The following is a 55,683-nucleotide window of genomic DNA, read 5'->3' as shown; positions in this document are numbered from 1 at the left end:
GCTTTCTTCGAGGGGAGTGGCTCAGCGAGCCTGCTTGCGACGGCTGGCTGCACCCAAAGCGGCCAAGCCGAAACCGACCAGCAGCATGGAGGCGGGCTCGGGGACTTGGCCGATCGGGGTGCCACCCACGCCGGCAAAGCCGAAGTAGAACGTGGCCGGCGTGCCCGTTGCACCATTGCCGAAGCTCTGGCCGAGGGAGTAGACCTCGGCCTTCATGGCCGTCAGGTCGGCCAGAGCGCCGATCTCGCTGCCCTGGGCGCCATAGAAGATCTCGAAGACTTTCGACTCACCGGCGGCCAGCGTACCGAAGGTGAACACGAACTGAGCGCCGTGGTCGGCCGGGCCGTTGTCGGCGAAGTTGACGTTGGTGGTTCCGGCGACCAACTCGCTGTCCGGAGCCATCGGGTTGCCGGCCGCGAAGCCGTTGTCGTTCGAGAAGAACAGTGCGGAAGCACCGACACCTTGCAGCGTCACCAACTCAGCGAACTCCGAGGGCGGGATGTCCCAGTCCATCACCCGCGAATAGCGAACGTCGTTCACCGCGCTGTTGCTGGTGTTGGTGATCGTCACTTGCGTGCGGAAGCCGTTGGTGCCGGCAAAAACGCTGTAGGCCTGCGAGATCGTGAGGCCGGGGACGCTTTGCAGGTAGCCGTTCGAAGTGGCCACGCCGCCGGCATAGCTGAAGGACGTGAAACCGATGTTGGCCGAACCCACATTGCCGTTGGTGTAGCCGCCCTGGCCATTGCCGGCCAGGCCCCAACCTTCGCACAGGCAACCGGGGGTGATGCCGTCGCCGACACCGGCTCGCGTAATGCCGACACCCGAGAAGCCGAGGCGACCGTCGTCGGTGACCCCGATGCTGGTGCCGCCATTGACCAGCACCGCGCCGGCCGTTGCAGAACCGGAGAAGACAGCCAGACCCATGGCGAGAGAGACGCCCGCAACCAGCTTGGAAGACCACGAATTCACGTTACAGCTCCATGTGATGAGAAGATTGAGCCGGTTCTAAAGCACGTGTCGTGCCAGATTTGCTTTGACTATTGAGGCTCCTGGAGTTATCGATATGCCCAGCTGCGCCGGTGCAACGGGTGTGTCAATCGTCTCGACGGTCATCTGTAAGCAGTTGCTTCGTTGCGTTAACTGAATCGGTCGACCAAGCGGCGTGACTGATGCGGACCGCCCACCAGGGCAAGGCGGATCGTTTTCGTGGGCGCTTGCGGTGGATCAGAACCCCGGCGCATCGCCCGCGCACAGCCGAGCGCCGCGAACCGCTTGCTGCACCGCAGCGAATAAACTCCGCCGCGTTGGTGCTCGCTCCCGCCCTCAAGCGGCAGCAGTTCAACGGGAATCAGGAAGGGCCGGGCCGCACCGGTACCAAGCCCCAACCTGAGCTGCCCCCGCAACGGTAAGCGGACGAAGGCCTGCAACAGCCTTCCGCTCCTGTCGAAGCCACTGGACCTCGCGGTCTGGGAAGGTCACAGGGGTTGTTCCGTCAGCCCGGATACCGGCCAACGAGGTGGCGCGCCCGCAGGGTGCGCTTGGGTGCGCGGCTGCGGGGAAGCGGCGGCGCACGTTGTCTGTGTGTGCATTCCATGTTCTGTCTCCCTTCGGGCCGTCGCGCCTGCAAAGCCCCTGCGGCTGCCGTGGCGCTGGCCGCCTCCCTGTTCTGCGCCGCCGGCGCGCAGGCCCAGGTCTCTTCCCTTTCTCAATCCCTGTCCTCCACCCAGCTGGACGCCGTGGTGCTGACCGCACAGCGCCTGCCGCAGCGGGTGGACCAGGCGCTGGCGCAGGTGACGGTGATCGACCGCGCCGAGATCGAGGCCCAGGCCGGCCGTACGCTGGTGGAGCTGCTGGCCGCGCAGCCGGGCATCCAGTTCTGGTCCAACGGCGGGGCGGGCAAGCTCGCCACCGTGTCGATGCGCGGGCTCGAGGGCCGCCACACCCTGCTGTTGATCGATGGCGTGCGCTACGGCTCCGCCACGGCCGGCATTCCGATCTGGGACAACCTGCCGCTGGATGCGGTGGAGCGCATCGAGATCGTGCGCGGCCCGCTCTCGGCCCTGTACGGCAGCGACGCCGTGGGTGGCGTGGTGCAGATCTTCACGCGCAAGGGCACGCCGGGCCTGGCCCTGCATGGCCGCCTGGCCGCTGGCTCGCACGGCCAGCGCCAGGCCGCGGCCGGCCTGCGCTGGGCCGCCGGGCCCTGGGAGGCGGCGCTGGGCCTGCAAGCCTCGCGCGACGACGGCTTCTCGGCCACCAATGCGCGCGCGCAGTTCGGCAACCACAACCCCGACCGCGACGGCTTCGACCAGGATGCCGTGAACCTGCGCCTGGGCCTGCAGCTGGCGGGCGACTGGCGCCTCGAGGCCCTGGCCCTGGACAGCCGCGGCGAGACCCAGTTCGACGACGGCCCCGGCCGCGACGCCCGCGCCAAGCTGCGCAGCCAGGTGCTGAGCCTGCAGGCGTCTGGAACGCTGGCCAGCGGCTGGCGCCAGCGCCTGCGCGCCGCACGTGCGCTCGATGAGAACGACACCGTGGTGGGCGCCTTCGGCACCGGCCTGACGGCCAGCACGCAGAAGCAGCTGAGCTGGGAACACAACCTGGCCACGCCGGTGGGCGAGCTGCTGGGCGTGCTGGAGCGCAACGAGCAATCGGTGCAGCGCCCCGGCGCGCCCTATGCGGTGACGCAGCGCACCATCACCGGCCTGGGGCTGGGCCTGAACGGCCGTGCCGAGCGCCACCACTGGCAGCTGGCCGCCCGGCGCGACCGCAACTCGCAGTTCGGCGGCCAAACCACCGGCTCGGCCGCCTATGGGCTGGACCTGAACGAGCAGCTGCGCGCCACCGCCTCCTGGGGCAGCAGCTTCGCGGCACCGAACTTCAACCAGCTCTATTTCCCCAACTTCGGCAACCCCAAGCTGCTGCCCGAAGAGGGCACGCACCGCGAGCTGGGTCTGCGCTGGGTGCAGGGCACGCACCAGGTGCGCGTCACGGCCTTCGAGCACCGCATCCGCGGCTACATCACCTCGGGCCAGAACCCGACCAATGTGCCGCGTGCCGAGATCGAGGGCCTGAGCCTGGGCTGGGAGGCGAGCTGGCAGGGCGGCTGGAGCCTGAACGCCTCGCTCGAAGCCCTGAACCCGCGCAACCTCAGCAACGACAAGCTGCTGGTGCGCCGCGCCAAGGAACATCTGCGCCTGGCGCTGCAGCGCGACCTGGGCGCCTGGACGGCCGGGGCCCAGCTGCGCAGCGTGGGCGACAGCTACGAGAACGCCACCAACACGATGAAACTGGACGGCTACACCGTGCTGGACCTGCACGCCCAGTGGCGCCTGGCGCCCGAGTGGGCGCTGGGTCTGAAGCTCAACAACGCGGCCGACGTGGCGTATGAAACCGCCTACGGTTTCAACCAGCCGCGCCGCGAGTGGCTGCTGACGCTGCGCTACGGTCGCTGAAGCCCAAGACGAAGGGGTTGCCGCATGAAGTTCTGGATCGCTTGCCTGCTCGGGTTCTGGTGCGTGCTGGCCCCCGCCCAGCCCCTGGTGCTGAAGGACGACCGCGGCAACACCCACACCTTGAAGGCGCCGCCGCAGCGCATCGTCTCGCTGCTGCCTTCGCTGACGGAGGCGGTGGCGGCGCTGGGCGGCGCGCCCAAGCTGGTGGGGGTGGACCGCTGGTCCAACTGGCCCGCGCCGGCGCTGGCCGGCCTGCCGCGCCTGGGCGGTCTGGACGATGTGCAGATCGAGACCATCGCCCGGCTCAAGCCCGATGTGGTGCTGGCCTCGGTGGCCTCGCGCTCGCTGGACCGGCTCGAGGCCCTGGGCTTCACGGTGGTGCGGCTGCGCTCGGAATCGCACGCCGACGTGCGGCGCACGCTTGGACTGGTGGCTCAGTTGCTGGGCCAGCCCGCGGCGGGTGAGCGGCTGTGGGCCGAGGTGCAGCAACGCATCCAGGCCGCGCAGGCGCGCGTGCCGGCGGGCTTGCGCGGGCAGAGCGTGTACTTCGAGATCGGCGGTGGGCCCTACGCCGCCGGTCGAACCTCTTTCATCGGCGAGACCCTGGGGCTGCTGGGACTGCAGAACGTGGTGTCTGCGGAGCTCGGGCCCTTTCCAAAGCTGAACCCGGAGTTCGTGGTGCGGGCGCGGCCGGGGGTGGTGATGGGGGTGGCGAAGGAAGCGAGCGGCTATTCGGCGCGACCGGGGTGGTCTTCGGTGCCGGCCTTGCAGCTTCAGCGGGTGTGTGCCTTTCCGAGTGAGGTGTACGAGATGCTGATTCGGCCGGGGCCGAGGTTGGGGGAGGGGGCGGAGGTGGTGGCGGCTTGTTTGGAGCGGCTGCGGTGAGTGCTGAGCTGTGTTCGGTGCAGCCCGCAGGGGGCTTCACCCCCGCGACAGCCCGCTTGCAAGCGGGCTGTCCTTCGGCAGGGGTCGCAAGGCCCGCAGGGGCCTTGCTCGCTCCTGCCTCAGCCCTAGGGGCGAACTGTGATGGCGGTGCTTGGGCTCACACTGACACGAGCCCTCCTCTGACTTCGACGGGCAGGACGACGAAGGCGCCCGGAGTACCGGTCGTCCCGGGCAGCGAGGACCATGGCCTCCGCGCTCCGAAGAACAGAGCCCCAATCAGCGCCCAGCCATGCCAAACCACTCGTTGGGGGTCTGTTCATCGCAGAGAGCCCGTGATGGTTTGCGGTGGTCTAGTCGGCCGGTACTCCGGCCAGCTTAGCGGGCAGGTTTTCGCAGTCCCAGGAGGGGTGTGGGAGCCATGTGAACCGGACGTGCAGTCGCGGCCGACCCTAGGTCGGCTGCGTGCATTCAGCGCCTTTCTTTTCCCCCCTTTGCTTTGGCGCAGCAAAGAAAAGGGGGTCGGGTGCAGGGGTGAAGCCCCTGCGGGCGCCCACAAAAACAAGCCGATGCCATGAACACTCTCTCCATGGCCCTCCCCATCGAAAACCCTGCCCAACAAAGGCGCCAGCGCCTGAGCCTCACCCTGCTCGCGCTGATCGCGCTGGCCCTGCTGGCGGGCCTGATGACCGGCTCCAACGGCTTCGCCCCCCTGCAGTTCTGGCAGGAACTCCAAGGCGAACAGGCCGGCCTGATCCTGGGCGAAATCCGTGCCCCGCGCAGCCTGGGTGCCGCGGCCGTGGGGGCCTTGCTCGGCCTGGGTGGCGCCATCGCGCAGGGCCTCTTTCGCAATCCGCTGGCGGACCCGTATCTGCTCGGCTCGGCCTCGGGCGCCGGCCTCGGGGTCGTGCTGGTGATGGCCGGCGCCACGCTCGGCGGTTGGAGCCTCAGCCTGGCCACGTTGGCCTGGATCGAGCGCGTCGGCCTGGTGGGCGCGGCTTTTGGTGGCGCGCTGGCCGGCGTGGCGCTCACGCTCAGCCTGGCGGCGGGCGCGTTGCACACCCTGCGCCTGCTGCTGGCCGGCGTGGTGGTGGCGGTGCTGCTCGGGGCGGTGTCGGATCTGATCACGCTTGTTTCGCCCGATGCGCTGCGCGGCAAGCAGGCGTTCTTGCTCGGCAGCACCAGCTTCCTGGGCTGGCCTTCGCTGGGCCTGATGGCCCTGGGTTGGGGCGTGGCGCTGCTGCTGGCGCTGCGCCTGGCGCGCGCGCTGGATGCACTCACCCTGGGCGAGGAAAGTGCGGCCAGCCTGGGCCTGAACCTGCCGCGCGTGCGCCTGGGCCTGGTGCTGGCGCTGGCACTGGCCACGGCGCTGGCGGTGTCGCAGACCGGGCTGGTGGGTTTTGTGGGCCTGGTGGCGCCGCATCTGGTGCGCCGCCATGCGCCGGGTCCGCATGCCTGGCTGCTGTGGGCCAGCAGCCTGATGGGGGCCTTGCTCTTGCTCGGGGCCGATGTGCTGGCGCGCGCGGTGATCGCGCCGCAGGAGCTGCCGGTGGGCGTCGTCACCGCCGTGGTGGGCGGCGCCTATTTGTTCGTGCTGATCCGCAAACGGAGCCTGACATGACGCCGCGCCTGCAAGTGCAAGATCTGCAGCTGGCCCTGGGTGGCCGCCCGGTGCTGCGCGGCGTGGACCTGCAGCTGGACAGTGGCTGGACGGCCATCGTCGGCCCCAATGGCGCGGGCAAATCGACCCTGCTGCGCGCCCTGGCCGGCCTGCTGCCGGCGCAGAGCGGCCAGGTGCTGTTGGATGGCCGCCCGCTGGCCCGTTGGACGGCCGGCGAGCGCGCGCGCCGCCTGGCCTGGCTGGCCCAGCTGGGCGATACGACCGGCGAGCTGAGCGTGCGCGAGACCGTGGAGCTCGGGCGCATTGCCCACCTGGGCCTGGGCGGCACGCCGGGCCCGCGTGATGCCCAGGCCGTGGCCCAGGCCATGGCGCTCACCGAATGCCAGGACTGGGCGCTGCGCCGCCTGCAGGAGCTCAGCGGCGGCGAGCGCCAGCGCGTGCTGCTGGCGCGCGCCCTGGCCACCGAGGCGCCGCTGCTGCTGCTGGACGAACCCACCACCCACCTGGACGCGCCGCACCAGGTGGCCTTGGCACGGCTCTTTCGCCAGCTGGCCGCACGGCCCGGCCACGCGGTGGTGACGGTGCTGCACGAACTCTCCATCGCCCTGCAGGCCGACCACCTGGTGGTGATGGCCCAGGGGCAGGTGGTGGCCCAGGGCCCTTGTGCAGATGCGGGCGTGCAGCGCGCGCTGGAAGCCGTGTTCGGCCAGGCCATCCGCATCCGCCCCGGCCCCTGCGGCCGCCCGCAGGTGGCCCTGAACCTGGACGAGCCCAGCCATGCAGATTGAAGCCCCACCCACCCATGCCGGGGCGCCCAAGGCGCAGGGCGAGCGCCGCGGCCTGGTGCTGGTGCACACCGGCCCCGGCAAGGGCAAAAGCACGGCCGCCTTCGGGCTGGCGCTGCGCGCGCATGGCCGCGGCAAGCCGGTGCACATCTACCAGTTCATGAAAGTGCCTAGCGCCCGCTTTGGCGAGCACCGCGCCTTTGCCCAGCTGGGTGTGCCCATCGAGGGTCTGGGCGACGGCTTTTCCTGGAAGAGCCGCGACCTCGAACACTCGGCCGAGCTGGCACGCCAGGGCTGGGCCCGGGCCGAGGCCACGCTCCGCGCCGGCCAGCACTTTCTGGTGGTGCTGGACGAGATCACCTACCCGCTGCGCTACGGCTGGCTGGCGCTGGAGCCGGTGCTGGCCTGCCTGCGCGAGCGCCCGCCGCAGGTGAACGTGCTGCTGACGGGCCGCGGCGCGCCGGCCGAGCTGATCGAGCTGGCGGACACGGTGACCGAGTTCGGCCTGGTCAAGCACCACCACCAGCAAGGGGTGCCGGCACAGCGGGGGATCGAGGATTGAAAGCCGCCATTTCCTGGAGCGGCGGCAAGGATTCGATGCTGGCCTTGCTGCATGCGCGTGAACAGGGCCTGCAGGTGCAGAGCTTTCTGAGCTTTCTGGAGCCCGATGGCCGCAGCAAGAGCCACGACCTGCCCAGCCGCTGGCTGCAGGCGCAGGTCAGCGCCCTGGGCGGCCAGTGGCTGGGCGTGCCGGTGCCGCCCGGCGGCTATGGCGAGTCCTTCAGCACCCAGCTGGCGCTGCTGCGCGCCAGCGGCCACCAGGCCGTGGTGTTTGGCGACATCGACCTGCAGGCCCACCGCGACTGGATCGAGCCGCGCTGTGCCGCTGCCGGCCTGCGTGCCGTCTTTCCGCTCTGGGGCTTGCAGCGCCGCCAGCTGGCGCACGAGGTGCTGGCGCGCGGCATCCGCGCCTGGGTGGTGTGCGTGGACCTGGGCCGCCTGCCCGCCACGTTTTGTGGCCGCGCTTACGACGCCGCCTTCCTGGCCGAACTGCCCGAGGGCGTGTGTCCGGCCGGCGAGGAGGGCGAGTTCCACAGCTTTGTGTGGGATGGCCCCGGCTTCGCCGCCCCGCTGCCGCTGCAGCCCGGCCCGGTGCGCATCCTGCCCAGCCGCCCGCCGCTGCGGCCCACCGAGTTCGCCTTCTGCACCCCGGAGGCGGCATGACGCGCACCCTGATCGTCTGGGGCTGCAGCAGCGGCGCGGGCAAGAGCTTCGTGGCCACGGCCCTGTGCCGCTGGGCGGCGCGGCGCGGCCTGCGCGTGGCGCCCTTCAAGGCGCAGAACATGAGCAACAACGCGCGCGTGGTGCCGCTGGCCGATGGCGGCTGCGGCGAGATCGGTGCGGCGCAGTACTTTCAGGCCCTGGCCGCCGGCGTGGCGCCCACGGTGGACATGAACCCCGTGCTGCTCAAACCCGAGGCCGACACCGCCAGCCAGGTGGTGCTGCAGGGCCGCGTGGCGCGCGAACTCAGCCGCATGCCCTGGCGCGAACGCAGCCCCGCGCTGGCCGCCGCCGCACGTGAAAGCTTCGAGCGCCTGGCCGCGCAGCACGATCTGATCGTGGTGGAAGGTGCGGGCTCGCCGGCGGAGATCAACCTCGCCCCGCAGGATTACGTGAACCTGCACACCGCACGCTGGGCACGCGAGCTCGGCCCCACCCAGGCCCTGCTGGTGGCCGACATCGACCGCGGCGGCGCCTTCGCCCACTTGCACGGCACCTGGGCCCTGCTGCCGGACGACCTGCGCCCGCTGCTGCAGGGCTTCGTGTTCAACAAATTCCGCGGCGACGCCAGCCTGCTCGCCCCCGGCCCCGCGCAGCTGCAGGCGCTTACCGGCGTGCCCCTGCGCGCCGTGTTGCCCATGCAGCGCGACCACGGCCTGCCCGAGGAAGACGGCCTCTATGCCACCGAAGCCCAGGGCAGCGGCCTGCGCATCGCCATCGTGGCCGGGCCGCACATCAGCAACCTCGACGAATTCCACCCCCTGAGCCGCCTGCCCGGCGTGGAGCTGGTGTGGGCGCGCACGGCCGGCGCGCTGCGCGGCGCGGACTGGGTGCTGCTGCCCGGCTCCAAGCAAGTGCGGGGCGACCTGCGCTGGCTGCGCGCGCAAGGCCTGGAGCCCGCGCTGCGCGCCCATGAGCAGGCCGGCCGCCCGCTGCTGGGCATTTGCGGCGGCCTGCAGATGCTGGGCCAAAGCCTGCACGACCCCGAGGGCGTGGACGGCCAGCCCTATGCCGAGGAAGCCGGCCTGGGCCTGCTGCCGCTGCGCACGCATTACCAGGCGCCGAAGCGCCTGCTGGCCGGTGCGGTGCGCTTTGGCGCGCCGCAAGGCCCCTGGGCCGCGCTGGCCGGCGTGCAAGCGAAGGGCTACGAGATCCGCTGCGGCCACACCGAGGCCGAAGCCGCCGCCGTGCTGCACGGCTCCGATGGCCAGGCTATCGGCTGGCAGCAGGGCACGGTGCTGGGCCTCTACGCCCACGGCCTGTTCGAAGACCCGGCGGTGCTGCGCGCGCTGTTCGGCCAGCGCGTGCCCACGCTGGACCAGGCCTTCGAGCAGCTGGCCGACCTGGTCGAGGCACAGGCCGGACTGCGTGAGCTGCTCGACTGACGCTCGCACCATCGCTTTTCGCACTGGCTTGCGTATGGACGACTTCCTAGGATCGCCCGCTTTGCCATGCAGCTCAGCTCCCTCAACCTCGGCCAGCCCCGCGATCTGGGCCCCACCATCGCCATGCCCAGCGGCGCCTGCAAGCTGCCGGTGGCCGAGCCGGTCTGGGTGGACGCCGAGGGGCTGACGGGCGATTTCATCGGCGATCGGCGCCGCCATGGTGGCGCCGATCAGGCGGTCTATCTGTTCAGCCAGACCGACTTGGACTGGTGGGCGCAGGAACTGCAACGGGACGACATCGGCCCTGGTTTCTTTGGCGAGAACCTGACACTGTCCGCCGGCTGGCCCGAGCCCCGGGTGGGTGACCGCCTGGCCATTGGCGCGCTGCGGCTGGAGATCAGCTTTCCGCGCATCCCCTGTGCCACGCTGGCGCTGCGCGTGGGCGACCCGCGCTTCCTGAAGGCCTTCGTGGCCGCGTGCCGGCCGGGTTGGTACGCGCGCGTGCTGGTGCCGGCAGCCGTGCAGGCGGGCATGCCGGTGGTGCTGGAGTCGCGGGGCACGGGCCCGAGCTGCGCGGCCTTGTTTGCCGCCTGGCATGCCTCGCCGCGCCCGGCTGATTTGCTGCGCCTCGCGCTGCAGGCACCGATTGCCGAGCGCGGCCGACGCGCTTTCGAGCATTGGCTGCAGCAGCCGGTTGCCTAGGGTCGCTCGATACTTGCGCTGTGCAAGTGCGACCTTGGCATGTCGATCCGAAGACTCCGCAATGCCCTGCGCTTCGGCGCCTCCCTTTGGCCCAGCCTGCTCCTGCTGTTGGCGGCGCTGGGCTCGCTCGCGCTGGCGGATTGGCAGGCCCTGCAGCGCTTGGAGCGTGTGTCGGAAGTGACCGAACAGCGCGCCCGGGCGCGCAACGGCCGTCTCTTCTTGGCCCAGACGCTGTCGCTTCACAAGGATCTGGAGACTGGCGTCCGCGGTTTCGTCATCACCGGACGCGAGGACTTCCTGCTGCCTTACACGCAGGCGCTGGCTGATCTGCCAGCGCTGCAGCTGCAGCTGCGTGCCAGCCTGAGCCTGCCGTTGCCCCCGGGGATGACCTGGGAGGAGCTGGAGCAGCTCAGCCAGCAGCGCCAGCGCTTGCTCACCGACACCGTGGCTCTGCGCCGCAGCCGTGGTCTTCATGTGCTCGAAGAGCAGCAGCTGTTCGAGCAGGGCAAGCAGGCCATGGACGCGCTACGCGAGCGTTTTGCACGCCTGGACGCGCACCAGCTGGGACGCATCAACTCCCTGCATGCCCAGGTGCAGACTCTGCGCGCCGAAGCCCAGCGCGCCAGCGCCCTCGCTACTGGATTGGGTCTGCTGCTGGCGGCCGCGGCCCTGACCCTGCTGTGGCGTGAGCGCCGCCGCCGCCAGCGCGCCCAGGCCGCGCTGCTGCGCGCCAATACCGAGCTGGATGCGCGCGTGGTGGCCCGCACCGCCGAGCTGGACGCCGCGCGCACCCAGATCACCGCCTTCGCCGCCCAGCAGGACCGCGCCATCGAGGCCGAACGCCGCCGCCTGGCGCGCGAGGTGCACGACCAGATCGGCCAGGTCTTCACCGCCATCAAGCTGATCGTCAGCGGCCTGCCGGCCACGGCCCTGCCGCCGCGCCAGGCGCAGGCGCTGGATCAGGCGCTGCAGCAGGGCGTGACCACCAGCCGGCGCATCACTGCCGAGCTGCGCCCGCCGCTGCTGGATGAGCTGGGCCTGGCCGCGGCGCTGCGCCACCACCTGCAGCAGGTCATCGAACCCGTAGGCCTGGCCACGCAGTTGGCGGTGCAGGACGACGCCCGCCTCACGTCCGAGCAGGCGCTCAGCCTGTTTCGCATCGCCCAGGAAGCGTTGACCAATGTGCTGCGCCACGCCAGCGCGCGCCAGGTGCAGATTGAGGGCGGCCTGAGCGCCGACGGCCGCCACTACCGCTTGCGCGTGCAGGACGACGGCGTGGGCCTGGGCGCCGCCGCCGCCCGCCCCGGGGCACTGGGCCTGACCGGCATGCGCGAACGCGCGGCCTGGCATGGCGGCAGCCTGGAGGTGGGCCAGGCGCCACAGGGCGGTACCCTGATCACCGTGACCCTGCCGCTGCAATCCTCCGATGAAGTTTCTGCTGATTGAAGACCACCCGATCTTCCGCATCGGTGTGCAGGCCCTGCTGCAGCGGCGCTGGCCCGAGGCGCTGTGCGTGGAATGCGGCAGCCTGCAGGACGCCCTGCAGGCGCTGCGCGAGCCGCCCGCCGCCACCCTGGCCCTGCTGGACCTGAACCTGCCCGATGCCGGGGGCGTGGAGGGCGTGGCCCGCCTGCTGCGCGCCGCCCCGGGCCTGCCGGTACTGGTGCTGAGCCTGAACGCCGAGCGCGCCTTTGCCGAGCGCGTGCTGCAGCTCGGCGCGGCTGGTTACCTGCCCAAGGACCAGGCCGCGGCCGACCTGGTGCGCGCCATCGAGCGCATCCTGCAGGGCGGCCGCTACCTGAGTGCGGACCTGGCCGAGCACCTGATGCAGCGCGTCGGCGGCCAGGCCCAGAGCCTGCCGCACCAGGCCCTGAGTGAGCAGGAGTACCGCGTGTTGTTGCTGCTGGCGCGCGGCGAGCGCGTGGCCGACATCGCCAGCACCATGCACCTCTCGCCCAAGACCATCAGCACCTACCGCAGCCGCGTGCTCGAAAAGCTCGGCCTGGGCAGCAATGCCGAGCTGGCGCGCTACTGCCTGGAGCACCAGCTGCTTGTAGGCGAAGGCTGACAGGCCAATCGGCATGCGCTGAGGCGCAAATCCGCCGCGGCTGCTGTCGCCCCCCCGGCGTTCGCGTGATCCTTCAGGGCAGAGGGAGCACGATATGAAACTGGCCTTGGTGGAAGACTCGCTGATGATTCGCGAGCAACTGGAATGGCGTTTCGAGCACGAGCCCGCCATTGACGTGGTGGGCTGGGCGGACACCGAGGACGCGGCCGTGGCCCTGGTGCAGGAGCGGCAGCCCGACGTGGTGCTGCTGGACCTGGGTCTGCGCCAGGGCCAGGGCCTGCGCGTGCTGGAGCGCGTTCGGGCCGCGGGCTGTGGGGCTCGCGTGCTGGTGCTGACGAACCAGCGCGGCGCGCACCTGCGCGAGGCCTGCCTGGGCCTGGGCGCGCTGGGCTTCTACGACAAGACGTTGGAGTTCGAGGACTGCCTGCAGCGCCTGCAATCCTGGCTGCCGCCCACCCCCGAGAACGAGCTGCAGCGCCTGGCCGCGCTGCAGGACACCGGCCTGCTGGACAGCGGGCCCCAGCCCCTGTTCGACCGCCTGACCCGCCTGGCCGCCGCGCTGACCGACACGCCGATGGCGCTCATCACCCTGCTGGACCAACGCCGCCAGTGGTTCCTGTCGCGCCAGGGGGTGGATGCGCCCAGCACCTCGCGCTCGGTGTCTTTCTGCGCCCACGCCATCCTGCAGCACGGCCTGTTCGAGATCAGCGATGCCCGCGACGACCCGCGCTTCCTCGACAACCCCCTGGTGCGCGGCGCCCCGCATGCGCGCTTCTATGCCGGCATGCCGCTGCGCCTGCCTACCGGCGAGGCTCTGGGCACCCTGTGCGTGCTGGACCGCGAGCCGCGCCAGCTCAGCGCCCTGCAGCGCGAGGCGCTGGAGACGCTGACACAGAGCGCCGTCTCCGAAATGGAGCTGCGCCGCCGCCTGCACCATCTGCAGACCGAGGCCCAGCAGCGCGCGCATGCGGAGGCCCATCTGCACCATCTGGCCACGCGCGACCCGCTCACCGGCCTGACCAACCGCACCACGCTGCGCGACCGCCTGGACCAGCAGCTGCGCCTGGCCCAGCGCCACCACCGCGGCCTGGCGCTCATCGTGCTGGGGCTGGACCGCTTCAAGCTCATCAACGACTCGCTCGGCCACGACGTCGGCGATGTGGTGCTCAGCGTCAGCGCCGGCCGCCTGGTGCAGGCCCTGCGCGACAGCGACACCGTGGCGCGCCTGGGCGCCGACGAGTTCGCCGTGCTGGTGCACGACCTGGATCAACCCGAGCAGGCCCTGGCCCTGGCCAGCAAGCTGCTGCACAAGCTGGCCGAGCCCATCGACATCGAAGGCCAGCGCCTGCAGGCTGCGGCCAGTGCCGGCGTGGCCCTGTTTCCGCCGCATGGCGAAAGCCCCGAGCTGCTGCTGCGCCATGCCGACCTGGCCCTGCTGGAAGCCAAGGCGCGCGGCGGCGCCCAGGCCCTGCTGTACGCCCCGCAGTTCGACGACCCGGCGGGCGCCGCGCTGATGCTGGAGCAGGACCTGCACCACGCGATTGACAACGACGAGTTGCGGCTGCACTTCCAGCCCCAGCTCTGGGCCGACGGGCGGCTGCGCGCCGTCGAGGCCCTGGTGCGCTGGCAGCACCCGCGCCTGGGCCTGCTGGGGCCGGACCGCTTCATCCCCTTCGCCGAGGAACGCGGCCTGATCGGCGCCATCGACGACTGGGTGCTGCGCCGCGCGCTGCAGCTCTTGAGCCGCTGGGATGCGCTGGGCCTGCCGGTGCCGCGTGTGGCCGTCAACCGCTCGGGCTGCGGGCTGCGGCGGGACCTGGTGGAGCGTGTGGACGCCGCCTTGGCCGAGCAGGGCCTGGACGGCACGCGGCTGGAGATCGAGATCACCGAAACCGCGCTGAGCGCCGATGGCGCCGAGGCCTTGAGCGTGCTGCACGCACTGCGCGAGCGCCAGATTTCGGTGGCGGTGGACGACTTCGGCGAGGGCTACTCCTCGCTCGGTCAGCTGCACCGCCTGCCCATCGATGTGCTGAAGATCGACCGCAGTTTTGTGCGCGACATCGGCGAGCCGCGCGCCAACGCCATGGTGGCTGCCGTGCTGGGCATGGCGCGTGCGCTCGGCCTGGGTACCCTGGCCGAAGGCGTGGAACAGCCGGCCCAGCAGCAGCTGCTGCTGGAGCTGGGCTGCGAGGCCCTGCAGGGCTTCGGCTGCTGCCGCCCGTTGGCGGACGAGCCCCTGCAGACCTGGCTGCGTGGCCGCGCGGCGGGCTGAGCGGGCCTGAGTGGGCATGAGCTGGCGTCCAGCGCGCTTCGGCGCGCCTTGGGCCGCATGAGCGCGCGCGGCTAGCCGCGCCCGCCGCGCGGGTCAAGCCGTTTTCACCCGAGTGATTCAGCCCCCTAGTCCCGCTTCGGCGGGGCTTGGGAAGACTGCACCTGCCGCTCGCCCCCCACCCCGGCGCGAACCGAGCCCCCCAGCAGGCTGCACCCCGGCCTGCCGCCACCGGCTGCCCCCGCCACCTGCCCCACCGGCGCGGCGGGCCTGCGCCGCCACCGCCTTTTCCCCCTTCCCGTTCCTGGAATCCGGAGTCTGGACATGCACAAGCCTTTGCTGCCGCGCCCCCGTGCGGCTGGATGGAGGGGCAGCTGCCCCGTACTCGGCGCCCTGGCCCTGGCCGCCGGCCTGCTGCTCGGCCCCACGGCCGCCCAGGCGCAGGCCGCGGCCCCGCAGGCCAGCGTTACCTTGGCCCCGAAGCGCGCCGAGCAGGCCGAGGCCCGCGCCGCTGCCGAGCGCGACTTCCAGGCCTTCGCGCGTCGCAGCCTGGAGGCCCATGGCGGCACGCTGCCCGAGGGCTTTCCGCTGCAGGTCAACGACCTGCAGGAGCTGCAGGGCGCCCAGCTGGGCCCGGGCTTCGAGGTCCACACCATCGAGCCGCAGGACCTGCTCGACCCGCGCGCCGAACTCAGCCGCATGGCCAGGCCCACGGGCACCTGGCGCTTCCTCATCCAGCGCGAAGGCCGTGCACTTGGCCTGGCCACCGTGCAGAAGTTCAACGGCCGCTGGGAGACCATCGCCTTCGGTGCCGCCGGGCTGGCCCAGGACGTGGACGCGCTGATGCACGCGCATGGCAATGCCGAGCGCAGCAACCTGCGCTTCATTCGCGTGTTCCAGGCGCAGTCCGACTTCCTGGAGGTGCGCGGCGAACGCGATGGCCGCGCCCGCTTCGCGCCCCTGGTGTCGGCCCGTCAGTCGCTGCTGCTGCAGGCGCGCGCGGCCCGTGCCGGCGCCCCGGCCGAGGGCCTGAGCGAGCCGGCCGAATTCATCGACGCCCTGCGCACCGCGGTGCGCAAGAACCTCGACAGCTTCCGATGAAGGAGCCCCGCGCATGCAAGTCAATCTGAACCGCGCCCTGCTGGCCGCCGCCCTGCTGCTGGCCGCTCCCCTGGCCCAGGCGCAATGGCGCACGCTGAACGTTCCGCTCACCACGCAAGAGCACAGCCAATGGTGCTGGTCAGCCTCCAGCAAGGCCGTCATCAACTACTACCGCACGCCGCCCAGCCAGTGCCAGATCGTCAACTGGGCCTACGGCATCAACTACGCCTGCGGCAACAGCAGCTTCAACTGGAACAGCTACGCCAACCAGCCCAACGCGCTGTACGGCTCGAACGGCAGTGTGCAGAACATCCTGAGCGCCTGGGGGGTCGCCAACTCGGCCTATGGCTACGCCTCGGCCTGGAACACGGTGGTCACGGACATCAACAACAACCGGCCCTTCGTGATGCGCATCGGCTGGCGAAGCGGCGGCGGCCACATCAAGGTAGGCCGCGGCTACGAGACCTACAACGGCACCAACTACGTCTACATCATGGACCCCTGGCCGGGCGAGGGGCAGGTCTACCAGACCTACAGCTACGCGGTGTCGAGCAGTGAGCACAGCTGGACGCATACGTTGAGGGTGACGCGGTAACGCCCCAGGCTCAAAGGCTTGCCCTTTACGAGAGAGCCCGCCGGGTCTCGGCCCGGCAGCCGGCCTACCTTCTTTGCTTCGCCAAAGAAGGTAGGCCAAGAAAGGCGACCCCGATGCCGGCGCCCCCGGCTGCGCCGGGGGTTCCCTGCGGTGCGCGAAGAGCGGGCCCAGGCCCAAAACTCACTTCGCTCACTGCGTTCGCTCCGTTCACACAGTTGGGCCAAGTCAGAGCACGAGGCGCGCTACGCGCGCGGGCCCGCTCTTCTGCACTCCTCGGCTTGGCATAGGGGAGGCTCCAAACAGCCAAACAGCCAAACAGCCGAATACCGAACAGCCCGCACTTCAACCATCGTGCCGTTTCCCGGCTGTTTGGCTGTTGGGGCTGCTGCCCCTATGCGCAGCCGAGCAGCACAGCTTGCCTGGGCCGCGTGCGCCAGCACGCGTTCCCTTCATGCTCGGCCCAACTGTGTGAACGGAGTGAGCGAAGCGAACGCAGTGAGTTTTGGGCCGGCCCAGGCAAGCGAGCAGCGCAGGGAACTCCGGCCATTGGCCGGGGCTGCGCATCGGGGCTTGACCTTTTGGTTCCTTTTGGGTCAAGCCAAAAGGAACTCGGCTGCCGGGACGAAAGCCGAAGGCTTCGGCGAAGCCAAACCCCGGCGGGCTCTCACGAACCGCAACAGGCGCCAAGAGGTGCAACAAGAGGCACTTCATTTCAACCCAACAACCGCCCCATCGCCACACCCCACACCAAACGCCCCGAACGGCAGCGTCGGTAACACCGCCGCGCTGTGCAGCACCAAGGGCTCAGGCGAGATGCGCGGAAACTCCAGCCTCTGTCATGCAACTGCCTTGATGGTCATGAAGCCGAGAATTCGCAAGCCTTTGCATTCGCTCACACCTGACGATTTCGACGCCTTCCCGCGCTGGACCTATGCAGACGATGAGGAAGGGGAGCCCGGGCAGGATGAATGCACCGTGCGTCCACTGGGGCAAACCGAGCACCCCTCACCGCTTCAGCAGGTCCATGTCCAAGCCGTCTTCTTCTTTCCCAATGGCCGGGTGCGCCTGGGAATGCTGACGCTCCATGCGGGTGACGATGTGGCTGGCCATCAGCCGAGTCTTTATGCGGCGGGCGAATGGGTGAACTTCTATTGGGGTGCCCGCGAGCCAGCCGGCCCTGCGCTCAAGGAGTCATCCAAGCGCCTGCGCGCGGTGGCGAAGGACCCATACCCTGTTCGCTATGTTTCGTCGCTCTGTGAGGCAGATGGGCGCCCGCTGGCTTACGGTGAGTTGCACGGGTTCTATTGGCTTGTCGACTGGCGGACGGGTGAGCTGCGAGTTCTGGCCTAGGTCTGTGCGTTGCGCGGCACGTGCCGCCCTAGGAGGCTGACTCGGCCTGGCCCCCACTCTTCAAGCATATGGTTCGCGGGCTCATCGCCTATTGGGCGCTGTGCCCCTGGCTTGTGTGGGCGAGGGCCTCAACCCAACAAGCGCCCCAACGCCACCCCCCACACCAAGGCCCCAAACAGCAGCGTCAGCAACACCGCCGCGCTGCCCAGGTCCTTGGCGCGTCCCAGCAGCGGGTGGTGTTCGATCGAGATCGCATCCGCCAGCGCTTCCAGTGCCGAGTTCAGCAGCTCCACCACCAGCAGCGCCACCAGCACGCCCCAGAGTGCCACCAGCTCCCAGGCGCCGCGTGCCACGAAGGGCGCGGCGATGGCCAGCGGGGTGACGAGCAGCAACTCCTGGCGGAAGGCGGCTTCGTGGCGCACCGCCGCGCGCAGGCCCTGCAGCGAGTAGCCCAGCGCCTTGCTGATGCGCTGCAGGCCGTTCTTGCTTTTCTGGGGGGCGAGGGGGGCGTCGTCAGCCATGTCCGAGATCCAGTTCGACGATGAAGCCCGAGTCCGTCTCGGGCAGTTGCAGGGTGCCGCCATGGGCGCGGGCGATCAGCGCAGCCAGGCGCAGGCCCAGGCCGCGCGCGCCGGTTTCGGCGCTGGCGCTGGCCAGGGTGGCGGCCAGGGCGGCGCGCTCGCTGGCCGGCATGCCGGCGCCGTCGTCGCAGATGCGCAGGTGCTGCGCGCCGGCGGCTTCCAGCCAGACGCTGCGTGCGCCGTGGCGCTGGGCGTTGTCAAACAGATTGAGCAGTGCGGCGGCCAGCAGTTCGGGGTCGGCGTTCAGGGGCAGGGCGGGGCCGGGGCGCAGCTCGACGCCGGGGGCGGGCAGCTGTTCGGCCAGGGCCTGGGCGTCCAGGGCCTGGCGTTGCAGCGGGGCCTCGCTGCGGAACAGGCGTAGCAGGGCCAGCACCAGGTGCTGCAGCCGCGTGGTAGCGGCGCGCAGGCGCTGCAGGCGCGGCAGGGCCTCGGGCGGGGCTTCCTTCAGCGCCACCGCCAGCTGGGCATCCATGCCCGCCAGCGGGGTGCGCAGCAGGTGCGCCGCCTGGGGGGCGAAGGCGGCCTCGAACTCCAGGCGCTCGGCCAGGCGCTCGCCATAGGCCTGCAGCGCGGCGTGGATGGAGGCGAGCTCACGGCGCTCGGGCTCGCCCAGGGCCTGCGAGAGCGCTCGCGGGCTGGCGCTGCGCGCCTGGTCGGCCCAGCCCTGCAGGCGCTCGGACAGGCGCGCCAGCGGCAGCAGCTCCTGGCGCAGGCGCCAGGCCAGCAGCGGCAGGCCCATCAGGCCCACGGCCAGGCTGGCCAGCACCACCATCCACACCACCTCGGTGCGGGCCTCGCGGCGCTCGGCACGTGTCTGCGCCACCACCAGCCAGTGGTGGTCGTCCAGCGCCTGACCGTAGACGCGCCAGCGCGGCAGCTGGCTGAAGCCGGCATGGGGCGCGGCTTCGGCCAAGCTTTTGTCCACCCCGCTGGAGCAGCGCAGCACGCGGCCGTGCTCGTCTTCCAGCAGCCAGGCAAAGCGCTCGCCCCCGCCCGCGGAGGCCGGCAGGGCCGGGCCGGCGTCGGGCAATTCGCGCAGCAGCGGCGCCAGGCCCTCGGCACTGGCACGCAGGGTGTCGTCCATCAGCTCGTCCACCTCTTCGTGCACGGCCAGTGCGGCGGCGGCGGCCATGCCCAGGGCCCAGGCCAGCACACCCAGACCGAGGGTGCGGCGCAGGCGTTGGACGATGCCGGGGAGGCGGGTGATGCTCATGGGCTGGGCTCCTGCAGCGCGATGCGGTAGCCCAGGCCGCGCTGCGTTTCGATGGCGCCGCGGCCGAGCTTGCGGCGCAGATTGGCTACATGCACTTCCAGGGCATTGCTGCTGGCGGGCAGGGTGTCGAAGCCCAGGGCCAGGCGTTCCAGATCGCTCTTGCTGACCCAGCGGCCGCGGCGGCGCAGCAGGGCTTCGAGCAGGCTCCATTCGCGCGCCGTCAGCTCCACGGCGCCGTCGGCGCCGCGCGCTTGGCGCGCGTCCAGATCGATCTGCGCGCCGCCGGCCAGGGTGTTGCCCTGGCTGGGCAGCTGGCGGCGCAGGCAGGCGCGCAGGCGCGCGGCCAGTTCCTCCGGGGCGAAGGGTTTGACGAGGTAGTCGTCGGCGCCGCCGTCCAGGCCTTCGATGCGGTCGGCCAGGGCCTCGCGCGCCGTCAGCATCAGGGCCGGCGTGCGCAGGCCCTGCGCGCGGCGCTCGCGCAACCAGGCCAGGCCGGAGCCATCGGGCAGCTGCCAGTCGAGCAGCCAGGCGTCATAGGGTTCGCCCTGCACGGCCGCGGCGGCCGCGGCCTGTAGCGTGAACCAGTCCACGACATGGCCCTCGGCGCGCAGGAAGTCGCGCAGGCCTTCACCCAGCACCCAGTCGTCTTCAAGGAGCAGCAATCGCATGGGCGGCAGCATAAGCAGCGCGTCGGCCGCCCCGCCGGCTTCAGCTTCGCTTCAGGGCCACCGGCTGCAATGCCGGGCATGAACCTGGCCACCCTTGCCTTTCGCCGTGCCCGCGAGGAGCGTGCGGACTCCGCGCGCCCCGAGCTCACGCCGCAGATCCTGCTGCTGCTGCTGGCCGCCTATTGGTCGCTGTGGGCCAACCGGCCGGTGCTGGGCATGCTGTACCAGCAGTCCGGTGCGCTCACGGTGCTGGGCGGGGCGCTGCTGCTGACGCTGATCCATTACCTGCTCGTCGCCCCTTTCCTGATGGCGGCCTGGACGCGCCTGCTGCTGGCGGTGCTGAGCGGGGTGGCGGTGCTGGGCAGCTACTTCACGCAGAGCCTGGGCACGGTGTTGGACCCGGCGATGCTGCGCAATCTGCTGCACACCCATTGGGGTGAGGCGCGCGAGCTGCTCACGCCCGGCCTGCTCTGGCATGGCTTGATCGGCCTGGTGCCGCCGCTGCTGCTGCTGGCCCTGGTGCGCGTGCGCAGCCGCCCCTGGGGCTGGCGCGCGCTGCTGATGCCGCTGGGTGCCTGGGTGCTGGCCCTGCTGGCGGCGCTGGCCCTGCTGCTGCCGCTGTTTCAGCCGGTGTCTTCGCTGACTCGCAACAACAAGGCGATGCGCTACCAGATCCTGCCGGCGGCGCCGCTGTGGTCCTTGCCGCGCAGCATCTACCAGGACCTGCGCGAAAAGACCCAGGTGCGCGAACCCATCGGCCTGGACGCCAAGCCCGGCCCGAGCTGGGTGGACGCCCCCAAGCCGCGCGTGCTGGTGTGGGTGGTGGGCGAGACCGTGCGCGCCGCCAACTGGGGCCGCCAGACCCTGCCGGACGGCAGCGAGCGCATCAGCACGCCCAAGACCCTGGCGGATGCCGAGCTGCTGCAGTTCCCGGTGATGCAGACCTGTGGCACCGATACCGAAAGCTCGCTGCCCTGCATGTTCGCGCCGGTGGGCCGGCGCGATTACGACGAAGGGCGCATCCGCCGCCAGCAGTCGCTGCTGCATGTGCTGCAGCGCGCCGGCGTGCAGCTGGACTGGCGCGACGCGCAGTCGGGCTGCAAGGGCGTCTGCCAGGACCTGCCCTTCCAGAAGCTGGACTGCGGCGAGCTCTGCGACCAGCAGCTCTTCGCCGGCCTCGAGGCCTATCTGCGGGACATCAAGGGCGGTACGCACCTGCTGGTGCTGCACATGCTCGGCAACCACGGCCCGTCCTACTTCCGCCGCCATGGGCCCGAGCACGCGGTGTTCCAGCCCGGCTGCGAGCGCGACGACTTCGGGCCCTGCACGCGCGAACAGATCCGCAACAGCTACGACAACGCCCTGCACGCCAGCGACGCCCTGCTGGCCCAGGCCCTGCAGACCCTGCGAGCGGAAGCGAACCGCTTGGATGTAGCCTTCCTCTTCACGCCCGACCATGGCGAGAGCCTGGGCGAGAAGGGCCTGTACCTGCATGGCATGCCCTACGCCATTGCCCCGCGCGAACAGACCGAGGTGCCCGCCCTGATGTGGCTGAGCGAAGGCTGGCGCGCCCAGCGCGGCTGGGGCGCCGACTGCCTGCGCCGCCTGCCCCAGCAGGCCCAGCCGCAGCACGACCACCTGTTCCACACCGTGCTGAACCTGCTGGACGTGCGCACCGGGCTGTATGACCCGGCCTGGGACCTGCTCAAGCCCTGTGCGTCATGAGGCTCCTGCTGCTCTTGCTCGGGCCGCTGCTGGGCTGGGAGGTCAGCGGGGGCGACCTGCCGCTGGCGCGCCTGCTGGCCGATGCCGGCGGCTTTCCGGCGCGGCATGCCTGGTGGGCCGAGCGCCTGCTGCACGACGGCCTGCGCGGGCTCATCGGTGCGCTGCTGGCGGCGCAGCTGCTGTTGTGGCTGAGGGCGCCGCGCTGGGCGCCGCCGCGGCGTGAGCTCGGCTACGGCCTGCTGGGTTCGGTGCTGGCCATGGGCCTGGTGAGCTTGCTCAAGTCCTTCAGCCACACCAGCTGCCCCTATGAGCTGTCGGAATTCGGCGGCGCTGCCCGCTATGTGCCGCACTGGCTGCTGGCGGTGTGGGACGACGGGCCGGGCCGCTGCTTCCCTTCCGGCCACGCGGCCGGCGCCTTTGGCCTGCTGGCCGCCGTGGTGCCCTGGTGGGCCCATCGCCCGACCGTCGCGCGCGCGCTGCTGGCGAGCGTGCTGCTGATCGGCGCGGCGGCCTCGGTGGCGCAGATGGCGCGCGGTGCGCACTACCTGAGCCACTGCCTGTGGGCGGCCTGGCTGTGCGCCCTGTGCGCCTGGCTGCTGGCGCGCTGGCTGGAAACGAAAAGGGGCCGCACGGCGGCGGCCCCGACGTTGGCAGCGGCTGAGATCAGCGCTTGACTTCAACCGGTGGCAATTGCGCCACCGGAGTGCTCTGGCCTTCCACCACCACGGGCTGCAGCTGCACCGTCTGCACGGGCGCGGGGGGAACGGCGGGTTCGTAGGTCAGCACCACAAAGACGCTGATGGCGGTGAGGGCCGCCATGGTGCCCAGGGTCAGGGCGTCGGAGATGCGCGGCAGGTTCATAGGGCCTCCTTGCGGTTCGTCACACGAGATGACGCCTGCATAGTGCGCCTGCCGGCGCCGAAAAGCCAGCGTGCTGAAGCGCCTGGTGTGACTTTCCTCAAGCATGTTGTGGCGCGGCCGGCGCGGGCAGGCTGAGTGTGGCGCGCAGGCCGCCGTGGGCGCGGCGCTGCAGGCTCAGGCGGCCGCCGTGGGCCTCGGCAATCTCGCGCGCCAGCGCCAGGCCCAGGCCGGTGCCGCCGCGCTTGGTGGAATAGAAGGGAAGCAGGGCCTGGGCCAGCACGGCGTCGCTGGCGCCGGGGCCGCGGTCGGCCACGCTGAGCTGCCAGGCGTCGCCCAGGCGGCGCACGCCAAAGCTCACGCCGGTGGCCGGGCCGCCGGCCTCGTGGGCGTTCTTCAGCAGGTTCAAGAGGGCTTGCTCCAGCTGGGCGGCATCGGCCCAGCCGGGTTCGGGCGGCAGCTCGCCTTCCAGCTGGAAGGGCTGCACGGCGGCCAGGCTGGCCACCAGGGCCTGCCAGTCCAGCGGGGCGGGCTGGGGGGCGGGCAGCTTGGCAAACTGGGCGTACCCGCTCAGGAAGCTGTGCAGATGGCGGGCGCGCTCGCCGATTCGCTGGAACACGGCCACGAGCTCGGGTTTCTCGGCTCGCTCGCTGAGCGTGGCGCCGCTGTGCGCCAGCGAGGAGATCGGTGCGAGCGAGTTGTTCAGCTCGTGGCTGAGCACCCGCAGCACGCGCTTCCAGCTCTGCACCTCCTGGCGCGCCAGCTCCTGGTGCAGCGGGCGCAGCAGCAGCAGGCGGTGCGGCTGGCCGCGCAGGTCCAGCGCGCGCAGTGAGACCAGCCACTGTGTCTCGTCGGCCCCCTGTACCAGGCCCTCCCGGCCGCCGCGCAGCAGCTCGGCCAGCGCTGGCGGCGCCTGGGCCAGCAACGCCTCCCAGGCCAGCCCCTGCACCCGCCGGCCCTGTGCCAGCAGGGCGCGGGCGGCCAGGTTGTCCAGCGCCACGCGGCCCTGCGGGTCGATCAGCAGCAGCGCCAGCGGGGTGTGCTGCACCAGGGTGTCGAGAAGCAGCTCGCGCTGCGCCAGCTGCTGGCGTTGCCCCTGGATGGCGGCGGCCAGCAGCTGGTGCGAACGCGCCAGCTGGCGCAGCTCGGCCGGGTAGGCGGGTTCGGCCACGCGGGCATTGAAGTCGCCCTCGCGCCAGCTCAGCACCAGGCTGTCCAGTGCCGCCAGCAGCTGGCGCAGGGGTTCGAGCAAATGGCTCAGCGCCCAGGCCATCGGCAAGGCCAGCAGGGCCGCTGCCGCCAGGCCGGCGGCCAGCGGCGGCCACCAGTTCAGCAGCAGCTGCTGCAGGCCCAGCAGGGCCAGGGTGGCGGCCAGGGCCAGCAGGCCGAACAGGGTGCCCAGCTTCATAGCCCGTGGTGCTGCATGCGGCGGTAGACAGCCTGGCGCGACAAACCAAATTGGGCGGCCACGCGGCTGACGTTGCCGCCCGCCGCCTGCAGCGCCGCCTGCAGCGTGGCGCGGCTGGGTTCGTCCAGATTGCGCGGCTCAATGGGTGCTGGGCCCAGGGCCAGGTGTTCAGGCTGGATGGGCTGGCCTTGCGCCAGCAGCAGCGCGCGCTCGATGGCGTGGCGCAGCTCGCGCACATTGCCCGGCCAGGCGTGCTGGCGCAGGCGCTCGCGCGCGCCGCTGCTCAAGTTCCCGCGGCCGGCCAGGAACTGCTCGGCCAGCGGCTCGATGTCGTCCAGCCGCTCGGCCAGCGGCGCCAGGCGCAGCTCGATGCCATTGAGCCGGTAGAACAAGTCTTCGCGGAACTGGCCGGTTCGGATCAGCGCCGGCAGGTCGGCATTGGTGGCGCTGACCAGGCGCACATCGGCGCGCTGCAGCTTGGCCGAGCCCAGGCGCTGGAACTCGCCGGTTTCCAGCACGCGCAGCAACTTGGCCTGGCCGGAAAGCGGCAGGTTGCCGATCTCGTCCAGGAACAGCGTGCCGGCGTGGGCGGATTCGACATGGCCGATGCGTGCGCGCTGCGCGCCGGTGTAGGCGCCGGCCTCGGCGCCGAACAGCTCGGCCTCGATCAGATCGCCCGGCAGCGCGCCGCAGTTCAGCGCCACCAGGGGTTTGCCAGCACGGTTGGAATTGGCGTGCAGCAGCTGGGCAATGCGCTCCTTGCCGCTGCCGTTCGGCCCCGTGATGAGCACCGGCAACGCCGAGCGCGCCACCGGCGCGGCCAGCTCCAGCAGGGCCAGCATGGCAGGAGATTCGGCCACCAGGCCGTCCAGCTTCAGCTGCTGCTGCAGGCGCTCGCGGCGCTGGCGCTGCTGGCGCGCCTGCTCGCGCAGCCGGCCCTGGGCTTCGCCCAGCTCCAGCAGGTTCTGCACGGTGGCCAGCAGCTTGGCGTCGTCCCAAGGCTTGGCCAGGTAGTCGGCGGCGCCGGCCTTGACGAGCTCGACGGCGCGCTCCAGGCGGGTCCAGGCGGTCAGCAGGATGACGGGCAGATCGGGCGCGCGGGCCCGGATCTGCGCGAACAGCTGCGCGCCCTCGTCGCCGCTGGTGGTGTCGGCGCTGAAGTTCATGTCCTGAATCACCAGGTCCGCGCGCGGCAGCAGCTGCAGGCCCTGCTGCGGGGTGGTGGCGGTCAGCGCGGCGATGTCGTGCAGCGAGAGCATCAGCCGCAGGGCTTCGCAGACGTCGGGGTTGTCGTCGATGACGAGGACGGTGGGCATCGGGTCCGGGGTGGGGGTTATTGGCCTTAGTTTCGGGGAGTGTCTGCGTAGCAGCCCTCGGGGGCTTCACCCTCACCCCAGCCAGACCGCTTGCAAGCGGTCTGTCCTTCGCCCGGGGTCGCAGAGCCCGCAGTGGGCCCTGCTCGCTCCGGGCTCAGCCCCTCCCCGCATTTCTTTGCTGCGCCAAAGAAACGCGGGGCAAAGAAAGGCGCTCAAGCACACAGTCGCCCTAGGGGCGAACTGTGATGGCGGTGCTTGGGCTCACACTGACACGAGCCCTCCTCTGACTTCGACGGGCAGGACGACGAAGGCGCCCGGAGTACCGGTCGTCCCGGGCACCGCACACCATCACCCTCGACGCTCCGAAGAACAAACCCCCAACCAGCGCAATACCTGCAAGGACGCTCATTGGGGCTCCATTCATCGCAGAAAGCCCGTGATGGTTTGCGGTGGTCTAGTCGGCCGGTACTCCGGCCAGCTTAGCGGGCAGGTTTTCGCAGTCCCAGGAGGGCTGGTGGAACCATGTGAGCCAGCCGTGCAGTCGCAGCCGGCCCGAGGCCGGCTGCGTGCATTCAGCGCCTTTCTTTGCCCCGCGTTTCTTTGGCGCAGCAAAGAAATGCGGGTCGGGGTTCGGGGGTGAAGCCCCCGAGGGCTCTTACGATCAAGCAGCCAGCAGTCAGCAGCTCACCCCGCCCGCATCGCCAAAGCCGGCGCCACGCCCGATGCCCGCTGCGCCGGCGCCAGTACCGCCAGCTGCCCCAGACCCAGCAGGGCGGCAGCAGCCGGCAGCAGCATCCACAGCGGCAGCACCGGCAGATCCTGCGTGCGCACCAGCCATTGGTTGATGCCGAGCGCCGCGGCCGAGCCCAGCACCACGCCGACCCCGCAGAGCAGCAGGTTCTCCTGCTGGAAGTAGCGGCGGATGTCGGCCCGTGTGGCGCCCAGGGCGCGGCGGATGCCGATCATGCGGCCGCGCTGCTCCACCCAGAAGCTGGCCAGGCCCACGATGCCCAGTGCGGTGATCAGCAGCAGCGCCACGCACACGCCCACCAGCAGGCCGACCATGGCGCGGTCTTGCGCGTAGTGGCGCTCGCGCATTTCGGTCAGCAGGCGCGCGTTGGTCAGCAGGCGGCTGGGCTCGACCTCCTTGAAGATCTGACGCGCGGCCTTGATGACGGCCTCGGTCTGGCCGGGTTGCACGCGCACCAGGTAGGTGCCGCCGCGGAAGTTCTCGGTGATCGGCAGCATCACCGCCGCACGGTCCTTGGTATGGCGCGGGTTGGGCGGGCCGAGGTTCTCAACGATGCCGATGATCTGCGAGGGCTGGTTGCCGAACACATAGACGGATCGCCCCAGCACGGTGAGCGGCGACTTGCCGGGTGCCAGCGCCTCCGCCAGTGCCTGGTTCACGATGACGACGGGCAGCTTGGGGTCGGCCTCGGCCGAGACCTTGGAGTCCAGCTGCACCTCCTCCTTGTTGAAGGCGCGGCCACCGATCAGGCGCAGGCCCATGGTGGCGAGCAGCTGTTCGTCGCCGTTGTACGAGAAGGCCTGCACGCGCTGGCCGCGGTTGTCGGGCTCGGTGTTGACGCCCGTGACGTTGACGTTGTTGCCGTAGATCACCTGGTTGGGGATGCTGGCGCTCTTCACCCCGGGCAGGGCGCGCAGGCGGCGCAGGTCCTCGTCGCTCAGGGCGTCGGGGTTGTCCAGGCGGCGCGTGCCGCGCAGTTCCAGGTTCAGCAGCTCAGCCTCGGGCAGTCCGCTGTCGGCATTGAGCTGGCCCATGCGCTGGCCGATCACATGCACGGCGTTGCTGACGATGGCGAAGCTCAGTGCCACCTCCAGCACGATCAGGCCGGCGGCGATGCGGTGGCGGCGCAGCGTGGAGAGGATGGGAAGCAGGTGGTTCATGACGGTTCTCCTCACTGCACCTTGAGTTGGATGGCGGGGTTGAGCTGGGTGGCGCGCCAGGCCGGCAGCACGCCGGCCAACAGGCTGGCCAGCAGCGAAAGCCCGAGGGTGATGCCCAGCATGGCGCTGTCCAGCTGGGCCAGGCCGGCGTAGTCCGTCGGGCCCTGGCGCACCAGCCACAGGCCACCCAGGGCCAGCAGCAGGCCCAGGCCGGCGCCCAGCAGGCCGATCAGTGCCGACTCCACCAGGAACTGCGCGAACACCGTGGCGCGGCGCGCCCCCAGGGCACGGCGCACGCCGATCTCGCCGCTGCGGCGCAGGGTCTTGGCCAGCTGCAGGCCCACCATGTTCACCAGGCAGACGAGCAGGAAGGCGAAGGCCAGTCCGGTCTGCAGGCGCACGTCAGCCGGCAGCACCTCGCGGAAGGCCATCACCTCGGGCACGTTGCGCAGGCGCACATTGGGGGCGCGCTGGAAGCGGCCGGCCTTCTGCTGCTCGGCGCTGTACTGCAGCAGGTAGTTGCGGTACTCCTGCGCCTGGGCGGGGCTGTCCAGCTCCACCCAGTACTGCAACCAGGCGCAGGGCGTGCCGCGCTCCAGCGGGGATTTGCCGCCGGTGTCGCCCCAGCAGTTCATGTTGCCGGCGCGGCCCAGCTTCAGGCCGCGGGCGGTGCTGAAGGGCATGAAGACCATTTCCTCGCGGCCGTAGGCGCCCAGGCTCAGGTCAAAGATGTAGGGGTCCACCTTCCAGGGCTTGAGCACGCCCACCACGCGCAGTTCGTTGCCGCCCACCTGCACGGACTTGCCGACCGAGTTCGCACCGCCGAACAGGCGCTGGTTGAGCTCGTGCGAGATCACCGCCACGCGGGCCTCGTTCTGGTCGTCCTGCCGGCTCCAGGCCGCGCCCTGCGCCATGGGCGCATTGAACATGGCGAAGAAGTCGGCCGAGGTCTGGCGCATCGGCAGGATCTCGGGCGGCAGGCGCTCGTCCGGGCCGCGCACGGCCATGAAGGCACCGGTCATCAGCGCCTGGCGCTTGGCCTTGGCGGCGGCCAGCAGGGCCTCGCCGTCGTCCCGCGTGAGCTGGAAGGTGGGCTCCTCGCCGGGCTTGTAGCCGATCAGGTTGCCGGCATCGATCTGCACCTCGTAGAGCTTGTCGCCCTTGCCCGGAATGGGGTCGGCGGTGAGCACGTGGTAGACGGTCAGCGTGGTCATGCAGATGCCCACGCCCAGGCCCAGGGCGCCCACCATCAGGGCGCTCAGTACCGGCGAGCGGCGCAGCGAGCGCCAGGCGTTCTTCAAGTGTTCAAGCCACATCTCAGGCTCCCTTCAGGGCGGTGTTCAGTTGGGTCAGCGCGGCGTCGTCCAGACGACCGGCCGCATGCAGGGCTTCGAGCCAGGCCAGCCAGGCTTCCAGCTGGGCCTGCAGGCCCTGGGCGCGCAGCTGGCCCAGGTTCTGGATGGCGAGCAGCACATCGGTGGTGCTGCGGCTGCCCAGTTCCTGGCCATGGCGCATGGCCTTGAGCGCGGCGGTGGCAGCTTGCTCGCCGGCCGCGGCGGCCTCGGCCTGCGCGCGCGCTGCTTGCAGGCGCAGGCGCTGGCTTTCCAGCACGCGGCGCTGCTCGCGCTGCTCGGCTTCCAGCGCCGCCTCGGCGGCCTTCAGGCGTTCGGCGGCGGCGTCGCGGCGGGCGCTGCGGGCGCCGCCGTCCAGCAGGGGCAGGCTCAGCTCCACACGGGCACTCTGGTCCCAGCGGCCGCTGCGGCCGCCGCCGTCCAGGCGGCTGGTTTCGGCGCGCAGGCTCAGCGTGGGCAAGGGCGCGGCGCGCTCGGCGCTCAGGGCCTGTTCGCGCGCCTGGCGCTGCAGTTCCAGTGCGCGCAGGTTGGGCGCGTCGCTGGCTTCAGGCTCTTGTTCCAGCGCGGGCGGCAGCTGGCGCGCGGGCAGGGCTTGCAGGGCATTCCATTCGCGCAGGCCGGCATGGGCCAGCAGGCTGGCGCGCGCCTGGCCCAAGCGGGCCTGGGCGCCCTGGGCGTTGATCTGCGCCAGGCGGTGGAAGGCACGGCTTTGCTCGGCGTCCACGGCAGCGCTCAGACCTTCACGCAGGCGCACGCCCATGCGCTCGGCCTCCTGGCCGTAGGCCTGTTCCAGCTCGGCCTGGATCAGCGCCAGGCTTTCGGCGGCCAGGGCCTGCAGGTACAGGCTGGCCGATTGCAGGCGCAGCTCCTGTTCGCTGGCCACCAGGCCTTGTTCCTCGGCGGCCAGCTGGCTGGCCTGGGCGGCGGTGCTGCGCCAGGCGGGCAGGTCCAGCAGGCTCTGGCTGAGCGTGACGCGGCTGCTGCGCTGGGTGGGCTCGCCGCGCGCGCGCTGCGGGCCCCAGGCGGCATCGGCCTGCGGCAGCAGCTGGGCGCGCGCCTGGCGCCATGCGGCTTGCTGCTCGCCCACCCGGGCCTGACTCTGGCGCAGGCTGGGTGCCTGGGCGCGGGCGCGCTCGTGCAGCTCCAGCAGGTCCAGGGCCAGGGCCGGGCCGGCCAGCGCGGCCAGGGCCAGGGCGATCAGGGTCTTTTTCATGCCACGGCCGCGAGGCTGAGGTGATGGCCGTCGATGACTCGACCATCGATCACCTGCACATGGCGCGGCGCCCGTGCGGCCAGCTGCGGGTCGTGGGTCACCATCACCAGGGTGGCGCCGTCGCGGTGCAGCTCTTCCAGCAGCTCCATCACGGCGCGCGCCATCTGGCTGTCCAGGTTGCCGGTGGGTTCGTCGGCCAGCAGGATCTTGGGACTGCCGGCCAGCGCGCGGGCAATCGCCACGCGCTGTTGCTGGCCGCCGCTGAGCTGGCTGGGCAGATGGGCGGCGCGGCCGGCCAGGCCCACGCGTTCCAGCGCTTCCATCGCACGGCGGCGGCGCTCGGCGGCCTTGAAGCCGCGGTAGTGCAGCGGCACCTCGATGTTCTCCAGCACCGACAGGTCCGGGATCAGGTTGAAGGCCTGGAAGATGAAGCCGATCTTTTCGTTGCGCAGGCGCGAGCGCTCGGCGTCGCTGAGACGGCTGACGTCCTGACCGTCCAGCTCGAACAGGCCGCCGGTGGGCGACTCCAACAGACCGGCGATGGTCAGGAAGGTGGTCTTGCCCGAGCCCGAGGGCCCGGTGACGGCGACGAACTCGCCGGTCTTCACTTCCAGGTGGAAATCGTTCAGCGCCTGGGTCTCGACCAGTTCGGTGCGGTAGACCTTGTGCAGGCCCTTCATCTTCAGCATTGCGTGCTCCTTAGTTGATTTGAATGAGGGGGGCGTCGGCGACGCCGTCCAGACCACTGATCACCACCTGCTCACCGGCCTGCAAGCCGGCGACCACTTCCACTCGCTCCAGCGACTGCGCGCCCAGCCGCACCTCGCGGCGCTCGGCGCGGCCGTCCTTGAGCACGTACACGTAGCGGCCACCGCTTTGTTCGACGAAGCTGCCGCGCGGCAGGCTCAGCACCTGGCTCTTGCGCTCCAGCAGCAGGCGGGAAGAGAGGCGCTGGTTCTGGCGCAGCTCGGGCGGCTGCTGGCCCACAAAGCGCAGGCGTGCCGCCACCTCGCCGTTCACCACCTCGGGTGAGATCGAGATCAGCTTCACCGCCACGGGCTGGCCGGCCACGCGCACCTCGCCGGGCAGGCCCAGGCTCAGCTCGCGCGCCAGGCCCTCGGGCACCTGCACCTGCACGTCCAGCTGGCTCAGGTCCACCAGGGTCAGGAGCTTGGCGTCGCGCGCCACATTGCTCCCGTTGTCCACCAGCAGCGAGCCCACCGCGCCGCCATGCGGCGCGCGCAGTTCCAGCGCGGCCAGCTGGCGCTCCAGATCGGCCGCTTGCGACTGCGCACGCGCCGCGGCGGCCTGCTTGGCCTCCAGCTCGTACTGCAGGGCCTGGGTCTTGAGCGTGCGGGCGCTTTCGGCCTGATTCAGGCTGATGCGCGCCTTCTCCAGCGCGTCCTGCGCCTGCTCCCATTGCAGCCGGGCGCTGGCGCCGGCCTCGAAGGCGGCGCGCTGGCGCTTCTCGGCCGACTGCGCGGCCTGCAGCTCGATGCGCGCGGTGTCCACCGCGGCCTGGGCGCGGCCGCGCTCGCTTTCGGCCTCGGCCTGCGAACGGCGGGCCTCGGCGGTGGCCGCGGCCGCGGCGGCGCGTTCCTGCTGCACACGCGCCTGCAAATCGGGCGAGGCGATGCGCGCCAGCAGCTGGCCGGCCTGCACCGTGTCACCCGCCTGCACCTGCCATTGCAGCGTGCCGGCCTGCGGGGCGAACAGCGTGGGGCTGTTGGCCGCCACCACCTTGCCCTCGGCGGCGACATCGCGCTGTACATCGGCGCGCTGCACCGGGGCAATGCTCAGGCGGCTGAGCTGGAACTGCGGCACGCGCTGACTCTGCAGCTGGCGCGCGCCCAGGCTGCCCAGGCCACCGAGCAGGGCCAGGGCGGCGAGCGCGATCAGCGGCTTGCGCCAGCGGCGCCAGGGGGAGAGGGGCAGGGGGCGGTCCTGCGAGGCGGTGGAGCGGATTGAGGTGTCCATGCCTTGATAGGGCAAGGGACGTGCCAGCCGGGCGGCACGGCGCTTTCATAGGAGAGGGCTGGACCGGCGGGGGCTGCGGACGGTGTCCGCGGACAGTGTTCGGACGGCCGACACTGGCATGCTCAGGCTGTCCGTGGCAATGAGGGGCTGGGGTTCGCTTGAGTCGGCTCCGAGCGCGGCCGCCTTGGGCAGGAGGGCGGGTGATGGGGAGATCAGCGTTGAAACGTGTGCGAATCGTTTGGATCAGCTTCTTGCTGCTGCTGGCCTTGATCAGTAGCCTGCTTTTGCTGCTCCAACGCAGCGATGATGGTCAGGCTTGGCTTGGCTTTGCTTGGGCCAAATTGCGGGGCGGCTACACGGTGGAAGAGCGGCTGGCGCAGCACGGTGCCGCTGTGGAGGCCAGACTGCGGACCCAGGTGGAGGCAGCGGGGCTCACCTACCCACCGGCACATCTCGCGCTCGTGGCGATCAAGGATGAGGCGCTGTTGCTGGTTTATGGCCGCAGCGAAACCAGCGCTACCTGGCAGCCTTTGCTGTCCTATCCGATCCGGGGCATGAGTGGGCGCCAGGGCCCCAAGCTGCGGCGCGGAGACTTCCAGGTGCCCGAGGGCATCTACCGTGTGGAGTCGCTCAATGCAAACAGCCGCTTTCACCTGTCGCTTCGCCTGGACTATCCGAACGCCTTTGATCAGACCCGGGCGCAGGCAGACGGGCGCAACGACCTGGGTTCGGACATCATGATCCATGGCACCCGCTCGTCGATCGGCTGCCTGGCGATGGGCAACCAAGCAGCTGAGGATTTGTTCGTGCTCGCCGCGCTGGCCCGACCGCGTCCCGTGGAAGTTCTGATCACGCCGACCGACTGGCGGCGCCAGCAGCCGATGCTGCGAGCAGGCCCGGCATGGCTGCATGAGCTTGATCGCGAGCTGCAGCGCGGCTTGGCTCGGTTCCCGCGTGCGCTGGGTGCCGGATGAAGTCAGGGACAGGGCGACGGGGTGCTGGTGAATGGGGCTGCCACCGCACCCAGCCAGCCCGCTTGCAGGCGGGCTGTCCTTCGGCAGGGGTCGCACGGCCCGCAGGGGCCCTGCTCGCTCCTGCCTCAGCCCCTCCGCGGCAAATGCTTCGCGAACCAGGCCACCTGCGGCTCCAGGAATTCCGCCTGCCGCGCCGCATCAAACGGTGCGTAATGCCCGCCCGCCAGCTCCACCAGCTGCTTGGGCGGGCCGGCCTTGGCAAAGGCCTGCAGTTGCAGGCCCACGGGGGTGATGTCGTCGTCCTTGGCGACCACCATGAGGAGCGGCGTAGGGGTGATGCGGGCGATGGCGGCGGCGGGTTCGTATTGGGCAAAGGCCTCGGTGGTTTCCAGCGTCACCCGATTGGTCCAGCGTGGCGCCCGCAGGGCGGCCTGTTCGTACCAGGCGCGTGCCTCGGGCTGGCGGAACACGCCGGTGCCCTCGGCGCCGCTGACGATGGGCAGCAGTTCGATCTCGCCGGTGGTCATGCGCATGGCGCGCGCCTGGGCCTGGACGGCGCTGAGCTGGTCCAGCTCCTTGGGTGCGAGTTCGGCATAAAAGGCCTCCCAGGCATGGGTCATCGGCGTTTGCGCCACCACGCATTGCACGCGGCGGTCGAAGGCGGCCAGCTGCAGCACATGGCCGCCGCTGTAACCCGTGCCCCAGGCGCCCAGGCGGCGTGCGTCCACTTCGGGCTGCAGGCCCAGCCAGGTCAGGGCGTTGCGGTAGTCGGTGATCTGGTCCCACCACAGCAGGGACTGGCGCGGCTCGCCTTCGCTGGCGCCGGTGCAGCGGTAGTCAAACAGCAGCACCGCCAGGCCGGCGGCGGCGAAGGCCGTGGCCACGCGGTCGAGCTGCATTTCCTTGAGCGCGCCGTAGTCCGGTGCCATGGCGATGGCAGGGCGGCGCTCGCCCGGGTGGTGGTCGCCCGGCAGGTAGTACCAGCCGGCGCAGTGCAGACCCTGGCTCTGGAAGCGCACGTCGCGGCGTTGCACACCTGCCGCGGCCGCCCGGCCGGTCAGCAGTCCGGCGCCCAGGTAGCCCATCAGTTCCCTTCGCTGCATGGTTGTCCTCCTGAAGGGGCGAAGTCTGCACGCAGGCCAGGTGCGATGGCCATGAAAAAAGCCGCCGGGCTTGCACCCGGCGGCTTCGATTCAGAGATCCCGAAAGATCAGTCTGCTTTGCGACGACGGCGCACGCCGCCAGCCAGGGCCAGGCCCAGGAGGGCGATGGTGGCGCTGGCGGGTTCCGGAACGACGTTGACGTGGCCATTGGTGGCTTCCACCAGGTAGTCCACATAGTTGCCGAGCACCATGCCGCCGAAGTAGGAGCCGAAGGCGCCCTTGGTCACGCCACTCGGGGAGCCACCGAAGGTGTTGTTGCCGGCCAGCAGCAGACCACCGTAGGCTTCGATGAAGGACGAACCGCCCGAATCGCCGCCGCCGATGTTCGCTTCCTTGTCATTGGCCAGAACTTGGCTGCACGCCAGGCCCCATTCGCAGAAGATGTCGCGACCATTGCCGTCGAAGTCGGCGTACCAGACTTCGCGCTGGCCACCAAAGCCTTGCTCATCGTCACCGTCGAACAGGTCGACGATGTTCTGGCCCGAGCGCTTGGTGCGGAAGGAGGGCGAAATGGTGAAGCCGTTGATGCCATCACCCGAGGTGCCGTAGCCCACCATGGTGATCTTCTGATCGGCTTCCAGACCGGCGCCCCAGACCGAGTAGATCTTGGCGGTGCTCGGAGCATCGACCGGCAGGGTCAAGACGGCCACGTCGTCGTTGACGCAGAAGGCGCTGACGCCAGCCGGGCAGTTGCCGAAGCCCTTGTAGTCCTGGTGCATCGACACCTGGCTGGCGGTGATGACGGAGGAGCCGGCGCCCGGGCCGGCGTTGAACACGACGCGCACGTCACTACCGGCCTTCTTCAGGTCGATCAGGGTGCCGTTGCCATCGGTGTCCACGCAGTGGGCGGCGGTGACGACATGGCGGCTCGACACCATGGTGCCCGAGCAAATGAACGACTGGCCGTCGTAGCGGATGTTGATGCTGACCACGCCGGAGTAGGGCGAGCTGGCCAGGTTGGGATCGACGTGGGCGGCCGGGGTGTCGGGCGGCGCGCCGGCCAGCACCAGCGGGGTCACGTTGTCCATCTGGGCAGGCAGCGCCAGAGCGACGGGGGTCAGCGAGGCCAGCAGGGCGGCCCCGGCCAGATGCTTGAGGATTTGAGTCTTCATGGATTTCCCGTAAAGGGGAGAGCAAAGGAAACCCGACGTACTACTCGCCGTTCTGCAAATGCGGACGGCACACCGGGGAGCGTGGGGGCGGACTGTAGGGACGACAGGTCGGATGCGGGGGCGCTGGCTCCCCCAGCTGGGGGGCAGTGTTTCCACGGGTAATCGGTTGGACTGGGCTTGCGGTAAACGTGGTGCTGGCATCCTGGGCCCTGCCGGTCTGGAGGCGGGCTCAGCTCAGCAAGGTTTGCAAGCTGCGCTGCACCACCTGAGTCAGGGCGTCCAGGGCCTGGAGCAGGCGTTCGCTGCGTTCGCACAGGTCGCGCAGCGCCGGGCTGCCGCCGCTGCCCTGGCGCAGGCCGCGCAGCAGGCGGTCCCATTCGCGGTCCACGGCGTCGAAGGCGGATTGCAGGCCGGGGCTGTGCAGCGGGGCATTGCGCAGGGTCTGCAGCGCGCGCAGGAATTCGTCGAGGCCGAGCGCAAGGCGCTGGGGATCGTGGGCGGGGTCCAGCTGGGCCAGCAGCGCCTCCTTCACCAGACGCTGGCTGAGCAAGCGCTGACGGGTGCAGAGCACCAGCAGGCGCGGCGGGCGCTCCTGGCCGGCCTCGGTGAGGGCGGTCACCAGGGCCTCGCTGCAATCCAGCAGCTGCTGGGCGGCGGCGTCCTGGCGCGGCAGATCGGCCCGCCTGGGTTCACCCTGCAGGGCCTGCTGCAGTTGGCCCCAGGCCTGTTGCACGGGGCCCAGCACCTCGCGCAGCGGGCCATGCAGCAGCTCGTGCAGGCGCGCCAGATTGGCCTCGATGCGCGCGGCCGATTCGGCCTGCAGCGCCGCGGCTGCGGCGGGCTCCAGGCCGAGCAGGGCTTGTGCCTGCAGGCGCAGCAGGCGCTGACTGAGCATGCGCTGGGCGCCGGCGCGCTCCAGCGCCTCGGCGCGTTCGTGCTGCTGCACCAGATGGCGGGCCAGTTCGCTCAAGCGGGTCTGCGCCTGCATCGCCGCGTCGCGCAGCAGCTTGTAGGCCTGGGCTTCATCGAGCTGCTGGCATTGCATCAGCACGCCCTTGGCGCGCTCGGTCCAGCGGCGCTCGTCCAGTTGCTGGCGGGCGGCCTGCAGCGCGGCCCATTCCTGGGCGCTGCAAAGCACCCAATCGGTGCCGGGGCCGGCCTGTTCCTGCGCCAGGACGGTGCAGCCGGCGGCCAGCAGGCCCTGTTGCAGGGCGGCGGGGGCGTCGGGCGGCAGGGCCACGCGCAGGGGATGCAGGGCGATGACGGGGCTCATGCCCGAAGCGGTGCAAGAAGTGCGCCTGGCATGGAGTTTGCGCCCTGGGGCACTGTCCAACCCCCGTGCCCCAAAAATGAGCCTGACCAAAGACTTCCTGCGTGCCGGCCACTGGCCCACGCTGCTGGCCTCCTTTCTCTACTTCGACTTCTGCTTCGCCATCTGGGTGCTGAATGGCGCCATGGCGCCCTTCATCAGCGAGACCTATGCGCTGACGCCGGCGCAGAAGGGTTTCATGATCTCGGTGCCCATCCTGGCGGGCGCGCTGATGCGCTTTCCGCTGGGCGTGCTGGCGCAGTACATCGGGCGCAAGAACGCGGCCCTTGTGGAGATGGGCCTGATCGTGGCGGCGCTGTGCTTCGGCTATGTGTTCGTGAACAGCTACGACGACGTGCTGGCCATGGGCGTGCTGCTGGGCATTGCCGGCGCGAGCTTCGGCGTGGCGCTCTCGCTGGGTTCCGGCTGGTACCCGGCCCGCTACAAGGGCCTGGCCATGGGCATTGCCGGCGCCGGCAACTCGGGCACGGTGCTGGCGGTGCTGTTTGCGCCGCCATTGGCGGCCAAGTACGGTTGGCAGGCGGTGTACGGCCTGGCGGCCTTCACGATGCTGCTGCCCATGGCCGTGATGGCCCTGGCCGCCAAGGAGCCGCCGGACATCGAGAAGCAGACCCTGCGCGAGCACACCGCCTGCCTGTTCGAAAAGGACGGCTGGGCCTTCAGCTTGATCTACGTCGTCACCTTCGGTGGCTTCATCGGCCTGGCCAGCTTTCTGCCCACCTACTTCTACGACCAGTTCAAGGTCAGCAAGATCGAGGCCGGCCAGCTGACCATGCTGGCCACGCTGATGGGCTCGGCCGTGCGCGTGGTGGGCGGGGCGCTGAGCGACCGCATCGGCGGCGTGAACACGCTCACCGGCGTGCTGGCCCTGGCCGCCATCAGCCTGCTGCTGTGCGGTCTGGCCGGCGGCTCGCTGGTGCTCACCACGCTGCTCTTCATGCTGTGCTTTGCCGCCTTCGGGGCGGGAAACGGCGCACTCTTCCAGCTGGTGCCCCTGCGCTGGCCGCTGAGCACGGCGGTGGCGGGTTCGATGATTGGCGAGGTTGGCGCGCTGGGTGGCGGCTTCATCCCCAACGCCATGGGTCAGAGCCTGCAGCGCAGCGGCACCTATTTGTGGGGCTTCGTGGCCATCGCCCTGCTGGCGCTGGCCATGCTGTTCATGCTGCGCGTGGTGCAGATCCGCTGGACACGCACCTGGGCCGAGCGTGGCGGGCGGGCGCGCCAAGTCGCGCCCGTCGTGGAGCAGGAGCCGACGAGCTACCAGCAGGCCTGATCAGGCTTTCAGCCGGAACACCGCCACCAGCTCGGTGAGCTGCACGGCCTGCTGGCGCAGGCTGTCGGCGGCGGCGGCGGCCTGTTCCACCAGGCTGGCGTTCTGCTGGGTGCTCTGGTCGATCTGGGTCACGGCGTCGCCCACCTTGCCGATGCCCTGGGCCTGCTCCTGACTGGCGCTGTCGATCTCGCCGATCAGGTCGGCCACGCGGCGCACCTGGGCCACGATCTCCTGCATGGTGCTGCCGGCCTCGGCCACCAGGCGGTTGCCCTGGTCCACGCGCGCCACGCTTTGGCCGATCAGGTTCTTGATCTCCTTGGCCGCCTCGGCCGAGCGGCCGGCCAAGGCCCGCACCTCACTGGCCACCACCGCAAAGCCGCGCCCCTGCTCGCCGGCGCGCGCCGCTTCCACGGCGGCGTTCAGGGCCAGGATGTTGGTCTGGAAGGCGATGCCGTCGATGACGCCAATGATGTCGTTGATGCGCCGCGAGCTGGTACTGATCTCGTCCATGGTGCTGACGACGCGCGCCACCACCTCGCCGCCATTGCGCGCCACCTGGCTGGCGGCGCCGGCCAGCTGGCTGGCGGTGCGGGCGATCTCGGCGTTGTGCCGGGTCGATTCAGCCAGGCCGCTCATCGAGCTGGCGGTCTGCTCCAGATTGGCGGCCTGCTGCTCGGTGCGGTGGGAGAGGTCGGCATTGCCTTGCGCGATCTCGGCCGCACCGGTGGCGATCGAGTCGGCGCTCAGGCGCACCGCGCCGACGATGCGCTGCAGGCTCTCGTCCATCTGGCCGAGCGCGCGCATCAGCTGGCCCAGCTCGCCCGGGCCCTGGCCGGGCACGTCTTCGCTCAGGTCGCCCGCGGCCACGCGCTCGGTCACCTTCACCGCCAGGTTCAGCGGGCGCAGGATGGAGCGCGAGACCTGCCAGGCCAGTGCCGCCATCACCAGCACGCCGATGACGAGGATCAGCACCAGGCTGCGCTGGGCGCTGCGAGTGCCGGCGTCGTAGGCGCTCATGGCCTCGCCGGCCAGCGCGTTGGCGGCCTGCACGGTCTCGTCCACCGCCGCGCGGTGGGCCTGGTAGAGGGTGTGCACCTCGGCCAGTTGGGCCTTTGCCTTCTCGGGCTCACCCAGCACGTCCAGCAGCTGCTGGGCACCCTTCAGAAAGGCCTGCGCGCGCTCGTGCTGGGCGCCCAGCAGCTGGCGTTCCAGACCAAAGGGTGGTTTGGCCGTCCAGTGCTGCACGCGCGCCTCGTACTCACCCTGCAGGCGCTGCAATTCCTTGTGTGCCTCGGCCGCCGGCAGGCTGCCTTCCACCGCCTGCGAGAGCACCAGCCGCGTCTCGATCAGGTACATGGGTGGGGGCAGGATGTCGGCCACCACGTCCTTGGCCACGAAGGCCTTTTCGCTGTGCCCGGCCAAGGCGCGGGTGCCCAGCAGGCCGACCACCGCACAGGCCAGCACCGCCAAGCTGGCCGCCACCGCCACCAGCATCTGCCGCGTGGCCACCGTCAAATTGCTCAGGAACTGCATGACGGACTCCTTGTCATGCCGACCACCCTGGCGCTCTTGGTCTTGTTGGTTCAGCGATTGTGCTGGACAAAGGATTGTCGCGGGGCCGCCGCCATGCCCTTGTCAGGGGGCTCAGCCGGTGAGCCGATGCGAGCGCGCGGCGGCGCGGCGCCAGCGGCGCAGCAGCATGCTCAGCAGGGCGGCGCTGAACTGCGCCTGGCCCCAGCTGGGGGCGGGTGCTGGGCTGGGTGGGGGCAGGGGAGCGGGTGGCTGGGTGAGCATGGCGCCAGCTTCGCGGCGCCCGGCGGGGCCTGGATGAGCAGCGTGAAGCGGGTGTGAAGTTCCGCCGCTCAACCTCCCAACCTCTCAACCCTTAGGCAGACCCAGCAGCCACACCACCAGCAGCAGATTGAAGAGCAGCGACACCCCCAGCCCCATCTGCCACAGCAGCAGCGGGTTGCGCGCCGCCAGCGGCGTGGCGCGCGGGGCGGGCAGGCTGCGGGCGGCGCCGCGCTCCAGCGCGAGCAGGAACTCGTCGGCCGTCTCGAAGCGTTCCTTCGGGTCCTGGGTTATGGCCTTCAGCACCAGATGGTCCAGCCAGATCGGCAGGTCCGGCCGCAGCCGGCGCAGCGGCTGCGGCGCGTAGCGGGCGCGCTGGTAGGGCTCGATCTCGCCCCAGGGCAGGCGGCCGGCCAGCGCCTGGTAGAGCGTGACGCCGAGCGCGAACAGGTCCGAGCCGGCATCGGGGGCGCGCGGCGGCTCGTCCCACTGCTCGGGGTTGATGTAGCTGGGCGTGCCGGCGTGCAGGCCTCGCAGGGCCGGCGGCGCGCGCGGTGACAGGGCCACGCCCAGGTCGAGCAGGCGCCAGTGTCCGTCCTCGGCGCGGTGCAGGTTGGCGGGCTTGACGTCGCGGTGCACGCAGCCGGCGGCGTGCAGCAGGCTCAAGGCACGGCCGATCTCGCCGGCCATCTGCAGCAGCTCGCTCCAGTCGGGGCGTGCCAGGCCCGCCAGGCGCTGTTCCAGTGTCTGGCCGGCGTGCCAGTCGAACACGGCATAGAAGTGGCTGGGTTGGACCGGGCGGCGCACGCTCACCAGGCCCGAGGCCGGCCCGCCGCGGCGGCCGCGCGCGTCCTCGGTCAGGCGCAGCCCCAGCCAGATCTCATGCGCCAGCAGGGCGCGCTCCTCGGTGTCGTGCGCGCGGCTGGGGTGCAGGGTCTTGATCGCCACCAGCTCGCCGCTGGCCAGCTCGCGTGCCTGCAGCAGGCGGCGTACGCCGTTGTCGGCCACCACGGCGGTGATCTGGTAGCCATCCAGCTGCGCGCCCACGCCGAGCAGGGGCGGGCTGGGCAGTTGCGCGGCACCGAGCTGCAAATCGTCCAGATCGGCCGCGGCCAGGCCCTGCACGTCCAGCACCAGGGCCGTCACGTTGTCGTGCCCACCGGCCTGCAGCGCGGCCTGGCAGAGCGCTTCGGCGGCGGCCTGGGCGCCTGGGGTCTCGCGCAGCAGCTTGGCGATGGCACGGGCACGCAAGGGGCCGTGCAGGCCGTCGCTGCTGAGCAGCAGGCGGTCGCCCACGCGCAGCTCGCCCTGGCTGTGGTCCAGGTGCAGGGCGGGGTCCAGGCCGAGCGCGCGGGTCAGGCCGGCGAAGTCCTGGCGCGGCAGGCGGTGGTCTTGGGTGAGCTGCAGCAGCTGGCCCTCGCGCAGCAGCCAGGCGCGGCTGTCGCCCACATGGGCCAGCGCAAAGCGGCGGCCCTGCAGGGCCAGGGCGGTGCAGGTGCACAGGGCCTCGCGCGGCCGGCCGTCCACCCCGGGGCGGCGGTTGTGCGCGGCCAGCCAGCTGTTCTGGGCGGCCAGCAGGCGTTCCAGGCGCACGCCCAGGTCCCAATGGGCCGGGGTGGCGTGGAAGTCGGCCAGCAGGGTGCGCACGCTGGTCTGAGCGGCCAGCAGGCCATCACCACCGCTGCTCACGCCATCGGCCAGCGCGGCCACCAGGCCATGGCCGCCGGGCTCGAACTGCAGGCCGGCGAAGTCTTCATTGCGCTCGCGCGGGCCGCACAGGCTGGCGATGCCGGGGTCGATCTCGAAACGCATGCGCGGGTTTGGGGCGGGTCTGCCTTGTTTTGGTGCGAACTCGCCCCGGCCGGGGCGCGCTGCGCTTCAGCCTAGGGCAGATTTCATCGAAAGCACCAGCCTCATTGCTGGCACACCGCTTGCACTGCAAGAGGCAGACCAGGAGGTGTTCGATGCGCAAGATGAAATTGGTGCTGGTGGGCAATGGCATGGCCGGGGTGCGGACCCTGGAGGAACTGCTGAAGCTCGCTCCCGATCTGTACGAGATCACCGTGTTCGGCGCCGAGCCGCACCCGAACTACAACCGCATCCTGCTCAGCCCCGTGCTGGCGGGTGAGCAGACGCTGGATGAGATCGTGCTCAACCCGCTCTCCTGGTATGCCGAGCACGGCATCACCCTGCACCTGGGCAAGAAGGTGACGCAGATCGACCGCGTGCGCCGCCGCGTGGTGGCCGAGGATGGCACCAGCGCGGACTACGACCGCCTGCTGCTGGCCACCGGCTCCGTGCCCTTCATCCCGCCCATCCCGGGCAAGGAGCTGGAGGGCGTGATCGCCTACCGCGACATCGCCGACACGCAGGCCATGATCGACGCGGCCGCGAAGTACCAACACGCGGTGGTGATTGGCGGCGGCCTGCTCGGCCTGGAGGCCGCCAACGGCCTGATGCTGCGCGGCATGCAGGTGACGGTGGTGCACCTGGCCGACTGGCTGATGGAGCGCCAGCTGGACCGCACCGCCGCCGAGCTGCTGCAGCACTCGCTGGAAGCGCGCGGGCTGAAGTTCCGCCTCGGCGCCAGCACGCAGGCCTTGATCGGCGGCCAAGACGGGCGGGTGATGGCCGTGCAGTTCAAGGGCGGCGAGGAGATCCCCGCCGACCTGGTGGTGATGGCCGCGGGCATCCGCCCGAACGTGGCGCTGGCGGAGTCGGCCGGCATCCATTGCCAGCGCGGCATCGTCGTCAGCGACACCCTGCAGACCATCACCGACCCGCGCATCTACGCGCTGGGTGAATGCGCAGCGCACCGTGGCATTGCCTACGGCCTGGTGGCGCCGCTGTTCGAGCAGGGCAAGGTCTGCGCCACGCACCTGGCGCAGTTCGGCATCGGCCGCTACAGCGGCTCGCAGACCAGCACCAAGCTCAAGGTCACCGGCATCGACCTGTACTCGGCCGGCGATTTCATGGGCGGCGCGGGCACCGAGGAGATCGTGATGAGCGACCCCTTCGCCGGGGTCTACAAGAAGCTCGTCATCAAGGGCGACCAGCTGGTCGGCGCCTGCTTGTATGGCGACACCGTGGATGGCAGCTGGTACTTCAAGCTGCTGCGCGAGGGCCGCAAGATCGCCGACATCCGCGACAAGCTGATGTTCGGGGAGTCGAACATCGGCGATGTGGGCCATCAGGGGCAGAACAAGGCCGCGGCGATGGCCGATGCCGACGAAGTCTGCGGCTGCAATGGCGTCAGCAAGGGCGCGATCTGCAAGGCCATCAAGGACAAGGGCCTGTTCACGCTGGACGAGGTGCGCAAGCACACCAAGGCCAGCGCGTCCTGCGGTTCCTGCACCGGCCTGGTCGAACAGCTGATCATGTTCACCGCCGGTGGCGACTACTCGGCCACGCCGAAGAAGAAGGCCATCTGCGCTTGCACCGATGCCAGCCACCAGGACGCCCGCGAGGCCATCCTCAAGGGCCATCTGACGAGCAAGGAAGAGGTCTTCCACGCCCTGGACTGGAAGACGCCGAACGGTTGCGCCACCTGCCGCCCGGCCATCAATTACTACCTGATCTCCACCTGGCCCAAGGAGGCGCAGGACGACCCGCAGAGCCGCTACATCAACGAGCGCAGCCACGCCAACATCCAGAAGGACGGCACCTACAGCGTGATCCCGCGCATGTGGGGCGGCGAGACGACGAGCTCTGAGCTGCGCCGCATCGCCGACGTGGTGGATAAGTACCAGATCCCCACCGTGAAGGTCACCGGCGGCCAGCGCATCGACCTGCTGGGCGTGAAGAAGGAAGACCTGCCTGCGGTGTGGAAGGACATCGGCATGCCCAGCGGCCATGCCTATGCCAAGGCGCTGCGCACGGTGAAGACCTGCGTGGGCTCGGAGTGGTGCCGCTTCGGCACCCAGGATTCAACCCAGATGGGCAAGGACCTGGAGCGCGCGCTGTGGCGCATGTACGCGCCGCACAAGGTCAAGATCGCCGTCAGCGGCTGCCCGCGCAACTGCGCCGAGGCCGGCATCAAGGACGTCGGCGTCATCGGCGTTGATTCGGGCTGGGAGATCTACGTCGCCGGCAACGGCGGTATCAAGACCGAGGTGGCCGAGTTCCTCTGCAAGGTCAAGACCGCCGAGGAGGTGCTGGAGGTCAGCGGCGCCTTCCTGCAGCTCTACCGCCTGGAGGGCTGGTACCTGGAGCGCACCGTGCACTACGTCGGGCGCGTGGGTCTGGACTACGTGAAGAAGCGGATCCTCGAAGACGCCGAGGGCCGCAAGGCGCTGTGGCAGCAGCTGCAGTTCGCGCTCGATGGCGAGCCCGACCCCTGGTTCGACTTCGAGCAGGCCAAGGTGGATCTGCGTCAATTTGCGAAGGTGCCGGCATGACTTGGACGACCGTGTGTTCCATCAAGGACATCCCCGTGCTCGGCTCGCGCCGCGTGGCGCGCCGCCAGGGCATGGACGTGGCGCTGTTCCGCAATGCCAGCGATGAGGTGTTCGCCCTGCTCGACCGCTGCCCGCACAAGGGCGGGCCGCTCAGCCAGGGCATCGTGTTCGGCCGCGGCGTGGCCTGCCCGCTGCACAACTGGACCATCGGCCTGGACAGCGGCCAGGCCCAGGCGCCGGACGAGGGCTGCACGCCGGTGTTCCAGGTGCGGGTGGCGGATGGCGTGGTGCAGCTGCTGCAGTCCGAGCTGGATTCGCATGCCTTGGACCTGGCACCGCCTCAAGCGGGTCCCTGCGCCAAGCGCATCCCGATTGCTGTGGGCTGAGCATGGAAACCCGCAGCACCTGCCCCTACTGCGGCGTCGGCTGCGGGGTCGTCATCGAACACGACGGCCAGCAGATCACCGGCGTGCGCGGGGACCCGGAGCACCCGGCCAACTTCGGCCGGCTCTGCACCAAGGGCCAGAACCTGCACCGCACCGCCAGCCCGATGGTGATCCAGGGTCAGCGTCTGCTGCAGGTGCAGCGGCGTGCCGCGCGGGGGGCTGCTTTGCAGCCCATCGAGTGGGACGAGGCCAACTCGCACCTTGTAGCCGAGCTGCTGCGCATCCACCGCGAACACGGCCCGGCGGCGATCGGCTTCTACATCTCCGGCCAGTTGCTGACCGAGGACTACTGCGCCTTCAACAAGCTGGCGCGCGGGGTGCTGAAGACGCCGCATATCGACTCCAACTCGCGCCTGTGCATGAGCTCGGCCGTGGTGGGCTACAAGCAGAGCCTGGGCGCCGACGCGCCGCCCTGCAGCTACGAGGACGTCGAGCAGGCGGACTGCATCCTCATCACCGGCGCCAACCCGGCCTGGGCCCACCCGGTGCTGTTCCGTCGCCTGGAAGTTGGCCGTGCCAAGAGGCCCGGGCAGAAGCTGATCGTCATCGACCCGCGCCGCACCGAGACGGCCGAGCTGGCCGACCTGCATCTGCAACTCCAGCCTGGCACCGACGTGGCCCTGATGCACGCGCTGCTGCATGCCTGCATTTGGCAGGGCTTCACCGACGCGGATTTCATCCGTGAGCACACCGAAGGCTTCGAGGCTCTGAAGGAGCTGGTGCGCGAATGGACCCCGGCGCGCGCCGCCAAGCTCTGCGGCCTGAAGGAGGCGGAGATCTGGCAGGCGGCCGAGTGGTTCGCCCGCGCGCCCAGCAGCCTGAGCCTGTACTGCCAGGGCCTGAACCAGAGCTCAAGCGGCACCGCCAAGAACACGGCGCTGATCAATCTGCACCTCGCCACCGGCCAGATCGGCAAGCCGGGCGCCGGGCCTTTTTCGCTGACCGGCCAGCCCAATGCCATGGGCGGGCGCGAATCCGGCGGCATGGCCACGCTGCTGCCTGGGCACCGCGACCCGGCCAACGCCACGCACCGCGCCGAGGTGGCTGCCCTTTGGGGCCTGGGCGCAGACGAGCAGTTGCCGGGCCCCGGCCACACCGCCATGGCGATGTTCGAGGCCGCCGCGCGCGGCGAGATCAAGGCGCTCTGGATTGCCTGCACCAACCCCGCGCAGAGCCTGCCCGACCAGGCGCTTGTGCGCGCCGCGCTGCAGCGCTGCGAGTTCGTCGTGCTGCAGGAGGCCTTTGCCGGCACGGCCACGGCCGACTTCGCCGACCTGCTGCTGCCGGCCGCCACCTGGGGCGAGAAGGAGGGCACGGTGACGAACAGCGAGCGCCGCATCAGCCGCGTGCGCGCCGCCGTGCCGGCGCCGGGCCAGGCGCGTGCGGACTGGGCCATCGTGCGCGAGGCCGCGCTGCGCCTGGACGCCGCCTTGAACCCGCAGCGCGCGCCGCTCTTCGCTGCCACCGACAGCCCCGAGGCGCTGTGGCTGGAGCATCGCGAATCCACGCTGGGCCGCGACCTCGACATCGGCGGCCTGAGCTACGAGACGCTGGAACGCAGCGGTCCGCAGCAATGGCCCTATCAACAAAGTGGCAAGGCCCGGCTCTACACCGACCACCGCTTCGCCACCCCCAGCGGCCGCGCCCGCTTCATCGCCACGCCCTACCGCGCACCGGCGGAGAGCGCGAGCGCCAAGTTCCCGCTGCAGCTCACCACCAGCCGTCTGCGCGACCAATGGCACGCCATGAGCCGCAGCGGCACCGTGCCGGGACTGTTCGCGCACGAAGGCGCGCCGGTGCTGAAGCTGCACCCGCAGGACGCGGCGCGCCGCCGCCTGCAGGCGGGCGAGCTGCTGCGCCTGCAGAGCGCGCGCGGCGAACTCGTCCTGCCGCTGGCCCTGGACGCCGGCGTGGCCCCGGGTCAGGCCGATTTGCCCATGCACTGGGGCAGCGAGTTCCTGGCCGGCGCCGGCATCAACGCGCTGACTAGCGGCGTGCGCTGCCCGGATTCGCAGCAGCCCGAGCTGAAGTTCAGCGCGCTGGCGGTGGAGCCCGCCCAGTTGCCCTGGCGGATCTCTGCCTGCGCCTGGGTGCCGGCCGCGCAGGGCGCCGCCTTGCGCGAGCGTTTGCGCGCCTTGCTGCCCGCCTTCGCCTTCGCCCAATGCCTGCCGGTGCCCGGCCCCGATGAGACCCAGCAAGGCTGGGCCTTCGAAGCCGCGCTGGCCGCACCGCCCTCGAAGGAGCTGGTGGCACAGCTGACCGCCGCCGTGGGCCTCGAAGGCGCGGGCGTGCACCGCTATGCCGACGCCGGCCGCGGCCGCCTGCGTCTGCTGCGCCTGCAAGGCGAGGGCGATGCGGCCGCGTTGCAGGCCTTTGCGCGCGTGGGCGAACAGGACGAGGCCGCCTGGCTGCAGCCGCTGTGGCGGGAGGGCCAGCGCGCCGCGCCGCTGGGCCGCTGGCTGCTCAGCCCCGGCGCGCCGCCGGCCGAGCTGCTGAGCGCGCCGCGCAGCCCGCAGGTCTGCAACTGCTTCGACGTGCGCGAGGACCAGATTCGCGCCTGCCTGGCCCGCGGTGACGGCAGCCTGGCCACGCTGCAGGCCGAGTTGAAGTGCGGCACGCAATGCGGCTCCTGCCTGCCCGCACTGCGTCGTCTGATGAGTGAAGGAGTGCCCGCATGATCACCACCCACCCTGTCGCTTTGGTCGGCGCCGGCCCCGGCGACCCCGAACTGCTGACCCTGCGCGCGCTCAAGCGCATCGAGGCCGCCGACGTGGTGCTGGCCGACGACCTTATCGACCCGCGCGTGCTGGCCTTGGTGAAGGGCCGGCTGCTGCGCGTGGGCAAGCGCGGCGGTTGCATCTCGACGGACCAGCACTTCATCCACGCGCTGATGCTGCGCGAGGCGCTCGCGGGCCAGCGCGTGGTGCGCCTCAAGGGCGGCGACCCCTTCGTGTTCGGCCGTGGCGGCGAGGAGGTCGACGCGCTGCGCGCCGCCGGCCTGGAGGTCGAGGTCGTCAGCGGCCTGACCAGCGGCATCGCCGGCCCGGCGGCGGTGGGCATTCCGGTCACCGACCGGCGCCACAGCCCGGGCGTGATCCTGGTCACCGGTCATGCCGGCGAGGGTTGCCGTGAGCCCGATTGGGATGCGCTGGCACGCAGCGGTCTGACCCTGGTGATCTACATGGGCGTGGCGCGCTGCGCCGAACTGCAGCAGCGCCTGATCGCCGCCGGCCTGGACCGGCACACGCCGGCAGCGGTGGTCAGCGCCGCCCACACCAGTCGGCAGCGCCACGCCGGCTGTCGGCTGGAGGAACTGGCCGACACCGTGCAGCGCGAGACCCTGGCGAGCCCGGCGCTGCTGGTGATTGGTGCGGTGGCGGCCCGGGCCTCAGAGCTTGTGGAAGCGGTTCAGGCTGGCGCTGGGGAGTGTGCCGAGCGCCGGCCTGTGGGGCGTATGCGGCGGGCGGCCGCTCGCTAGCGGCGCCTTCCGCCGGCTCTCAGAGCGTCAGAACGATTCCCAATCGCCACCCGCGCCCGCGGCGGCGGTTTGCGGCGCCATCCGGGGGGCGGCGGCGGGTGCGGCGGCCGCACGGGGAGTAGGTGCCGCACGCGGGCGCAGGGCCGGTGCGGCGGCCGCGCGCTGGGCGTGGGCCTCGCGCAGCTTGAACACGTCCACCACCTCGGCCAGCTTGGCGGCCTGGTGCTTCAGGCTTTCGGCCGCGGCGGCCGATTCCTCGACCAGCGCGGCGTTTTGCTGCGTCACCTGGTCCAACTGGTTCACGGCCTCGCTGACCTGGCCGATGCCCTTGGCCTGCTCGCCGCTGGCGGCATCGATCTCGCCGATCAGATCGGCCACGCGCCGCACCTGGGCCACGATTTCGCCCATCGTGGCGCCGGCCTCGGCCACCAGAGCCGAGCCGGTATCGACCTTCTCCACACTCTGGCTGATCAGGCTCTTGATCTCCTTGGCCGCCTCGGCACTGCGCTGCGCCAGCACGCGCACCTCACCTGCCACCACCGCAAAGCCGCGCCCCTGTTCGCCGGCACGGGCGGCCTCCACGGCCGCATTCAGCGCCAGGATGTTGGTCTGGAAGGCGATGCCGTCGATGGTGCCGATGATGTCGACGATCTTGCGCGAGCTGCTGGTGATCTCGTCCATGGTGTTGACGACGCGACCCACCACCTCGCCGCCCTTGGCGGCCACGCCGCTGGCCGAGGTGGCCAACTGGGTCGCGGTGCGGGCGATGTCGGCGTTTTGCCTCACCGTGGCGCTCATTTGCTCCATCGAGGCCGCGGTTTGCTGCAGGTTGGAGGCCTGCTCTTCGGTGCGCTGCGACAGATCGGCATTGCCCGTGGCGATCTCGGCCGAGCCGGTGGCAATGGAATCGGAGCTATGCCGCACTTGGCTGACGATCTTCACCAGGCTCTCGTTCATCTGACCGAGCGAGCGCAGCAACTGCGCCACCTCGTCGCGCCCGCGCACATCGATCTCGGTGCGCAAGTCGCCGGCGGCCACCTTCTCGGCCAGGTCGACCGCGCTGGATACCGGCTGGGTGATCGAGCGGGTGATCCACCAGCCCAGCCAACTGCCGAGGCTGAGAGCGACCAGGGCCGCAATGAGCGATACCCATTCGACCTGCACTTCGATGGCCTTGGCGTTGTCGTACTCCTTCTTGGCCTCGGTGACTTGAAGTTTGACCAGCGCCGCGAGCGAAGCGGCCACGGCGGGCGCCATCTCGTTCACCTTGCCGTCGTACACCTGCCGCGCGGCTTGCATGTCTCCGGCCAGCAAGGCCGCGCGCGCCGGAACCAGGCCCTGCTGGGCGTAGGCCGTGCGCGCCGTCACGTAGCGCTCGGCCAGTTGTTTCTCCTCTTCCGTCAGCGAGGTGGCCAGGTAAGCCTTCTGCAGCTCGTCGATGGCCTTGATGTTCTCGCTCATCTCCTTGGCATGCTTCTCGATCAACGCGGGTTCGGGCCGAAGCATCATTTCCGCCAGCAGGAAACGGTTGCGCACCGTCAGGCGGCTGATGTCGCCCAGCTGCTGCAGCGGCACGGTGCGGTCCAGGTAGACGGTCTCCAGACCGGCATTGACCCGACTCAGGCCGATGCGGCCCAGCACCGCCACCAGGATCAACAGCGCCAGGATGACGCCGAAAGCGAGGGCCAGGCGCGGCCCAATGCGAACTTGCTTCAACCAATCCATGTGCAGCTCCCCAGGGTGTTCATCTGACTCTAGGGAGCACGCGGGTCGGCTCGCATAGGGTTTGCACGAGGGGTTCGTCGGTACCGCCGTGAAACCGGCTTTGCATATTTCGCACGGTCGTACTAAAGTGGGACCATGGAAGCCAAGACCGAGCGCAGCGAGCTGACCCTGCAGGCCATCGTGGATACCGCTCTGCAGATGGCGATTGACGAAGGGCTGGAGAGCCTGAGCATCGGGGAACTGGCCAAGCGGCTCGCGCTGTCCAAGAGTGGGGTGTTCTCGCGCGTGGGCTCGCGCGAGGCCCTGCAGCTGGCGGTGATCCAGGAATACGACCGTCGCTTCCTGCAGGCCGTCTTCACGCCCGCGATGCGTGAGCCCCGGGGCCTGCCGCGACTGAACGCCATCATGCAGTTGTGGATCAAGCGTGCCGGCGATCTGGCCCAGGGCCATGGCTGCCTGTACTGCGCAGGTGCCTTCGAGTACGACGACCGCGAGGGGCCGGTGCGTGATCAGCTGCTGGATGGCGTGCAGCGCTGGCGCGCGGCCTTGCGCCGCACCGTGCAGCAGGCCATCGAAGCCGGTCACCTGGCACCCGAGGTGGACTCGGTGCAGATGGTGTTTGAGATGGATGCGCTCTTCACCGGCCTGCTGCGCGACGCCCGCTTCCTGCGCGACCCGAATGCCCCGGCACGCGCCTGGACCGCCTGGCAGCGGCTGCTGCGGGCCAGTCAGCCCCAACCCGCCAAGCCTTGAGCGAGACCTTGCGCGCACGGGCCTTCTTTTAACCTTTTAGCGCACGATCGTGCGAAGTGGAGCGAAACATGCAACTCACTCATCCCAACCCGGCGGCGGCCTTCTTCACCAGTGCGCCGGCGCGTGCCGTGGCCCGCCTGCTGCGTGGCCTGGATCGACTGGCTCCGCGGCTCAGCACGCGCTTGGCGCTGGGCCTGTTCTTCACGCCCCTGCCCACCAAGCGCCTGGCGCGCGGCCGGCCGGTTCCGGCGCCCTGGACTCTCAGTGAACTGCCCTTCGAGAACGGGCACCTCGGTGTGTGGCAGCGCGCCGATGCCCTGCCCGACGCGCCGCGCGTGCTGCTGGTACATGGCTGGGCGGGTGACGCCCAACAACTGCGGGCGCAGGGGGATCGGCTGCTGGCCGCGGGTCTGGCGCCGGTGCTGCTGGATCTCCCCGCGCACGGTCGTGCGGGAGGCTGGCGCACCAACCTGGGGCAATGGGTGCGGGCCCTGTTCGCCGTCACTGCGCGCTTTGGTCCCTGGCAAGGCGTTGTGGCCCATTCACTCGGTGCGGTGGCCAGCGCCCATGCCATGGCGCGAGGCCTGCCGGTGCAGCGCGCCGCTTTGATCGCACTGGCACCGCCGCCGCGGCTGTTCCTGAGCTGGTTTGCCGCCGCCATGGGGGTGGGCGAGGCCTTGGCCGAGCGCATGCAACGCCGCATCGAGCAACGCGTGGGCGTGGAGATGGCCCAGTTTGACCCTGCCTGGCTGGCCCCGCGCTTGAAGCAACCCACGCTGCTCGTGCATGACCACGCCGACCGCACCGCCCCCCTTGCTGGCAGCGCCGCCATGGCCGAGGGCGCTGCACAGGCCGTGCTCCTGCGCACCGAGGGTCTGGGGCACCGGCGCGTGCTGCAGGACGGCTGGGTGTTGCAGCAGGTAGAGCGGCATCTGGCCGCGCAGTGAGTCCGGCGGCGTCGGCCCGCTGACGCAGCGGGGCCTGCCGCCGCGCTTCAGAGCGGTGTGCCGTTCAGGCTGCCGCTCTTGAGTTCCGTCAGTTCTTCGCTGCCGCTGCCCACGACGCGCGTACGCACCGGAATGCCCTTGCCGTACAGATACCAGGTGGTGGTCACCTCATTGGAGTTGGCGCGCGTTTCGCGGTAGCGGCAACTGTCGTAGCTGCGCCCCAGGACGCTGATGTTCTCGCGCAGCTCGTAGGTCACGGTTTCGGTGTGGCTTTGGTCGCGTTCCGTGGCCTGAGTCGGGACTCCGTTGATGACGCTGGAGCTGGTTACCCGTGCGCCGACCGTGCGGGTGAGCGACTGGCCCGGTAGCAACGTGAACTCGCTGTTCAGATAGGCCGGTGCATACACGGTGCGTACCGTGCTCTGCAGATTGCCTTGCGGCGTGCGGATGTCCGACTCCACCTCGTCGCCCAGGTTCAGGATCAACCCATAGGCTGCTTCCTGCGCGTAATCTTTGCCCGCGATCGTGCTGAGCGTGGTGACGCCCGCTGCCGTCGAGCTTCCGGAGAGGGTGTAGGTGCTCTGAACCGCACTGGAACCGGCGAACGGAGTGTGCTGGGCAACCAGGGTATCCAAGGTGTACTGGCCGGTGCTGGCCGCGTCACCCGTGGTGCTGACCGTGTACTCCAGCTTGAGCCGGTTGCCGAGCTTCAGCGCGTCGGACGCGGCCATGGTGCAGCCGTTCAGGGTGTTGTTGGGCGGATTGGTCGGGCAGGTATCCGGGTAGACGTAGCAACTGTCGGCCTGGATTTGGCTCACGTAGTCGGCGATGCGACCGAAGCCGCGCAGGTTGTTGTTCGTGAATGGCCCGAGGCCGTAGATGCCGCCGTCTTCGGTGACCCCGAGGTAGTTGCCATTGGGGTAGGCGCGCACGGTGTAGGTCACGCCCTGGTAGTCCAGGCTGATGCTGGCCGGCCCCTTGGGGAAGCTTTCGGCGTACCGGTATTCGGCCCAGTCCAGCAGTTCCTTGGCGCCGACCGCGGTCTGCGCCTGGGCCCGGCGGTTCGGGCCTGCACTGCCGCCCTGGTCATGCATGGCGGTCACCAGGTCTCGCACAGCTTGTGGCGTCGTCTCCGGTTCGCGACCGCCACCGCAGGCGCTCAGAAGGATGGCGAGGCTGAGAAGGCTGAGGGTGTGCAAGGCTTTCATGACGGTGCTCCAGGGAAACCCTGGAACTTTGCCCCTTCCGGACCGTCGGCGGTAAACAGTTGTTGCGGTGGTTGTGGGCTCAGCTCGCCAGCTAGGTCGCAAGCTCCGCCGCCGAGCGCACGCCTAGCTTGGCGAACACACGCGCCCGGTGTACATCCACCGTCCGCACGGAGACATGCGGCTCATCGGCGATCAGCTTGTTGAGCATGCCGGGAGCCACGCGCTGCGTGGCTTTGCATTCTGTCGGGCTGCTCAGCCGGGCCCAACGCTTGGCGCTGCAAGAGTTCTCACTGGGCCGCCTGGTGCAAAGGCCAGGGTCTGTTTGATGCGGCCGACCAGCGCGTCGCTTCGGCAAACCACGCTCCCATTCCAAACGGCGGAGGCCTCCGCGAGCTGGCGAACAGATCCCGGCGCGGCGGCAGAATGCCCAACTTTTTGCTGCGCAAGCCCCCAAAGAGGGCCTTGGCTGCACGATCCGAGGGAGCGATATGAACCAGGAGCCGGCAGGTTTGCCTGTGCTGGAGTGGGTTCGCAGGGGCGACTGGACAAGCGTCAACACCTATTTCGCGCGCAAATCGCCGAGCACTGCCGACGAGTTTGCGGCCAGAGCACTGCTCCGGACTCTGGAAGATCGAAGCGTGGCGGCCGGAACCAGTGCGCTCGCAGACTGGCGACGTGCTTGCGCGCTCCAGCCTGACAACTTGATGTACGCGGTCAACCTGACGCAGGCGCTGCTGGATGAGGGTGAAGCGCGCGAGGCTTTGGACGTGGCGCTTGCGCTCAGGGCTCTTGCGCCGAGGTCTTGTCTCGTGCTGGAAAAACTGGCGCTGGCCCTGACGGCACACGATCGATGGGAAGAGGCTGGGGCCGTAGCCCAGCACGCCTGTGCGCTGGCCAAGGCTGAGGGACTGAAGTGGTCCGCTCGCGTCCAGGCTGTCTGGGACGATCTGGCGACTGCCTGGTGGCGCCCCGTGCATTTGGGAGCCTTGACCCTGCGCCTGCCAGAAGCCAGCGACCTGCCCTTCCTGGCTGACTGTTTTCGCGATGCGGACTTCATGCGCCGCTATCACCGCTTCCAGGGTAGTGAACCAGCGGACTTGCGGCGCTTTCTTTGGCGTGCCAAACGCCCCCCACATGAGGTGCGCCGTCGCGATTGGCTGGTGCAGGGACCGCAGGGCCGCCCCCTGGGCCTGGCGGCCTTGGTGGACATGGATTTCGGCAACTCGCGCGCCGAGCTCCTGGTTGGCCTGCCAGGCGTGCCGCGCAACTTGTCGTTGGGGCTGCAGGCCACCCTTGCAGCCATGCAGTTTGGCTTTGAGCGCCTGGGCCTAGCCAAGCTGGTCAGTCATGTGTATGCCGACAACTTGGAAGCCCAGGCCAACACCCTGCACCTTGGCTTTGTCCAGGAGGGGCTGCTGCGCGCGCATATTCAGACAAGTGCAGGGCCTGTAAACCTTTACGTCAATGGATTACTGCGTGATGAATATGCAGCTCATCCTAAGCTCAGGAAAATGCTGGCGCGCTGGCGATACCGCGCCCCGCTGCACAAAGAATCCGCTGATCTATTGCGTTGAACGATAAATTCATAGGGAGACTCAACAAATGTTCAATGAAAAAGACTTTGATCGCTTTGCTGTTGCTGGCAACACGCCTGCTTCTTGGGGTGGGGCCGAAGCGATGAAACAGGGCGCATCGACAGTGACCTCTCCGCCAAGACTCACTGAGGATGCGCGAACAATTAAAGGTGAATTATCCGTTTCTGGTGAAGTCGATCTTGTTTCTGTGTACCTGCAGAGGGATAGGGTATACAACTTCGTATGGTCTGGGATTCCCGGTATGTCGGTAAAACTGATGGATGCTGGGTTGCAGCCTGCAGCTGTCCAATTCTCCGGTTCGAGTATCCAAGTGCCAACGAGTGGAGAGTACTACCTCGCCGTGAGCGCATCCAATGGGGCGACCGGTGCCTACACACTGGCCGCGCCGAATTACACGGGTGTGATCCCTTCGCTCGAAGGCTTAGCAGCGCTGCGAAACGCATCCGGGCAGCTCGAACTGTTGCTGCGATTCAATGAGCCGGTGCTGCTGGGTACTGGGAGTTTGACCCTGGAGGTGCGCGGCGACGGCAAAAGTGCGCCGCAGAAGCTAACGATTTCAACTGCTTTTGCAAATGGCATCCGTGTGGAGGGTTCGAACGTCTATGTGCCACTGAATTTTGCCATCCGGCCCGATGCGGAGTTTGATCTGAAACTGTCACGTGGATTTGTTGAAAACATCGCCGGCCGAGACTTTGCAAATGATACTAGCACTTGGACTTTTCGCACGCCGAAGGGTCCTGCTATGCCGGATGATCATGGAAATGAGCGGGATCTCGCGACCTTGCTGACACCGGAGGGAGTAATCCCCGGTGCGCTGGATTATTTTGGTGATCGCGATGTGTTTCGCGCCGAGTTGAAGGCAGGCTACTACTATCAATTCGTCATGGTCAAGGTCGCCGCCGATGCTGCAGCCTATCCGCAAATGTTCGCCCAGGATTCAATGGGCAAACAGTTGCCTTCCCATAGTTTTCGCACGACGAATACGGCCGTCTGGGAGTTTGTGGCCGAGCAGACCGGGACTGTATATATAACCCCTGGCTTTGTCCGACTGGCCGGGGAGACTCCGGAGTCCTACCTGGGCTCCTATCGCATGCAATTGACCGAGCTTGGGGATGATCGCCCGCCCGGTCAGGTTGACACGATGGCGCTGGGTGGGAATGCCTTATCAGGCCGTATGGACCACATACTTGATGAGGAGAAGTTCCGGATTACTCTGGTTCAAGGTGAAACCTATGCCCTGATCCTGCGTCCGAAAGGTACAGAAGGGCCGCCACAGACCGATCTGCGGGTGATTGACCCCGGTGGAAAGCTCATCGCCAAGCTCGAAAGCGCGGAGTCTGACAAGTCCACTGTCTTGAGTTTTGTAGCTGCCCTGAGCGGGACTCATTTCGTTACGCTGGGCGCTTCCTGGATTGGGGACTATCAGATCAGCGCGGTACGGACTTCCTCGCAGCCGCAGGACGACTATCCACTAGACCGCCCCGGATTGATTTCACTTGGAGACCAGCTGAATCCTGGAAGGGTTGAGATACCCGGTGACATCGATTATTTCGAGGTTCGCCTTCAGGCTGGAATGAATTACGGCCTCAACGTTTCCCTGCCGAGTTCCGGTGACTTGAAGGGGGTGATGCTGAAGCTGTCTCTGCCGAGTGGCGAGGTCTTTCATCCGGGTTTTCAGTTTTCCCCTTCCGGGCAAAGCCTGTATTTTCAAGCGCCGGTGGATGGATTGTTCAAGCTGGCGCTTCAGGCGCGACAGGGTGAGTATGGTAATTATT

At 69.8% G+C, this 55,683-nt stretch carries 46 protein-coding genes, 1 pseudogene and 1 riboswitch (1 of these 48 only partly in view); of the genes and pseudogenes, 26 read left to right on the top strand and 21 right to left on the bottom strand.

Annotated features, from left to right (window positions below):
- Positions 1–21: 21 nt before the first annotated feature.
- The gene (locus I7X39_RS23615; protein ID WP_198109785.1) at positions 22–969 is read right to left on the bottom strand and encodes a PEP-CTERM sorting domain-containing protein; all 948 of its coding nucleotides are present in this window, start codon (positions 967–969) and stop codon (positions 22–24) included.
- Positions 970–1,288: 319 nt separating this feature from the next.
- Positions 1,289–1,527, top strand: a riboswitch (cobalamin riboswitch).
- Between the two features lie 116 nt (positions 1,528–1,643).
- Here I7X39_RS23615 and I7X39_RS04590 point away from each other — a divergent pair.
- From I7X39_RS04590 to I7X39_RS04525, 14 genes are all read left to right on the top strand, one after another.
- Positions 1,644–3,455 carry a TonB-dependent receptor domain-containing protein gene (locus I7X39_RS04590; RefSeq protein WP_198109784.1) on the top strand — a complete coding sequence of 604 codons (1,812 nt, stop codon included), beginning with the start codon at positions 1,644–1,646 and terminating at the stop codon, positions 3,453–3,455.
- Positions 3,456–3,479: 24 nt separating this feature from the next.
- Positions 3,480–4,340: an ABC transporter substrate-binding protein gene (locus tag I7X39_RS04585; RefSeq protein ID WP_198109783.1), complete on the top strand. Its 861-nt coding sequence runs from the start codon at positions 3,480–3,482 to the stop codon at positions 4,338–4,340.
- Positions 4,341–4,911: 571 nt separating this feature from the next.
- Positions 4,912–5,958, top strand: a complete 1,047-nt coding sequence (locus tag I7X39_RS04580) for a FecCD family ABC transporter permease (protein WP_232351698.1) — start codon at positions 4,912–4,914, stop codon at positions 5,956–5,958.
- Complete coding sequence (locus tag I7X39_RS04575; protein WP_198109782.1) at positions 5,955–6,746, top strand: ABC transporter ATP-binding protein; 792 nt, start codon at positions 5,955–5,957, stop codon at positions 6,744–6,746. The genes I7X39_RS04580 and I7X39_RS04575 overlap by 4 nt, the downstream gene beginning before the upstream one ends.
- Complete coding sequence (gene cobO / locus I7X39_RS04570) at positions 6,736–7,305, top strand: cob(I)yrinic acid a,c-diamide adenosyltransferase (RefSeq protein ID WP_198109781.1); 570 nt, start codon at positions 6,736–6,738, stop codon at positions 7,303–7,305. The genes I7X39_RS04575 and cobO overlap by 11 nt, the downstream gene beginning before the upstream one ends.
- Complete coding sequence (locus tag I7X39_RS04565; RefSeq protein ID WP_198109780.1) at positions 7,302–7,967, top strand: Dph6-related ATP pyrophosphatase; 666 nt, start codon at positions 7,302–7,304, stop codon at positions 7,965–7,967. The genes cobO and I7X39_RS04565 overlap by 4 nt, the downstream gene beginning before the upstream one ends.
- Entirely contained in the window at positions 7,964–9,409 is a 1,446-nt protein-coding gene (locus I7X39_RS04560) for a cobyric acid synthase (RefSeq protein WP_198109779.1), read from the top strand. Before I7X39_RS04565 ends, I7X39_RS04560 begins: the two co-directional genes overlap by 4 nt.
- Before the next feature lie 66 nt (positions 9,410–9,475).
- Complete coding sequence (locus I7X39_RS04555; RefSeq protein WP_198109778.1) at positions 9,476–10,111, top strand: MOSC domain-containing protein; 636 nt, start codon at positions 9,476–9,478, stop codon at positions 10,109–10,111.
- A gap of 39 nt (positions 10,112–10,150) precedes the next feature.
- Positions 10,151–11,557, top strand: coding sequence for a CHASE3 domain-containing protein (locus tag I7X39_RS04550; protein ID WP_198109777.1), 1,407 nt, complete (start codon positions 10,151–10,153; stop codon positions 11,555–11,557).
- Entirely contained in the window at positions 11,538–12,179 is a 642-nt protein-coding gene (locus tag I7X39_RS04545) for a response regulator (protein ID WP_198109776.1), read from the top strand. The genes I7X39_RS04550 and I7X39_RS04545 overlap by 20 nt, the downstream gene beginning before the upstream one ends.
- A gap of 94 nt (positions 12,180–12,273) precedes the next feature.
- Complete coding sequence (locus tag I7X39_RS04540; RefSeq protein WP_198109775.1) at positions 12,274–14,451, top strand: two-component system response regulator; 2,178 nt, start codon at positions 12,274–12,276, stop codon at positions 14,449–14,451.
- Positions 14,452–14,772: 321 nt separating this feature from the next.
- On the top strand, positions 14,773–15,549 hold the full coding sequence (locus tag I7X39_RS04535; RefSeq protein ID WP_198109774.1) for a hypothetical protein: 777 nt from the start codon (positions 14,773–14,775) through the stop codon (positions 15,547–15,549).
- A 13-nt stretch (positions 15,550–15,562) separates the two neighbouring features.
- Positions 15,563–16,144 carry a C39 family peptidase gene (locus I7X39_RS04530; RefSeq protein ID WP_198109773.1) on the top strand — a complete coding sequence of 194 codons (582 nt, stop codon included), beginning with the start codon at positions 15,563–15,565 and terminating at the stop codon, positions 16,142–16,144.
- Between the two features lie 570 nt (positions 16,145–16,714).
- Entirely contained in the window at positions 16,715–17,494 is a 780-nt protein-coding gene (locus I7X39_RS04525; RefSeq protein WP_198109772.1) for a hypothetical protein, read from the top strand.
- A 128-nt stretch (positions 17,495–17,622) separates the two neighbouring features.
- Here the strand turns inward: I7X39_RS04525 and I7X39_RS04520 are convergent, their stop codons facing one another.
- The 3 genes from I7X39_RS04520 to I7X39_RS04510 are packed head-to-tail and all read right to left on the bottom strand — an operon-like array spanning position 17,623 to position 19,956.
- Positions 17,623–18,015 carry a diacylglycerol kinase gene (locus I7X39_RS04520; RefSeq protein ID WP_198109771.1) on the bottom strand — a complete coding sequence of 131 codons (393 nt, stop codon included), beginning with the start codon at positions 18,013–18,015 and terminating at the stop codon, positions 17,623–17,625.
- A complete protein-coding gene (locus tag I7X39_RS04515) occupies positions 18,008–19,288 on the bottom strand; it encodes a sensor histidine kinase (protein ID WP_198109770.1) in 1,281 nt (426 codons plus the stop codon). Before I7X39_RS04515 ends, I7X39_RS04520 begins: the two co-directional genes overlap by 8 nt.
- Positions 19,285–19,956, bottom strand: a complete 672-nt coding sequence (locus I7X39_RS04510) for a response regulator transcription factor (protein WP_198109769.1) — start codon at positions 19,954–19,956, stop codon at positions 19,285–19,287. Before I7X39_RS04510 ends, I7X39_RS04515 begins: the two co-directional genes overlap by 4 nt.
- 78 nt (positions 19,957–20,034) lie before the next feature.
- On the opposite strand from I7X39_RS04510, the gene I7X39_RS04505 reads away from it, so the two are divergent.
- Positions 20,035–21,681: a phosphoethanolamine transferase gene (locus tag I7X39_RS04505; protein WP_198109768.1), complete on the top strand. Its 1,647-nt coding sequence runs from the start codon at positions 20,035–20,037 to the stop codon at positions 21,679–21,681.
- Entirely contained in the window at positions 21,678–22,355 is a 678-nt protein-coding gene (locus tag I7X39_RS04500) for a phosphatase PAP2 family protein (RefSeq protein WP_198109767.1), read from the top strand. Before I7X39_RS04505 ends, I7X39_RS04500 begins: the two co-directional genes overlap by 4 nt.
- On the opposite strand, the gene I7X39_RS04495 is transcribed toward I7X39_RS04500, so the two are convergent.
- The 8 genes from I7X39_RS04495 to I7X39_RS04460 all read right to left on the bottom strand — a co-directional run bounded on the left by I7X39_RS04495 (position 22,345) and on the right by I7X39_RS04460 (position 31,716).
- A complete protein-coding gene (locus I7X39_RS04495) occupies positions 22,345–22,542 on the bottom strand; it encodes a hypothetical protein (protein ID WP_198109766.1) in 198 nt (65 codons plus the stop codon). The two genes, I7X39_RS04500 and I7X39_RS04495, sit on opposite strands and share 11 nt — an antisense overlap.
- A gap of 97 nt (positions 22,543–22,639) precedes the next feature.
- Entirely contained in the window at positions 22,640–23,947 is a 1,308-nt protein-coding gene (locus I7X39_RS04490) for a sensor histidine kinase (RefSeq protein WP_198109765.1), read from the bottom strand.
- A complete protein-coding gene (locus I7X39_RS04485; RefSeq protein ID WP_198109764.1) occupies positions 23,944–25,263 on the bottom strand; it encodes a sigma-54-dependent transcriptional regulator in 1,320 nt (439 codons plus the stop codon). Before I7X39_RS04485 ends, I7X39_RS04490 begins: the two co-directional genes overlap by 4 nt.
- A gap of 684 nt (positions 25,264–25,947) precedes the next feature.
- Positions 25,948–27,174 (bottom strand): ABC transporter permease, encoded by a 1,227-nt coding sequence (locus I7X39_RS04480; protein WP_198109763.1) that lies wholly within the window; start codon positions 27,172–27,174, stop codon positions 25,948–25,950.
- An 11-nt stretch (positions 27,175–27,185) separates the two neighbouring features.
- Positions 27,186–28,490 carry an ABC transporter permease gene (locus tag I7X39_RS04475; RefSeq protein ID WP_198109762.1) on the bottom strand — a complete coding sequence of 435 codons (1,305 nt, stop codon included), beginning with the start codon at positions 28,488–28,490 and terminating at the stop codon, positions 27,186–27,188.
- 1 nt (position 28,491) lies between these two features.
- Entirely contained in the window at positions 28,492–29,739 is a 1,248-nt protein-coding gene (locus I7X39_RS04470) for a TolC family protein (protein ID WP_198109761.1), read from the bottom strand.
- Positions 29,736–30,428, bottom strand: coding sequence for an ABC transporter ATP-binding protein (locus tag I7X39_RS04465; protein ID WP_198109760.1), 693 nt, complete (start codon positions 30,426–30,428; stop codon positions 29,736–29,738). Before I7X39_RS04465 ends, I7X39_RS04470 begins: the two co-directional genes overlap by 4 nt.
- 10 nt (positions 30,429–30,438) lie before the next feature.
- Positions 30,439–31,716 (bottom strand): efflux RND transporter periplasmic adaptor subunit, encoded by a 1,278-nt coding sequence (locus tag I7X39_RS04460; RefSeq protein WP_198109759.1) that lies wholly within the window; start codon positions 31,714–31,716, stop codon positions 30,439–30,441.
- A 251-nt stretch (positions 31,717–31,967) separates the two neighbouring features.
- Here I7X39_RS04460 and I7X39_RS04455 point away from each other — a divergent pair, with 251 nt between their 5' ends.
- Positions 31,968–32,690, top strand: coding sequence for a L,D-transpeptidase family protein (locus I7X39_RS04455; protein WP_198109758.1), 723 nt, complete (start codon positions 31,968–31,970; stop codon positions 32,688–32,690).
- Between the two features lie 125 nt (positions 32,691–32,815).
- Here the strand turns inward: I7X39_RS04455 and I7X39_RS04450 are convergent, their stop codons facing one another.
- From I7X39_RS04450 to I7X39_RS04440, 3 genes are all read right to left on the bottom strand, one after another.
- A complete protein-coding gene (locus tag I7X39_RS04450) occupies positions 32,816–33,793 on the bottom strand; it encodes an alpha/beta hydrolase (RefSeq protein ID WP_198109757.1) in 978 nt (325 codons plus the stop codon).
- Between the two features lie 107 nt (positions 33,794–33,900).
- A complete protein-coding gene (locus I7X39_RS04445; RefSeq protein WP_198109756.1) occupies positions 33,901–34,965 on the bottom strand; it encodes a trypsin-like serine protease in 1,065 nt (354 codons plus the stop codon).
- Between the two features lie 229 nt (positions 34,966–35,194).
- A complete protein-coding gene (locus I7X39_RS04440) occupies positions 35,195–36,238 on the bottom strand; it encodes an ANTAR domain-containing protein (RefSeq protein WP_198109755.1) in 1,044 nt (347 codons plus the stop codon).
- 76 nt (positions 36,239–36,314) lie between these two features.
- On the opposite strand from I7X39_RS04440, the gene I7X39_RS04435 reads away from it, so the two are divergent.
- On the top strand, positions 36,315–37,568 hold the full coding sequence (locus I7X39_RS04435) for an MFS transporter (RefSeq protein WP_198109754.1): 1,254 nt from the start codon (positions 36,315–36,317) through the stop codon (positions 37,566–37,568).
- On the opposite strand, the gene I7X39_RS23610 is transcribed toward I7X39_RS04435, so the two are convergent.
- The 3 genes from I7X39_RS23610 to I7X39_RS04420 form a co-directional block, all read right to left on the bottom strand.
- Positions 37,569–39,101: a methyl-accepting chemotaxis protein gene (locus I7X39_RS23610; protein WP_198109753.1), complete on the bottom strand. Its 1,533-nt coding sequence runs from the start codon at positions 39,099–39,101 to the stop codon at positions 37,569–37,571.
- 111 nt (positions 39,102–39,212) lie between these two features.
- Positions 39,213–39,362 (bottom strand): hypothetical protein, encoded by a 150-nt coding sequence (locus I7X39_RS04425; protein WP_198109752.1) that lies wholly within the window; start codon positions 39,360–39,362, stop codon positions 39,213–39,215.
- Positions 39,363–39,446: 84 nt separating this feature from the next.
- The gene (locus I7X39_RS04420) at positions 39,447–41,171 is read right to left on the bottom strand and encodes a bifunctional protein-serine/threonine kinase/phosphatase (RefSeq protein ID WP_198109751.1); all 1,725 of its coding nucleotides are present in this window, start codon (positions 41,169–41,171) and stop codon (positions 39,447–39,449) included.
- Positions 41,172–41,323: 152 nt separating this feature from the next.
- On the opposite strand from I7X39_RS04420, the gene nirB reads away from it, so the two are divergent.
- From nirB to cobA, 4 genes are read left to right on the top strand one after another with little or no spacing between them, the layout of a single operon-like run.
- Positions 41,324–43,756, top strand: coding sequence for a nitrite reductase large subunit NirB (gene nirB, locus I7X39_RS04415; protein WP_198109750.1), 2,433 nt, complete (start codon positions 41,324–41,326; stop codon positions 43,754–43,756).
- Positions 43,753–44,142, top strand: a complete 390-nt coding sequence (nirD, locus tag I7X39_RS04410; RefSeq protein ID WP_198109749.1) for a nitrite reductase small subunit NirD — start codon at positions 43,753–43,755, stop codon at positions 44,140–44,142. Before nirB ends, nirD begins: the two co-directional genes overlap by 4 nt.
- 2 nt (positions 44,143–44,144) lie before the next feature.
- Entirely contained in the window at positions 44,145–46,880 is a 2,736-nt protein-coding gene (locus I7X39_RS04405) for a nitrate reductase (RefSeq protein WP_198109748.1), read from the top strand.
- Positions 46,877–47,680, top strand: coding sequence for a uroporphyrinogen-III C-methyltransferase (gene cobA / locus I7X39_RS04400; RefSeq protein WP_198109747.1), 804 nt, complete (start codon positions 46,877–46,879; stop codon positions 47,678–47,680). Before I7X39_RS04405 ends, cobA begins: the two co-directional genes overlap by 4 nt.
- Before the next feature lie 27 nt (positions 47,681–47,707).
- Here the strand turns inward: cobA and I7X39_RS23605 are convergent, their stop codons facing one another.
- Positions 47,708–49,405 (bottom strand): methyl-accepting chemotaxis protein, encoded by a 1,698-nt coding sequence (locus I7X39_RS23605; protein WP_198109746.1) that lies wholly within the window; start codon positions 49,403–49,405, stop codon positions 47,708–47,710.
- Positions 49,406–49,540: 135 nt separating this feature from the next.
- Here I7X39_RS23605 and I7X39_RS04390 point away from each other — a divergent pair, with 135 nt between their 5' ends.
- Both I7X39_RS04390 and I7X39_RS04385 read left to right on the top strand, forming a co-directional pair.
- On the top strand, positions 49,541–50,158 hold the full coding sequence (locus I7X39_RS04390) for a TetR/AcrR family transcriptional regulator (protein ID WP_198109745.1): 618 nt from the start codon (positions 49,541–49,543) through the stop codon (positions 50,156–50,158).
- Between the two features lie 68 nt (positions 50,159–50,226).
- Positions 50,227–51,105 (top strand): alpha/beta hydrolase, encoded by an 879-nt coding sequence (locus I7X39_RS04385; protein WP_198109744.1) that lies wholly within the window; start codon positions 50,227–50,229, stop codon positions 51,103–51,105.
- A gap of 47 nt (positions 51,106–51,152) precedes the next feature.
- On the opposite strand, the gene I7X39_RS04380 is transcribed toward I7X39_RS04385, so the two are convergent.
- Positions 51,153–52,313 carry a hypothetical protein gene (locus I7X39_RS04380; protein WP_198109743.1) on the bottom strand — a complete coding sequence of 387 codons (1,161 nt, stop codon included), beginning with the start codon at positions 52,311–52,313 and terminating at the stop codon, positions 51,153–51,155.
- 91 nt (positions 52,314–52,404) lie between these two features.
- A pseudogene (locus I7X39_RS23795) lies at positions 52,405–52,575 on the bottom strand (LuxR C-terminal-related transcriptional regulator); the annotation flags it as partial.
- 226 nt (positions 52,576–52,801) lie between these two features.
- On the opposite strand from I7X39_RS23795, the gene I7X39_RS04370 reads away from it, so the two are divergent.
- Together I7X39_RS04370 and I7X39_RS04365 are read left to right on the top strand one after the other, a co-directional pair.
- Positions 52,802–53,887, top strand: coding sequence for a GNAT family N-acetyltransferase (locus tag I7X39_RS04370; RefSeq protein WP_198109741.1), 1,086 nt, complete (start codon positions 52,802–52,804; stop codon positions 53,885–53,887).
- Positions 53,888–53,915: 28 nt separating this feature from the next.
- Positions 53,916–55,683: the beginning of an Ig-like domain-containing protein gene (locus tag I7X39_RS04365; protein WP_198109740.1), read on the top strand. It continues 2,717 nt past the right edge of the window; the window shows 1,768 of its 4,485 coding nt (coding positions 1–1,768); its start codon is at positions 53,916–53,918; the stop codon falls past the right edge of the window.

It is taken from the genome of Inhella proteolytica (genome assembly GCF_016093275.1).
In the GTDB taxonomy this organism is placed as follows: domain Bacteria; phylum Pseudomonadota; class Gammaproteobacteria; order Burkholderiales; family Burkholderiaceae_C; genus Inhella; species Inhella proteolytica.
This window is presented reverse-complemented; position numbering and strand designations above follow the sequence as displayed.

What these genes read in the sequence shown, in the direction of transcription:
- I7X39_RS04585 (WP_198109783.1), top strand. Translation starts at nt 3,480, where the DNA reads ATGAAGTTCTGGATCGCTTGCCTGCTCGGGTTCTGGTGCGTGCTGGCC.
- I7X39_RS04580 (WP_232351698.1), top strand. Translation starts at nt 4,912, where the DNA reads ATGAACACTCTCTCCATGGCCCTCCCCATCGAAAACCCTGCCCAACAA.
- I7X39_RS04575 (WP_198109782.1), top strand. Translation starts at nt 5,955, where the DNA reads ATGACGCCGCGCCTGCAAGTGCAAGATCTGCAGCTGGCCCTGGGTGGC.
- cobO (WP_198109781.1), top strand. Translation starts at nt 6,736, where the DNA reads ATGCAGATTGAAGCCCCACCCACCCATGCCGGGGCGCCCAAGGCGCAG.
- I7X39_RS04560 (WP_198109779.1), top strand. Translation starts at nt 7,964, where the DNA reads ATGACGCGCACCCTGATCGTCTGGGGCTGCAGCAGCGGCGCGGGCAAG.
- I7X39_RS04555 (WP_198109778.1), top strand. Translation starts at nt 9,476, where the DNA reads ATGCAGCTCAGCTCCCTCAACCTCGGCCAGCCCCGCGATCTGGGCCCC.
- I7X39_RS04550 (WP_198109777.1), top strand. Translation starts at nt 10,151, where the DNA reads ATGTCGATCCGAAGACTCCGCAATGCCCTGCGCTTCGGCGCCTCCCTT.
- I7X39_RS04545 (WP_198109776.1), top strand. Translation starts at nt 11,538, where the DNA reads ATGAAGTTTCTGCTGATTGAAGACCACCCGATCTTCCGCATCGGTGTG.
- I7X39_RS04540 (WP_198109775.1), top strand. Translation starts at nt 12,274, where the DNA reads ATGAAACTGGCCTTGGTGGAAGACTCGCTGATGATTCGCGAGCAACTG.
- I7X39_RS04535 (WP_198109774.1), top strand. Translation starts at nt 14,773, where the DNA reads ATGCACAAGCCTTTGCTGCCGCGCCCCCGTGCGGCTGGATGGAGGGGC.
- I7X39_RS04530 (WP_198109773.1), top strand. Translation starts at nt 15,563, where the DNA reads ATGCAAGTCAATCTGAACCGCGCCCTGCTGGCCGCCGCCCTGCTGCTG.
- I7X39_RS04520 (WP_198109771.1), bottom strand. Translation starts at nt 18,015, where the DNA reads ATGGCTGACGACGCCCCCCTCGCCCCCCAGAAAAGCAAGAACGGCCTG.
- I7X39_RS04515 (WP_198109770.1), bottom strand. Translation starts at nt 19,288, where the DNA reads ATGAGCATCACCCGCCTCCCCGGCATCGTCCAACGCCTGCGCCGCACC.
- I7X39_RS04510 (WP_198109769.1), bottom strand. Translation starts at nt 19,956, where the DNA reads ATGCGATTGCTGCTCCTTGAAGACGACTGGGTGCTGGGTGAAGGCCTG.
- I7X39_RS04505 (WP_198109768.1), top strand. Translation starts at nt 20,035, where the DNA reads ATGAACCTGGCCACCCTTGCCTTTCGCCGTGCCCGCGAGGAGCGTGCG.
- I7X39_RS04500 (WP_198109767.1), top strand. Translation starts at nt 21,678, where the DNA reads ATGAGGCTCCTGCTGCTCTTGCTCGGGCCGCTGCTGGGCTGGGAGGTC.
- I7X39_RS04495 (WP_198109766.1), bottom strand. Translation starts at nt 22,542, where the DNA reads ATGAACCTGCCGCGCATCTCCGACGCCCTGACCCTGGGCACCATGGCG.
- I7X39_RS04490 (WP_198109765.1), bottom strand. Translation starts at nt 23,947, where the DNA reads ATGAAGCTGGGCACCCTGTTCGGCCTGCTGGCCCTGGCCGCCACCCTG.
- I7X39_RS04485 (WP_198109764.1), bottom strand. Translation starts at nt 25,263, where the DNA reads ATGCCCACCGTCCTCGTCATCGACGACAACCCCGACGTCTGCGAAGCC.
- I7X39_RS04480 (WP_198109763.1), bottom strand. Translation starts at nt 27,174, where the DNA reads ATGAACCACCTGCTTCCCATCCTCTCCACGCTGCGCCGCCACCGCATC.
- I7X39_RS04475 (WP_198109762.1), bottom strand. Translation starts at nt 28,490, where the DNA reads ATGTGGCTTGAACACTTGAAGAACGCCTGGCGCTCGCTGCGCCGCTCG.
- I7X39_RS04470 (WP_198109761.1), bottom strand. Translation starts at nt 29,739, where the DNA reads ATGAAAAAGACCCTGATCGCCCTGGCCCTGGCCGCGCTGGCCGGCCCG.
- I7X39_RS04465 (WP_198109760.1), bottom strand. Translation starts at nt 30,428, where the DNA reads ATGCTGAAGATGAAGGGCCTGCACAAGGTCTACCGCACCGAACTGGTC.
- I7X39_RS04460 (WP_198109759.1), bottom strand. Translation starts at nt 31,716, where the DNA reads ATGGACACCTCAATCCGCTCCACCGCCTCGCAGGACCGCCCCCTGCCC.
- I7X39_RS04450 (WP_198109757.1), bottom strand. Translation starts at nt 33,793, where the DNA reads ATGCAGCGAAGGGAACTGATGGGCTACCTGGGCGCCGGACTGCTGACC.
- I7X39_RS04445 (WP_198109756.1), bottom strand. Translation starts at nt 34,965, where the DNA reads ATGAAGACTCAAATCCTCAAGCATCTGGCCGGGGCCGCCCTGCTGGCC.
- I7X39_RS04440 (WP_198109755.1), bottom strand. Translation starts at nt 36,238, where the DNA reads ATGAGCCCCGTCATCGCCCTGCATCCCCTGCGCGTGGCCCTGCCGCCC.
- I7X39_RS04435 (WP_198109754.1), top strand. Translation starts at nt 36,315, where the DNA reads ATGAGCCTGACCAAAGACTTCCTGCGTGCCGGCCACTGGCCCACGCTG.
- I7X39_RS23610 (WP_198109753.1), bottom strand. Translation starts at nt 39,101, where the DNA reads ATGCAGTTCCTGAGCAATTTGACGGTGGCCACGCGGCAGATGCTGGTG.
- I7X39_RS04425 (WP_198109752.1), bottom strand. Translation starts at nt 39,362, where the DNA reads ATGCTCACCCAGCCACCCGCTCCCCTGCCCCCACCCAGCCCAGCACCC.
- I7X39_RS04420 (WP_198109751.1), bottom strand. Translation starts at nt 41,171, where the DNA reads ATGCGTTTCGAGATCGACCCCGGCATCGCCAGCCTGTGCGGCCCGCGC.
- nirB (WP_198109750.1), top strand. Translation starts at nt 41,324, where the DNA reads ATGCGCAAGATGAAATTGGTGCTGGTGGGCAATGGCATGGCCGGGGTG.
- nirD (WP_198109749.1), top strand. Translation starts at nt 43,753, where the DNA reads ATGACTTGGACGACCGTGTGTTCCATCAAGGACATCCCCGTGCTCGGC.
- I7X39_RS04405 (WP_198109748.1), top strand. Translation starts at nt 44,145, where the DNA reads ATGGAAACCCGCAGCACCTGCCCCTACTGCGGCGTCGGCTGCGGGGTC.
- cobA (WP_198109747.1), top strand. Translation starts at nt 46,877, where the DNA reads ATGATCACCACCCACCCTGTCGCTTTGGTCGGCGCCGGCCCCGGCGAC.
- I7X39_RS23605 (WP_198109746.1), bottom strand. Translation starts at nt 49,405, where the DNA reads ATGGATTGGTTGAAGCAAGTTCGCATTGGGCCGCGCCTGGCCCTCGCT.
- I7X39_RS04390 (WP_198109745.1), top strand. Translation starts at nt 49,541, where the DNA reads ATGGAAGCCAAGACCGAGCGCAGCGAGCTGACCCTGCAGGCCATCGTG.
- I7X39_RS04385 (WP_198109744.1), top strand. Translation starts at nt 50,227, where the DNA reads ATGCAACTCACTCATCCCAACCCGGCGGCGGCCTTCTTCACCAGTGCG.
- I7X39_RS04380 (WP_198109743.1), bottom strand. Translation starts at nt 52,313, where the DNA reads ATGAAAGCCTTGCACACCCTCAGCCTTCTCAGCCTCGCCATCCTTCTG.
- I7X39_RS04370 (WP_198109741.1), top strand. Translation starts at nt 52,802, where the DNA reads ATGAACCAGGAGCCGGCAGGTTTGCCTGTGCTGGAGTGGGTTCGCAGG.